This is a genomic window from Pseudomonas sp. FBCC-B1667 (genome assembly GCF_059133255.1).
In genome coordinates this window covers 5162498-5218652 of the sequence record NZ_CP101437.1, presented here as the reverse complement: position 1 = coordinate 5218652, position 56155 = coordinate 5162498, and the positions used below count along the sequence as shown (strand labels likewise).

Annotated in this window: 58 protein-coding genes (2 of these 58 cut by a window edge); 7 read left to right on the top strand and 51 right to left on the bottom strand. The window is 54.5% G+C overall.

Annotation, left to right across the window (positions count from 1 at the left end; genetic code table 11):
• Window positions 1-1466: the 5' portion of a type VI secretion system Vgr family protein gene (locus NL116_RS24155; protein WP_494374355.1), read on the bottom strand. The gene continues 895 nt to the left of window position 1, outside the view; 1466 of the gene's 2361 nt are visible here — the first part of the coding sequence; the start codon lies at window positions 1464-1466; the stop codon falls past the left edge of the window.
• Window positions 1467-1861: 395 nt separating this feature from the next.
• Here NL116_RS24155 and NL116_RS24150 point away from each other — a divergent pair, with 395 nt between their 5' ends.
• Together NL116_RS24150 and NL116_RS24145 are read left to right on the top strand one after the other, a co-directional pair.
• Window positions 1862-2275 carry a hypothetical protein gene (locus tag NL116_RS24150; protein ID WP_494374354.1) on the top strand — a complete coding sequence of 138 codons (414 nt, stop codon included), beginning with the start codon at window positions 1862-1864 and terminating at the stop codon, window positions 2273-2275.
• Window positions 2276-2776: 501 nt separating this feature from the next.
• Window positions 2777-3094 (top strand): hypothetical protein, encoded by a 318-nt coding sequence (locus tag NL116_RS24145; protein ID WP_494374353.1) that lies wholly within the window; start codon window positions 2777-2779, stop codon window positions 3092-3094.
• A 50-nt stretch (window positions 3095-3144) separates the two neighbouring features.
• On the opposite strand, the gene NL116_RS24140 is transcribed toward NL116_RS24145, so the two are convergent.
• From NL116_RS24140 to NL116_RS24125, 4 genes are all read right to left on the bottom strand, one after another.
• A complete protein-coding gene (locus NL116_RS24140) occupies window positions 3145-3555 on the bottom strand; it encodes a hypothetical protein (RefSeq protein ID WP_494374352.1) in 411 nt (136 codons plus the stop codon).
• A 120-nt stretch (window positions 3556-3675) separates the two neighbouring features.
• Window positions 3676-4491 (bottom strand): restriction endonuclease, encoded by an 816-nt coding sequence (locus NL116_RS24135; protein ID WP_494374351.1) that lies wholly within the window; start codon window positions 4489-4491, stop codon window positions 3676-3678.
• A gap of 15 nt (window positions 4492-4506) precedes the next feature.
• A complete protein-coding gene (locus tag NL116_RS24130; protein WP_494374350.1) occupies window positions 4507-4908 on the bottom strand; it encodes a hypothetical protein in 402 nt (133 codons plus the stop codon).
• A 151-nt stretch (window positions 4909-5059) separates the two neighbouring features.
• Complete coding sequence (locus NL116_RS24125; RefSeq protein ID WP_494374349.1) at window positions 5060-6049, bottom strand: hypothetical protein; 990 nt, start codon at window positions 6047-6049, stop codon at window positions 5060-5062.
• Between the two features lie 371 nt (window positions 6050-6420).
• Here NL116_RS24125 and NL116_RS24120 point away from each other — a divergent pair, with 371 nt between their 5' ends.
• Complete coding sequence (locus tag NL116_RS24120; protein ID WP_494374348.1) at window positions 6421-6663, top strand: hypothetical protein; 243 nt, start codon at window positions 6421-6423, stop codon at window positions 6661-6663.
• On the opposite strand, the gene NL116_RS24115 is transcribed toward NL116_RS24120, so the two are convergent.
• The 23 genes from NL116_RS24115 to pilL2 form a co-directional block, all read right to left on the bottom strand.
• A complete protein-coding gene (locus NL116_RS24115) occupies window positions 6660-8900 on the bottom strand; it encodes an SNF2-related protein (RefSeq protein WP_494374347.1) in 2241 nt (746 codons plus the stop codon). The two genes, NL116_RS24120 and NL116_RS24115, sit on opposite strands and share 4 nt — an antisense overlap.
• A gap of 106 nt (window positions 8901-9006) precedes the next feature.
• Window positions 9007-10464, bottom strand: a complete 1458-nt coding sequence (locus tag NL116_RS24110) for a DUF6094 domain-containing protein (RefSeq protein ID WP_494374346.1) — start codon at window positions 10462-10464, stop codon at window positions 9007-9009.
• Window positions 10465-10509: 45 nt separating this feature from the next.
• Complete coding sequence (locus tag NL116_RS24105; protein WP_494374345.1) at window positions 10510-11100, bottom strand: hypothetical protein; 591 nt, start codon at window positions 11098-11100, stop codon at window positions 10510-10512.
• Window positions 11101-11163: 63 nt separating this feature from the next.
• Window positions 11164-11688 carry a hypothetical protein gene (locus NL116_RS24100; RefSeq protein WP_494374344.1) on the bottom strand — a complete coding sequence of 175 codons (525 nt, stop codon included), beginning with the start codon at window positions 11686-11688 and terminating at the stop codon, window positions 11164-11166.
• 86 nt (window positions 11689-11774) lie between these two features.
• Window positions 11775-12386 (bottom strand): DUF3275 family protein, encoded by a 612-nt coding sequence (locus tag NL116_RS24095; RefSeq protein ID WP_494374343.1) that lies wholly within the window; start codon window positions 12384-12386, stop codon window positions 11775-11777.
• 107 nt (window positions 12387-12493) lie between these two features.
• Window positions 12494-12829 carry a hypothetical protein gene (locus tag NL116_RS24090; protein ID WP_494374342.1) on the bottom strand — a complete coding sequence of 112 codons (336 nt, stop codon included), beginning with the start codon at window positions 12827-12829 and terminating at the stop codon, window positions 12494-12496.
• 534 nt (window positions 12830-13363) lie between these two features.
• Window positions 13364-13900 (bottom strand): STY4534 family ICE replication protein, encoded by a 537-nt coding sequence (locus NL116_RS24085; protein WP_494374341.1) that lies wholly within the window; start codon window positions 13898-13900, stop codon window positions 13364-13366.
• Between the two features lie 97 nt (window positions 13901-13997).
• Window positions 13998-14261, bottom strand: coding sequence for a hypothetical protein (locus NL116_RS24080; RefSeq protein ID WP_145016141.1), 264 nt, complete (start codon window positions 14259-14261; stop codon window positions 13998-14000).
• Window positions 14262-14575: 314 nt separating this feature from the next.
• A complete protein-coding gene (locus NL116_RS24075; protein ID WP_494374340.1) occupies window positions 14576-14935 on the bottom strand; it encodes a hypothetical protein in 360 nt (119 codons plus the stop codon).
• Window positions 14936-15286: 351 nt separating this feature from the next.
• A complete protein-coding gene (locus tag NL116_RS24070; RefSeq protein ID WP_494374339.1) occupies window positions 15287-15763 on the bottom strand; it encodes a GNAT family N-acetyltransferase in 477 nt (158 codons plus the stop codon).
• 17 nt (window positions 15764-15780) lie between these two features.
• The gene (locus NL116_RS24065; RefSeq protein ID WP_494374338.1) at window positions 15781-16725 is read right to left on the bottom strand and encodes a DUF4238 domain-containing protein; all 945 of its coding nucleotides are present in this window, start codon (window positions 16723-16725) and stop codon (window positions 15781-15783) included.
• A gap of 15 nt (window positions 16726-16740) precedes the next feature.
• The gene (locus tag NL116_RS24060) at window positions 16741-17403 is read right to left on the bottom strand and encodes a HEPN domain-containing protein (protein ID WP_494374337.1); all 663 of its coding nucleotides are present in this window, start codon (window positions 17401-17403) and stop codon (window positions 16741-16743) included.
• 1010 nt (window positions 17404-18413) lie between these two features.
• Window positions 18414-18854 (bottom strand): type IV pilus biogenesis protein PilM, encoded by a 441-nt coding sequence (gene pilM / locus NL116_RS24055; protein ID WP_494374336.1) that lies wholly within the window; start codon window positions 18852-18854, stop codon window positions 18414-18416.
• Window positions 18855-18923: 69 nt separating this feature from the next.
• Complete coding sequence (locus tag NL116_RS24050) at window positions 18924-19742, bottom strand: FkbM family methyltransferase (RefSeq protein ID WP_494374335.1); 819 nt, start codon at window positions 19740-19742, stop codon at window positions 18924-18926.
• A gap of 33 nt (window positions 19743-19775) precedes the next feature.
• Entirely contained in the window at window positions 19776-21152 is a 1377-nt protein-coding gene (pilV, locus tag NL116_RS24045; protein WP_494374334.1) for a shufflon system plasmid conjugative transfer pilus tip adhesin PilV, read from the bottom strand.
• A complete protein-coding gene (locus NL116_RS24040) occupies window positions 21149-22084 on the bottom strand; it encodes an ATPase, T2SS/T4P/T4SS family (protein WP_494374333.1) in 936 nt (311 codons plus the stop codon). Before NL116_RS24040 ends, pilV begins: the two co-directional genes overlap by 4 nt.
• A 9-nt stretch (window positions 22085-22093) precedes the next feature.
• Complete coding sequence (locus NL116_RS24035) at window positions 22094-22618, bottom strand: type 4 pilus major pilin (RefSeq protein WP_145016148.1); 525 nt, start codon at window positions 22616-22618, stop codon at window positions 22094-22096.
• A gap of 21 nt (window positions 22619-22639) precedes the next feature.
• On the bottom strand, window positions 22640-23731 hold the full coding sequence (locus tag NL116_RS24030) for a type II secretion system F family protein (RefSeq protein WP_494374332.1): 1092 nt from the start codon (window positions 23729-23731) through the stop codon (window positions 22640-22642).
• Entirely contained in the window at window positions 23721-25355 is a 1635-nt protein-coding gene (locus NL116_RS24025) for a GspE/PulE family protein (RefSeq protein WP_494374331.1), read from the bottom strand. The genes NL116_RS24030 and NL116_RS24025 overlap by 11 nt, the downstream gene beginning before the upstream one ends.
• Before the next feature lie 12 nt (window positions 25356-25367).
• Window positions 25368-25958, bottom strand: a complete 591-nt coding sequence (pilP, locus tag NL116_RS24020) for a type IV pilus biogenesis protein PilP (RefSeq protein WP_494374330.1) — start codon at window positions 25956-25958, stop codon at window positions 25368-25370.
• The gene (gene pilO2, locus NL116_RS24015) at window positions 25948-27276 is read right to left on the bottom strand and encodes a type 4b pilus protein PilO2 (protein WP_494374329.1); all 1329 of its coding nucleotides are present in this window, start codon (window positions 27274-27276) and stop codon (window positions 25948-25950) included. The genes pilP and pilO2 overlap by 11 nt, the downstream gene beginning before the upstream one ends.
• 3 nt (window positions 27277-27279) lie before the next feature.
• Window positions 27280-29079, bottom strand: a complete 1800-nt coding sequence (gene pilN, locus NL116_RS24010) for a PilN family type IVB pilus formation outer membrane protein (protein ID WP_494374328.1) — start codon at window positions 29077-29079, stop codon at window positions 27280-27282.
• Entirely contained in the window at window positions 29076-30215 is a 1140-nt protein-coding gene (pilL2, locus tag NL116_RS24005; protein ID WP_494374327.1) for a PFGI-1 class ICE element type IV pilus protein PilL2, read from the bottom strand. Before pilL2 ends, pilN begins: the two co-directional genes overlap by 4 nt.
• Before the next feature lie 327 nt (window positions 30216-30542).
• On the opposite strand from pilL2, the gene NL116_RS24000 reads away from it, so the two are divergent.
• From NL116_RS24000 to NL116_RS23990, 3 genes are all read left to right on the top strand, one after another.
• The gene (locus NL116_RS24000; RefSeq protein ID WP_494374326.1) at window positions 30543-32696 is read left to right on the top strand and encodes a YecA family protein; all 2154 of its coding nucleotides are present in this window, start codon (window positions 30543-30545) and stop codon (window positions 32694-32696) included.
• A gap of 161 nt (window positions 32697-32857) precedes the next feature.
• Entirely contained in the window at window positions 32858-33223 is a 366-nt protein-coding gene (locus NL116_RS23995; protein WP_494374325.1) for a hypothetical protein, read from the top strand.
• Between the two features lie 119 nt (window positions 33224-33342).
• Window positions 33343-33774 carry a hypothetical protein gene (locus NL116_RS23990; RefSeq protein WP_494374324.1) on the top strand — a complete coding sequence of 144 codons (432 nt, stop codon included), beginning with the start codon at window positions 33343-33345 and terminating at the stop codon, window positions 33772-33774.
• Between the two features lie 58 nt (window positions 33775-33832).
• Here NL116_RS23990 and NL116_RS23985 read toward each other — a convergent pair whose 3' ends face one another.
• The 22 genes from NL116_RS23985 to NL116_RS23880 all read right to left on the bottom strand — a co-directional run bounded on the left by NL116_RS23985 (window position 33833) and on the right by NL116_RS23880 (window position 54381).
• Window positions 33833-35785: a DEAD/DEAH box helicase gene (locus NL116_RS23985; RefSeq protein ID WP_494374323.1), complete on the bottom strand. Its 1953-nt coding sequence runs from the start codon at window positions 35783-35785 to the stop codon at window positions 33833-33835.
• Window positions 35782-37656: a hypothetical protein gene (locus tag NL116_RS23980; RefSeq protein ID WP_494374322.1), complete on the bottom strand. Its 1875-nt coding sequence runs from the start codon at window positions 37654-37656 to the stop codon at window positions 35782-35784. The genes NL116_RS23985 and NL116_RS23980 overlap by 4 nt, the downstream gene beginning before the upstream one ends.
• A 134-nt stretch (window positions 37657-37790) precedes the next feature.
• Entirely contained in the window at window positions 37791-39710 is a 1920-nt protein-coding gene (gene topA / locus NL116_RS23975; protein WP_494374321.1) for a type I DNA topoisomerase, read from the bottom strand.
• A gap of 113 nt (window positions 39711-39823) precedes the next feature.
• Window positions 39824-40402: a hypothetical protein gene (locus tag NL116_RS23970; protein ID WP_494374320.1), complete on the bottom strand. Its 579-nt coding sequence runs from the start codon at window positions 40400-40402 to the stop codon at window positions 39824-39826.
• 133 nt (window positions 40403-40535) lie between these two features.
• Entirely contained in the window at window positions 40536-40739 is a 204-nt protein-coding gene (locus NL116_RS23965) for a CrpP family ICE-associated protein (protein WP_256676696.1), read from the bottom strand.
• A 175-nt stretch (window positions 40740-40914) separates the two neighbouring features.
• Window positions 40915-41346, bottom strand: a complete 432-nt coding sequence (locus NL116_RS23960; protein ID WP_494374319.1) for a hypothetical protein — start codon at window positions 41344-41346, stop codon at window positions 40915-40917.
• Between the two features lie 109 nt (window positions 41347-41455).
• Window positions 41456-41914, bottom strand: a complete 459-nt coding sequence (locus tag NL116_RS23955) for a single-stranded DNA-binding protein (protein ID WP_494374318.1) — start codon at window positions 41912-41914, stop codon at window positions 41456-41458.
• Between the two features lie 15 nt (window positions 41915-41929).
• Window positions 41930-42469, bottom strand: a complete 540-nt coding sequence (locus NL116_RS23950; protein ID WP_494374317.1) for a DUF3158 family protein — start codon at window positions 42467-42469, stop codon at window positions 41930-41932.
• 5 nt (window positions 42470-42474) lie between these two features.
• Window positions 42475-43200, bottom strand: coding sequence for a PFL_4669 family integrating conjugative element protein (locus NL116_RS23945; protein WP_494374316.1), 726 nt, complete (start codon window positions 43198-43200; stop codon window positions 42475-42477).
• Window positions 43201-43545: 345 nt separating this feature from the next.
• The gene (locus NL116_RS23940; protein ID WP_494374315.1) at window positions 43546-44538 is read right to left on the bottom strand and encodes a hypothetical protein; all 993 of its coding nucleotides are present in this window, start codon (window positions 44536-44538) and stop codon (window positions 43546-43548) included.
• 185 nt (window positions 44539-44723) lie between these two features.
• The gene (locus NL116_RS23935; protein ID WP_494374314.1) at window positions 44724-46058 is read right to left on the bottom strand and encodes an STY4528 family pathogenicity island replication protein; all 1335 of its coding nucleotides are present in this window, start codon (window positions 46056-46058) and stop codon (window positions 44724-44726) included.
• Window positions 46055-46759, bottom strand: coding sequence for a DUF2857 domain-containing protein (locus NL116_RS23930; protein ID WP_494374313.1), 705 nt, complete (start codon window positions 46757-46759; stop codon window positions 46055-46057). The genes NL116_RS23935 and NL116_RS23930 overlap by 4 nt, the downstream gene beginning before the upstream one ends.
• Window positions 46760-46787: 28 nt before the next feature.
• Entirely contained in the window at window positions 46788-48527 is a 1740-nt protein-coding gene (locus NL116_RS23925) for a ParB family protein (RefSeq protein ID WP_494374312.1), read from the bottom strand.
• Window positions 48524-48760: an Arc family DNA-binding protein gene (locus NL116_RS23920; protein WP_494374311.1), complete on the bottom strand. Its 237-nt coding sequence runs from the start codon at window positions 48758-48760 to the stop codon at window positions 48524-48526. Before NL116_RS23920 ends, NL116_RS23925 begins: the two co-directional genes overlap by 4 nt.
• A 35-nt stretch (window positions 48761-48795) precedes the next feature.
• Complete coding sequence (gene yejK / locus NL116_RS23915) at window positions 48796-49797, bottom strand: nucleoid-associated protein YejK (protein ID WP_494374310.1); 1002 nt, start codon at window positions 49795-49797, stop codon at window positions 48796-48798.
• Window positions 49797-50033: a type II toxin-antitoxin system HicA family toxin gene (locus NL116_RS23910; RefSeq protein ID WP_494374309.1), complete on the bottom strand. Its 237-nt coding sequence runs from the start codon at window positions 50031-50033 to the stop codon at window positions 49797-49799. The genes yejK and NL116_RS23910 overlap by 1 nt, the downstream gene beginning before the upstream one ends.
• A complete protein-coding gene (locus tag NL116_RS23905) occupies window positions 50030-50551 on the bottom strand; it encodes a hypothetical protein (RefSeq protein WP_494374308.1) in 522 nt (173 codons plus the stop codon). The genes NL116_RS23910 and NL116_RS23905 overlap by 4 nt, the downstream gene beginning before the upstream one ends.
• Window positions 50541-50729, bottom strand: a complete 189-nt coding sequence (locus tag NL116_RS23900; protein WP_494374307.1) for a hypothetical protein — start codon at window positions 50727-50729, stop codon at window positions 50541-50543. Before NL116_RS23900 ends, NL116_RS23905 begins: the two co-directional genes overlap by 11 nt.
• Window positions 50726-52072: a replicative DNA helicase gene (gene dnaB, locus NL116_RS23895; RefSeq protein WP_310868073.1), complete on the bottom strand. Its 1347-nt coding sequence runs from the start codon at window positions 52070-52072 to the stop codon at window positions 50726-50728. The genes NL116_RS23900 and dnaB overlap by 4 nt, the downstream gene beginning before the upstream one ends.
• Window positions 52069-52767, bottom strand: a complete 699-nt coding sequence (locus tag NL116_RS23890; RefSeq protein ID WP_494378123.1) for a DUF2786 domain-containing protein — start codon at window positions 52765-52767, stop codon at window positions 52069-52071. Before NL116_RS23890 ends, dnaB begins: the two co-directional genes overlap by 4 nt.
• Window positions 52767-53519, bottom strand: coding sequence for a hypothetical protein (locus NL116_RS23885; RefSeq protein ID WP_494374306.1), 753 nt, complete (start codon window positions 53517-53519; stop codon window positions 52767-52769). The genes NL116_RS23890 and NL116_RS23885 overlap by 1 nt, the downstream gene beginning before the upstream one ends.
• Window position 53520: 1 nt before the next feature.
• The gene (locus NL116_RS23880; RefSeq protein WP_494374305.1) at window positions 53521-54381 is read right to left on the bottom strand and encodes a ParA family protein; all 861 of its coding nucleotides are present in this window, start codon (window positions 54379-54381) and stop codon (window positions 53521-53523) included.
• Between the two features lie 422 nt (window positions 54382-54803).
• Here NL116_RS23880 and nadA point away from each other — a divergent pair, with 422 nt between their 5' ends.
• The gene (nadA, locus tag NL116_RS23875; RefSeq protein ID WP_494374304.1) at window positions 54804-55862 is read left to right on the top strand and encodes a quinolinate synthase NadA; all 1059 of its coding nucleotides are present in this window, start codon (window positions 54804-54806) and stop codon (window positions 55860-55862) included.
• 70 nt (window positions 55863-55932) lie between these two features.
• Here nadA and NL116_RS23870 read toward each other — a convergent pair whose 3' ends face one another.
• On the bottom strand, window positions 55933-56155 hold the final stretch of the coding sequence (locus NL116_RS23870; protein WP_494374303.1) for an RDD family protein. It continues 266 nt past the right edge of the window; 223 of the gene's 489 nt are visible here — the last part of the coding sequence; its start codon lies off the right edge, out of view — the gene reads right to left on this strand; its stop codon occupies window positions 55933-55935.

Sequence of the window (56155 nt, the reverse complement as noted above, 5' to 3'; positions counted from 1 at the left end):
AAGCCAGCGCCGCCTGGAGAGCTGAGGGTTTTGAAGACGGTGCGGGTCTTGTTCGCCGGCAGGTCGTAGGGAACGACATTTTCCTTGTGATACAGGCAACCGGTCACCAGCGGCTGGTCAGGATCGCCTTCGATGAAGGTGACCAGCACTTCCATGCCGACACGTGGAATGCTGATGCCACCGTAGCGGTCGCCAGCCCAACTGGAGGAGACGCGCATCCAGCAACTGGTCTTGTCGTCGGCCAGTCCTTCGCGGTCCCAGTGGAACTGCACCTTCACACGACCGTACTGGTCGCAGTGGATTTCTTCGCCCTTGGGGCCGGTGACCGTCGCGGTCTGACTGCCGAGCACGCGGGGCTTCGGATGCTCTAGTGGTGGGCGGTAAAAGACGTCCCACGGAGTCGCGAGGAAGCGGTTGCGATAGCCCTGGTGGAAGTCATCTTTGTTGTCGGTGGTGTCGCTGGTCACCGACTCTTCGAGGACTTGCGGTTGCCTGCCTTCGTGGACGACCTCGGTCAGCAGCCAGAGGGCATTCCACTCGGTGCGTGGGTGATCGGAGATCTCCAGGAAGTGGCCGCTGACGAGCGTGGTCTGGTCGCCATGCCCCTCGGCCTGGCGATAATCGGCGCGATGACGTTCAAGAGCACGCTGGCTGAGAAACTTGCCACGAGCACGGTCGGTGAAACGACCTGGGTAATCATAATCTTCGAGATCCGGCTCCTCGTTTTTTGTTTCGGAGCGATAAGCCGCTTCCAGCGACAGTCGAGGCTTCTCGAAGTCATAGTCACTGCGAGCGGTACGACTGGTTCGGGCCTCCATACGCAACTGAAACCCCTTGATCACGGGCTCATCCGCGACCATGCCGCTACCTTGTACATAGGCCGTCGGCTGGCCGAGTTTCGGGAACACGGTCTGGTCATCACCAAATACCAGCCTGTGGCCCTTGGCACTGTGCTGGAAGTGAAAATGAACACCTTCCTCCTCGCACAGACGCTGGATGAAATGCAGATCGGATTCGTCGTACTGCACACAGTACTCACGATCCGGACACGGGGTGCCAATCTGGAATTGGTAGGCGTTGCTCTGGATGCCGTGTTCTTCAAGGATCAACGCGATGATCTTCGGTGCCGACATCTGCTGGTAAATACGCTGGTTGATGCGATGGCGCAGGTAGGCGAGTTGCGGCACCAGCGTCAACGTATAGCGAGTCAGGCGCTTACCAGCATCACCTTGGCCTATCCGGTAGATCTGCCCGTGAATGCCGCTACCATTGGCGTCGAACGCCAGAAACGCATGTTTGTGCAGCAGCGTTTCCAGGTCCAGGTCGGGGTTTTCGCTGACCAGTTCCACATCAAACGCATAGGGCGTGTTGATTGCCTCGGTGCCAGTAAACGAAAGCACTTGAAGATCGTGCTCAAGATCATCGATGGTCAGGCTGAAATGAGCTTGGTTGGCAGGACTGAACATCTATTGTTGCTCCTTGACGTGGTGTAGATCTTCCGTAAAAAACCAAGCTTGCCTATGAGGCATGGGGGCTCAGTGCGAGCGGCAGTTTATGAGGCGCGCAATGATAGCTCGCTTGAACTGCGCAAGAAGTTGCGCAGTTGCCCGGAGAGCACCAGTACGTAGGCGATTCAAAAAATTGAAACAAAATGTTTCTTAATGTGATTATGGGAATACATCAACCGAGCCACCATCCAGGTTCAGTGAGCTGAGCCCTGACTCTGGAACATCTTTTTTGGTGCTTTGGTCAAATTGCGTATCCATCATCCAATCGGCAAATAGAATTTCTGATAGCTTGACTATGCATGTGCGTTTGCTGTTTTCTCCAGCAATTAAACTAGCAATCAACGTGGTGATAAATGCGTAGTAGAAATGACGGTTTACCAATTGAGGTGGTGCTTCTTGGTCTTGCAGCCGCTTTTGTAGGCTACTTGATTTGGCAGTTTTCTGAAGCCTTGGGCCTACCCTTTGGTGCAGGAGCATCAATAGTCGGTTGGACCTTCGCAGCAGCTCTCGGCCTGGCGGTGATTCACTTCAGCGGTGGATTGGGGCTCTTCTCTGTGGAGTCGACTTGGCCGGTTGCTCTTGGTGTCGTTTTTATGGGGTTCTGGCCTGCTATCAAGTTTTGGGGCGATAGAACCCCGCCTGCCTTTGGTCGAGCTGAGGTTGTAGAACTCACCTGGTGGGCAGAGTGGTATACGCTTTGGCCAGCATTGATCGTTCTGGTTGTTGGCGGATATATGCTTAACACTTACCGGGACAGAAGGTTCTAATCTAGTTCCTAGGTTCACTAAGGAGCGCACCAATGACTACGGCAAAGCTTCCGGAAGATTTGAAAGTAAGGCAACTCGCCCGCATACGTGATGACCTCAATCGTTTGAGGGGAGAAGAGAGAAAACGGAAAAAATCGTACGCTAAGCGCCCTGTCTGTCAGGTTGAAGCTTGATACGTTGAGCGGCAGGTGTCCGACAATGTCAAGACAGGCTCTATCTTGACGCAGATTGCAGCGCGCACTTGACGCCAGGTTGAGGTGTACTTGGGGTTTGGGGAGCAACGGAACAGAAAGTGCACTTAAGCCCAGTGCTTGCCCGTAAACCCGCGTTCAGTCTGCGGGTTCGATAAAACCACCGTTTTATGAAACCGTTTCAGCGAGTACCAGGAAAGGCCGTAACCGCCCCAAAAGTGGTGCGATAAACCCGTTTCGCCAATCAGAGTTGCAGCTCCTGTGCGCTTGCCATATAAACGCGGTTTTTTTAACCGAGGGAGCCCAGACCATGAGCAGTGGATTGACCGAAAACGACATGCGCCGGGCGCTGGGTCTGGATGTCGCGCCTCTGTCCCCGTCACCGGCACCGGTGGCCGCCACGTCGAAAGCCCAACCGGCACCCCGGCCACCGACCAAGGCGAAAGCGCGGACGCCCAAGCTGCGGGTCACCTTGCGCGTCAGCCACGAGTTTGAAGGCGAAACCACGCTGTTGACCCATGAGGCCGATACCTTGAGCCGCTTCGACGCCGAGCAGCAGGGCAGGGCATTGGCGAAGAAGGCCAAGTACCGTTACGTCGAGCTGGTGTCGATTGCACCCATCGAGTAGGGCCACGGCATTTTCCGTTGTGCTTGCAGCATTCCAAAAAGGGAGCGGCATTATTGGATACGGTACTTGAGGAGTTTATCTGTCTGGCTGTCACAGGCAGCCATGACTGCTGTGGATACAGCCCATGCCAGCGGCTCCTTATCCAGCTTTAGCTCCATGATTTTTTCCGAAACTTTGGTCGCCAGCGCTTCAGGAGAGAGCTTGTTGCGACAGGTCGCCCACTCGCTGTCAGGCAACGGCGGCTTGCTCATCTTGGCGGTTACTGCCTCCGAAATTTCGCGCTGATCTGCGACCCCCTTGAGATACCAAACCATGGCCGATCTATAGGCGCTGCCGCTTTGTGGGTTCAGTGCAATGACAAAGTCCAGACCTAACGGGTCGGAGGCCGCGTGGCTTGATAGTGACGCGGTCAAGGCGATGAAGCACCAAGCCACAGTAAAAGCATTTCGTAGTGGGATCATAGATTCCCTATCTGTTTTCGCGGACGCGAAAATGGGCGTCCTTCTACGTCCTTTGCCCCACGATCGGCGGGGCTTGAGGTTGTTTCTCGCATGCGAGAAACGGTGTTCTTGGGACTTTTCCTACTTATTCAGGGTGTGCTCGATCTTTCCTGTGTTGAAGTCTTCAAGCACAGCCCGAACCACATCCATCGCATCGAAGCTCATACCCAAGGCCCTTGTGGTATGGACGAGATGCACATCCAGGCTTTTCACCCGAAGACGTTCGCCTGCAGCAAGCACCATATAGGTGTCCACCGGGGTAAGCGTTACATCAAAAGGTTGGTCAACCTGTACAGGGTCGAATGGGACTGTCTTGTCTAACCAACTTGATAAGCTGGCACTGGGAGCAGTTCCATCTTGCAGCTTGTAATCAAGAGGATTTATCGAGGTTTCTTCGTCCGGAGCTGAAGCCGTATAAGCCTCCAGGTCCTTACTGTCTAGATTTATGCTCACGTTGAGATAGTCAGTCTTGTGAAGCGTGCCCTGGATTTCGACCTTCTGGATGCAACCGTCCCAGTCTGAACCCTGGGGGTCGCGAAGCCGCTTAAGGCTGATCCCATAGTATTCGCATAGATCAACCACGCCCCTTTGGAAGCCTACTGTGGTGAGTAACACACCTCGGCTATTTGGAATGTCTGTGATCAAACCCAAAAGGTTTCGAGCATGGATGAGATCGATAGTGGATGAGTAGTACTTACATTCAACCAGTACCTGATGCTCGATCCCATCCTGCAGGTATCGCCAGTAGACATCGATCTGGTGCTTGACGCCCGAACGCCCAACAATCTGAACGTTGTGCATCACCTCAATGGTATCGACATCATCTGATGCGAGGATGGCTTGGTAGACCTGTTGAGCGACCTTCTCGTAATCTTTAGAGCCTGCAACATCGAACATATTTTTCCTTAATTTCTAGACTTTCGAGCCAAGGTCACCCAGTAAAAGGCACGCGATATCCCCCCGGCTTACCTTCTTGTCTCCGCGCATGGCAACGACAATATTGATGAGATCATCTCTGCCTTGAGCTGTCACCGAAGCTGCACCCGCTTGCTCAAACTGTTTCAAGGCATTTATGACTTCGGACGATCCATAGATCACGATCTTGCATTTCGCATACGCAGCATCGGTAAGGGCTTTCTGACGATCAGTTGGAATGACTGAGCCTGACCGGGCAACCGCCGAAAGGTACTCCGCATAGGCCTCTGTTTGGAGCGAATTTCTTCGCTTACTACGCTCGATCAAGGTGCCAAAGACGAACGCCATAATGCCTGTGCAGGCTGCAACCAAAAGAGGTATCCAAACAACCCAGCTCATGTCGTCTTTCCTGCTCGATGCCGAGGGTCGAAAGTGGCCCTTTCCTACTGCCGAAGCCCGCCAAATGGACGGGCAGATGGGCGGTGTTTTCCATCACGATGGCGGTTTGTCGGCGGATCCGGATCGGGGCCATCTCCACTCTCACGGTTCATCAATGTACGCTGGATGCTGCGCGCCATATCTCGTTCAGTTGCTGAAGCCCTTTGGTCTTCGCCTCATGCACTGTGTTGAGAGTCGAATGCAATGGTTCAAGGACTGCCTTGTATTCGTTTACAGCGTAGAAGAGCGTTTTACATGGTCCCATGCTAGGGATGACATCTCCGGGCTTGACCGTGCTCCCATCGCCCAGGCAATTGTCGGTGAAGTTGGCGATACCGAGGTTCAGCCTAGCTTCCTGGTCGGCGTTTTCTTGTAGTGACCGGTCGATCCCATCACCGGCATTGGAGATAGTGTCCTTGGCGACACTCATCTGACCAATCACCATTTGCGCTTGCCCTTGCTGCATGTCATTACCGGCCGCCAGGTGTCGCGCAAAATCTAACTTTGCCTGCTGCTCAGGTATTGCCTTCGTGTAGTAATCGACCAGACGACGCTGCTGGTCAATCATATAATGCGCGTGGATGACGAATTTATTCAGGCCCTCCGTGAGGACGCTGGCCTCACTGTCCAACGCGTCGACCTGCTGGTTACGCTGCTGCTGGGCCAGGATCACCGATCCGGCCTGAGTTAGCTTTCTGACTGCTGCGTCATAATCGCTCTGAGTGCCCCGGTCAAAATGATCGGTTCCGGCCTGGGTCGATCCAGACTTCGCCGGGACGGAGAGAACCAGTCCATTTCTCGTGACCGTCCCGCCAAAATTAGTTCCAATCGGGAAAATGGTGTTGAAAATCGTCAGGGTCAGATTTTCGCCATCCACCACACCGGTCACATTGCCCATTGTGGTGACGATACGCCCATCAGGGTTAAGGGTGGCCCACTGTGCCGTTCCAACGAGGTGGTGGTCCGGTGTTTGTGTGAGTTGTAGTAATTCAGCCCCCGTTGACTCGTGCGACACGTAAGTTCCGGATATAGAGCGCTCCCAGCAGCCGGTGAGCAGCAATGCCGCCGAGATAGACGCAATTACCTTGGTCTGAATATTCATTCCGCCCCCCTCCCTTTGGTGTTCGTATGTGCCTGAGATGAGCACTCACAGTCTGCGTTACGGGCTGGCCAACAGAGCCATAGGGCTTGAGCGGCCTTTCTTGGGAGATCAAAGGTCAGGGTTGCTGGCGGTACGACGGCACCGTCCATTGCTATATCTACGAGGCTCCAGACGTCAGCGACTGGCTCCATGCCCCCGCGACAGTTTTATTCCTTGGGAACAACACACCACTGTGATGAAACAATAAAGATGCTCACAAGGCCTTTGAGGTCCTGCCCGCAGCCATCTATTGCGAGTAAAGCCCTTAAAAGCCCGGTCGTCCAGAGCGTCTAAAGCCCAGAGCGTCTTCATTCCTGGTAGAGCGTGGACTCGTGCTTTACCAGGAAAAGCCCGCTATACCGGTGCTTCGCGAGCTGGCGTTGCACCTCAACATTTTACTGAACAACGTAAATGGTAATCCTCTGAACACTCGTTCATTAGGTATCACGCTGCGTAGCTGCCGTATCCTGACGGATAAGGAAGGGCGGGTATTGCTCAAGGAAGCTGACGCTGCGCTGGATGGCACCTCAAGATCCCCCGGACTGCTTGCGCAGACCGGGAGAGTTGAGTTTTAAGCTGCTATAAGTTGTCGAGCAAGAGCCATCTCCACCGAATCACCGTCCTGGTTCAGCGAGTCAAGCCCTGACTCTGGTACGTCTCCCGAGGTGCTTTGAGCCACCGCGATCTTCTTGGCCATCAGTTGCAGGCAGGTGATCTGCGAGCTGCCAATGTAACCGAAGAAAATAACTCGCACCGGGTGCTTCTGTCCGATCCGCCATGATCGCCGAGCCGCCTGCTGCAGGGTGTACACGTTGTACCCCGTCTGCAGGAAGGCGATCGTCGGGAAGTCGAGCAGATCCAAACCGGTCTTTACCAGCTCCGGGTTGGTGATCAGCACGTCGATGCCGCGGTCGACCTGGTCGAGAATCCAATCCTCGCGCCTGGCTGTGTCCACTGACGCCCTCAATACCGCGACCTTCAAACCGGCTTGCCCCAGCAACCGTTTCAGTCGAGAGGTGGTGTCACGGGTTCCGCTGTACACGGTGTAGGCCAGGACCTTGCGGCCTTTGGCTTTCTCCGCGAGGCATAGATCCATCAGCGCCTGTTCCTTGGGCATCAGTTCTTCATCCTCAAAGATTGATGGCACGAAGGCCAACGTATCCTTGGATCGCGGATGCTTCACCATTTCCGATCGGAAGCAGCAGTCTGGCCAAGCCAGCAGCACGTTGAGTACTACGCCCAGGAGAGTGGTATCTCGACGAGCCAGTGCCTGGCGAAGCTCCTGGGTCAATTTGCCGGCCAATTGCTGATAGGCAAAGGCCTGCTCAGCAGACATAGCGATGTCGACGAACTCTTCCTGGTACGCCGGCAGCACGTTACCGCCAATGTCCTTGAGTTTCAGGAACACGGTGAAGGGCAGCACAAAGCGGTGAATTCCTTTCGGGCCGAAGCCCGGGGCTTTTACCGTCCGTACCGAGAGTTTCTTGCCCTTCGCGGTTTTGTGCGACTCGGTGTCCCGCTCGGTGTAGATATCCTTCAGCACGCCGTGATCGCGCATGAATGACATGGCCGCAGGGGCCATGCTGCCACGCTTGTTGGGACGGTAGCCGTCCTCGATCATGCTTCGGGTCAGGACCCGGAACAGGAGGTAGAACAGGTCGTCGGCATAGCCGCCCATAAGGGTGCCGGTCAGCAGCACGGATTTCCGTGCCTTCGCTGCCAGCACCCCCATAGCCTGGCCTTGAGCCGAGCCGCTGTTCTTGTACTCATGGCCTTCGTCCACCACCAGGAGGTCGAAATATCCATCAGGCAGGTAGCGCTTGATGAACTCCGTGGGTTGGTAACCGCCTTCGCCAAAGCCGAACTCGATGTTGGCCATGGAGCGCTCCATGCGTTTGGCCTGGCAGTCGCTGAAGATGAAGTTGCCCTTGGCATCCATCAGGTTGATGAACTCGCTGACGTTGTCGACCAGCATCGAGGCAAGAAAATCCTCACCGAAGTCGTTCAACAGGCGTTCAGCACTGACTGGGCCGATGGTCGGGATGCGACACATCGACTTCAGAATGGTGGATCGGCGAGTACCGTTCTCAGCATTACCTGAGCGTATGAGCGTCCAGAGTGGGCCTTCGCAATGAGGGCAGCTTCGACGGCGTTCCTCTCGGTGAAACTCTTCCACGGTGATCAGGTTGCCTTCTTGGTCCTCAAGAACTCGGCCGCAATCAGAACAACCCGCAAGCAGGCGTCCGCCGGCAGAGCGACGTGGCCAACACGCCAGGCGCCAGTGAAACCCCATCCGCATACGCACGCGCCCGAGGATGAAGAACTCTTGTCGCCCGTCGTAGGGCTCTCCCAGTTGGTCACGCAACTTGAGCAGTTTCACCAAGGAGTCAGGCCCGTTGAGTACCCAGACGCGAGCATCCGGGATAGTTTCGAGGATCTCGCGCCGCCACTTGTAAACTAGGTGCGGTGGAGAAATGACCAAGGTGCGGCGATAGCCCGCGCTGTGCATGACGGCTGCTACAGCGATGGCCATCATGGTTTTGCCAGTCCCCATCTCGGCATTGATGATCGCGGCCTCTTCGTTGCGATCGAGCAGCAACGCGGCGACCGCTTGCACAACATCAGCTTGGGCGGGGAAGGGGTGGCGTTTGAGTCCATCCATCACCAGCTGGCGATGTGGGTTTGCGTTGCCGGTGTAGACCGGTGGATTCGAGCGGTTGAGGGAGTCCAGTAGCTCGTCACCGAACTCGTCGATGAAGTCGGTGAGGCCAATGGTCAAAGGTGTAAGAGGGGCTTGGACGTGGTCGTTCATGGTGTTTCTCCTGAAAGGATGAAACAGGGTATGCACGACACCCGGCCGGGTATGGTGAATACCCTGTGGGTTGGTCGAGAAAACGCCTTGGAGGCGTATGGGTGGGTCAGTAGTCCGATGGCAACATAATGGTTGTCGCACAGCGGTTTGCTTCGGTGAGGATCCAGAGCCTGGTTTCACCTTCGGCATCGATGTCGTAGCCGGAGAGCAGGCGTTCGCTAGTTTTCAGCGCTCGTTGATTGCTGTTCCAGTCGTCGTCAGAGATCTCACCCCAATCGCCCGCCAAATGACGGTCTAGGTATAGGGCTAGGTTGATAGATCGATTTTCCACGAGGTATTGCACGGCCTGGGTCAGTAGCAAGCGACCCGGTTCGAACGGTGCAGCGCAAGCGGGGACTGGCGCCATTTCTGGTACCTGAATCTCTGGTTCAGGTGATGTGTCAGCAGTTGAGCTGATGGTCAGCACGCATCCTCGATTGGGGGAGCCTGGCGTCATGTCCCATGCCCGAATGATGGGCACGAAGCGATCGGTCAGGATCCTTACCTCGGAGACGTTGCCGTCCTGGTCTTCAGTGAACTCAGTCTTGCGGACCTTATCTTTGTAGGTGTCACCCTTCAGTACCAGGACACGTCCAGACTTCGATTTGACCACGCCAGATATCGCGCCGGCAGCCAAGGCCAAGGCCAGGTGCCAGCGCGATAACTTTCGCACTGGCGGTCGTGGTTGAACACCGGTTTGACCGAAGTGCAGGGTGAAATCCGGCCACAAGCCTCGTAGCCGTTTGACCTCCTGGTTAAATTGCTCCGGCTCAAGTGTTACACGGTAGAAGTGCTCGAGGTCAGTGCTTGCCGGCAGAACTGCATATGGCTCCCATGGCCAACTGGTCGGTAGCTCTTCTACGGTTTGCACACCGGTACCGATTGCCAGCAGTCGGTCGCGCATCTGCGCGACTTCGCGAGGCCTGGCCAAGTCCTGCCGGCGTATGCGAATGCCGAATATCACAACCTGTTTGAAGGTCGGGTCGGCAGCGGCATAGATGCGCAGCGCGGTGAAGTGATTACACAACCACCCGCATAGCTCATCGTCCAGGACGTAGTGTGGAACGATCAGAACCAGAACCCCTCCGTACTGCAGAAGGGGCAAGGATCGTTGGTAGAAAAGCTTTTCCAGGCGTTGCCGACCATTGCCTTGATACTGCGAGGCGCCGGCATGGTCCGCGACCAGGTCGCCGTAGGGTGGGTTGAGCCAGAGCAGCCCAAAGGACTGGCGACTGATCATCGTGTCCATGAGGTCGCTGTGTACAACCCGATCCAGCAATTTACGGGCATGGTCTGCGCGTTCCCGGTCATATTCGACGGCGAACGCTTCAACCTGATCTCTCCCGAGAATATGCGCAGCTTCGGCCAAGGCCACTCCTTCACCTGCACAGGGGTCGAGTATTCGCATCCTGCCGGTGGATGAGGGGACAAGCGCTTGCAGCGATCGCTCCAGGGTGATTTCGTCGGTGGGGTAATAGCCGTTGCGAGCAAAGTTACGCGCCAGGCGCGGGAACATCAGAGCCATAGAGCCTCCAGGGTATGTGTGCGTATGCGAGGTGTTTGAAGCGACTCAGCGTGTAGTGAGTTGCCCCTGGCGAATCAGGTCACCAAGCGCGGGTTCCAGGACGTCGAGCTGCAAGTTGAGTCGCCAGGCACTGATCGCGCCCAATGCCCCGGGGAGGGGCTGCAGCATTTGGTGTTGTATCAGTACCTTCATTACGGGCTCTCGCCAGTGCGGCAGGAGTGGTAAGGGACAGGTTTCCGTGATGAGTGGCCAAAGGTCACAGCGGGGATCAGCCTTTTCCTCGAGGAGGGCATAGGCGAAGTGATTAGCACGATCTGGTTGGGCGCAGCGCCTGTCGAACAGCCAGAGATGAAGCAGGCTGCCGAATAATGTGCCGCGGAACTGTCGTGTAGTGCGCTTCTCCAGTTGGTCGGTGTTGGGGAAGACCGGGAGGCATCGACCGTCCTGAATGATGTGGAACTGATCCAGACCGTCTTCGGCAGAGCCGAGTGTGAGCCTGGCCAGGAATTCCTGTAGGGCGGTGTCGCGCGCCCAAACTGACAGAAAGACCAGGTTGCGCATCTCGTCGCACACGCAGGCGTCGACGTACAAGTCTGGAGACTCCTCGATCTGGAAGAGCTGAGTTGAGCTAGGCATGAAACCTCCGTGATGGAGGGGACACCGCCTGGAGGGCGGTAAAGCCCCTCGGGATGTGTGTAGTTATTTGATGTAAACAGGGTTTTCGATAGCGGCTTGGGTTTGCTCAGGCGTTTCCCCTTGCCAGTGGCCATCCACAAACGCGCCAGGGTCGAAGTCGAATACTTCAAACACCGCTCCCGGTTTGTTGATATCGAAATTGGTGCAGTACAAACGCCCCGCGTCGTTGATTCCTGCTGCCCAATCACAGCCCAACTTTAGGAGCTGGCCAGCGCGATGCTGTAGCAGGGTTTTGTAGACATTGATCACTTGATCGTAGGTGAGGCGTCCGCTCGAAATGAGCCTTTTGTCCTTTGGATCAAACGAGACAGTGTTCTCCTGGAACAGCGGACTTTGTCCACTGATGAAGATCTCTCGCTGGTACTGGGGTCGAAGGGCTACAGCGGCGTCAGCTTGTTCAGCCGTTAGGCCAAGATCGTCTACGAAGAAATCCCACAGCTCCTCGTCGACGGACACCTCGTTGTTAGCGAGTTGATCTTCGATGTTGGCCAGGGTGGCATGGGTGAGGGTGTTGAAGATTGGATTCATGTGAAGCTCCTAATGTGGCGAGGAGCGCCCAAGAGGGAGCCCTCAAGGGTGGTGGGAAACGAGAAGGCGGTCAGGCCTGATTTGCGTTAGACGCTGGGTAAGTTCCAGGTCTGTTGTTTGAAGTCGAGTTCGTATCCGAGCTCGCCAAGACGAACACACTGCTGACGCAGTCGTTGTCGGTCTACCGTAGTGTCCAGTCGGACCGAGCAGCCAATAGGCCAGATGGTGCCGAAGAGCTCTTCATCGGCTTCATGTGCGGTGACGTCTGCCGGCGGCTTGGATTTCTCCATACCAAACGGTGCTTCATCGTCGGGACGTGAGGGTGGACTCGACCTTGGTGGGGACGGCCTACGTGATGTACTCGTCGTCGAGCTGCCCGTTGGCTCTTCGTCGATAGGGTCGGTTTCGGTGTTCGATAACCTGTCGGCCTCTTCGGCGCTGAGATTGGCCACGTCGTCCAGCGTCATGCTGTCCAGCTTGGCGCGGATCTCGACTACGAGTCTTCCACCGTTGGTGTAGTAGGAGGGGCGGATCTCGGTGATGACAAAATCACCTCGATACTTCCCTTCGTTGTATTGATCGAGGAGGGCGTCCTTGATGACGAACTCGCCGATCGAAGTTGATAGCCGCCCCACATTGAAGTCGCCATTGCGACCACTGATTGTGCGAATGGCCAGATGGCCGGGGAGATTGATCATGGGCTACTCCGAACTGCATCGAGCAACCGCCGCGAAGCGAGTGCCCGCTGGGAGAAAAAAAGCCCGACAGAGTCGGGCTTGGGGTGGGTATGTGATCGCGCTTGAGATTAGCGGCGGAGCGAGGAGGCTTCATCTCTGAGGGAAATACACAGATAAGAAGTACCAGGCTCGGACTCGATGCGGTGAAGTTTCAGATCTAACCAGACTCGCTCTGATCGGTCTCCTTTGGGAGGGAACCGGTACATACTGAAGTTGATCTGTTGCTCGTCGGGTTGTAAGTGCATTTCCCTATAGGCTTCCAGGACGACTTCCCCTAAGCGAATAGCGATTTCTTCTATGTGGTGAGGCTCTTCGACGTGGACAGCTTCCTGCCATGCCCGTGGAGTTAAAATCACAGGGAGTTTCAGCAAGTCAGCGGACACTTGGTTGATGGTGATAGCCATATCAGTTCTCCAGGCGTGAGAAACCACCTGGCCCGACTGGGAGGTAGTTTCCCAGGTTCGGTTGGTCGGTTATGTGTTAAATGAATGCGTTGAACGCTTTGGTAAGTGCTTTAAATACGGGTCAGCACCATGGGTGATCTGGTATCTCAAGATCAAGGTAGTGGCGTAATTTCCAGTACTCCTCCAACAAGCCGAACTCCGATAGAAGTGGGCTAGCTGGTGGGTAGAAGCCGCTCTGATAATCCATGTCAGCGAGATCTATAAGTGAAGCTCGTACTGAGTCCCAAAGATCATCAGACAGAGAGTTGTTATCTTTCACGGTAAACGGAAATTTATTTTCCAGATGACTCTCAGTGCTAGCTCGCGCGGCCATGAAGCCGATGTTGATTAGCAGTGGTAAACGTTGAGGGCTGTGCAACATGGTGAGTCTCCAGTTCGGAAATCACCAGGTCCCGAAGGGTGGTGTTCCCTTCAAGAAAATGGCTGGGTCATGAGTAAACAAAGGCACCCGAAGGTGCCTTGTAATGTTGTGGATCAGGAAGCTTTACGCTGCCGTTTGGCAGAAGCTGGCTTGGGTTGTTCCTCTACGATTGGCTCGGGAGCAATGCTGCTTTCGAGTGGCGCTTCGGGTTTCACCTGATCTTGTTCTGCAGCGGGAGCTACTTCACGAGGTTTGGCTTCATAGACGGTTTCGCCATCCACTTTGATCCAGCCGATAAACAACAGGCGTCCCTTGAGGCTTGCTCCAGGTTGACCTTTTTTATCGCCCTTCTCGTAGGTAAAGGCATCTGCCCAGATGTCGCCAATACGAAAGCTCACGAGAACTTTCTTCTCTGCGGAGACAGCTTCCTGGCAACGACGAATTAGCTTTTCAGCTTCGGCGCCGACCACGTTGCAGTCGATGTAGGTGTACTCCACTTCATCAGAGGAGCCACGCAGGGCAGCAATAGCTACAGCCATGAAAGGCTTGCCTTTACCGCGAGGCTTCACTTCCCGGATACGGTTCAGATAACCAATGCCGGTGGTGTGCAGGTCGAAGAATTTAACGTCGTTGGTTTGATTGTTGCTCATGGTGATTCTCCAAATTCAAAAAAGCAGAAAGCGGAGAAACACTTCGCCCTTGGGGGAAAGTATTTCCCGCGAGGGTGGTAGAGCTTATGAGTTTTGCTTAGTGCACGAACTTCATTGCAGCGATCAGAACACCGACGGCTGCGGACATCATGACGCCCATGCGAATAGTGAGTTTGACCTCAAGCTGAGACATTCCTGTCTTCAGCTCTGCGACGAGGTCAGTACGAAGCGCAGTGACGTCAGCTTTGGTAGCGAGTAGCGAATGCATGTCGTTCTCCAGAGCATCAATGACTGCGTTAGCTTTCTGTTCCGGAACGTTAATCGAGATCAACGCTTGGTAGAGAGCCAGTTCGGTTTTCATCAGACCTCCAGAATTTAGAGAGGCCTGCCCAGACGGGAGAGGCCCGTCAGGGGTGGGGAAAGTGCTTCCATCGACTGAGTCGACTGACCGCGCTACCGGAAGCTTGGCGGTCTTGGGAGTGGATCAATGCGGTGAAACGCATCGTAGTCTTACGGATCCTGACTACTTGGGCATGTTGCTGACGACGTCAGCGATACATGGACACAGAATGGAAATGCCTTTGAAAATTGTCAAGTCCAGCGACAGAAAAAACCACCGTGACAGGGAAACCTCCCCAGCGGGAAGGGATCCCTGCTGGGGTTGGTAAGGCTGCTTCAGCAGACAGCAGATGCATCGACTGGGCAGATCAGGTCATTCAGGGAGCCTAAGCGGCCTGGGATTACTTGGCCTTCTGCTTTAGCCGTTTTGACGCGACGTTTGCGAGCAGGCTTTTGGATCTCGCGAGTATTGACCTTGTACCAGTGATTCAGATCGACGCCTTTAGAGCGAACGATGGCCGGCACGTGGCACATTTCATCAACCACCCCGTCTGGTAGGCAAGGGGCGAGTTGGTGGCGGTGAGGTACTGCTTTGGGTTGGGATTCAAGCGAGGCATTTGGCTTTTTCAGCGCACGCAGAAATTCCCGAGTAATAGTGCCGAGTGTGTGGCCGATGCCGTAGCTGAGTGTGGACATAGTGTTTCTCCTGCAGGTTGGGATGCGGAGAAAACACTGGCCCTGGTGGGGAAGTGATTCCCCGCGAGGTGTATTGCATAAGGTGCTTCTATCGACAGAAGTCGATCGGCCGCGCTACCAGAAGCTTAGCGGCCTTGGGTGGATCAACATGAACTCATGTCGCAGTTTTTAAGATCCTGGCTGCCTGGGCATGATGCTGACGACGTCAGCAAAATACGCCCCTATCATCGAAGTCGAATTGGGATGTGTCAAGCGAGGAGAGGCCTACAGTCGGGAAAATGGAGCTCGGTGCTTGTGCTCAATGATGTTGATCTGGCACGTCGTCAGGAGCGGCAGGTATCGCGAACGTAGTCAACATTCTATGAGCCGGGTAAAAGCCAAAGCCGCTTCACCGGAATAGCTATCCGTTGTCGGTTGTGGGTTCTGTGATATGACCTTGGTTGCTACCTTCTGCGATGCCAGGTTGGACGTACCTACTACAGCCTCGATGTAGAACTGTTTAACCCCGTGGCTGGCCAGGCCATTGCGAAGCTCTTCTATCCCCTGCGCCAGGATCTCAGTTGCCCATCCTCTCCCGCGATAGGCTTCTGGAACGGCATATCCAATTTGAAAGCAGGCAATACCGCCTATGGGATCTACAGTTACAAACATCGACATCGCCTTGACTCGGCCATGCTCGATTCGGGCGTAGGTGTACCTAAAGCGACCATTTTTCTCATCAACCACAACTCGAACTGTTCGATATTTTTCAGTGGGGTGGGTAGGCATCCCTTTACGAATCTCCACCTGCAGACTCACGAGTGCGGCGAGCGGGTCAGTCATTGCCATGTCTTTAATTTCCCGAGCTAATCTTTTGGTTGTGGGCGGCCGGTCATTGCTTCGACAACCTTTATTGCTTGAGCCATTTTATCCTCGTCATACCTTAGCTTGACTGCTCTCTCGTGTGCTGCTATCAAATTTTCTTCAGACTCACCAAGTAACCATCTATCTGCGCAGTACGCAATTGCCTCATTAACTTCTGCAACTCCGTCCTCCGATATGTTGGTGAATGTTATCTCCTGCTGAGAGTCACTTATTCTTAGAGCAAGCTTGGATGAAAGCGGCACCATAAAATATCGTTTCTTCTCGCTCCTGCCTTGCCCGACAAACACATACTCATCCTCAATAGGGCAGAATGGATGGTCAGAGGTAATGAAGGCGCCTGAGTTGGCAATTAAAATTTCCCATCCCGACTCCAGTATGAGTTGCGCTGTGCTTTCAGCTGTTCCCAGAAAGATCTTTAATACTCCGTCTTTCTCGATTGATAGTAACTCTCCAGCCTGGGTTGTAAATTCTTCAATAGAGCTAACGTCGAAATTTGCTTCTAAAGCCGCCTGAAGTTTTAAAGGATCTTTCAGGGTCTTTTCGTAGATTTCCTTGGCGAGAAAGTTTCTACTCATACCATCAATGACCTTAAAGTAGCTAGGCGTTCGACTGCGCAAATACCCGAGAAATACCGACAGATCCTTACGACCCACATCTGAAATATTTTTATTGAGAATACTCTCAAGTAGGCGAGCATACGTACCGTCCACACCTGAGAGAATAGGATTCTCAATGAACGTAGCCTTCTTACCCTCAGGCGGATCTTCCATTGTATAAAGATCCCGTTCTTTAACCATATTTAACGGGCTTGTCCGGCTAGATTTTCCGGTGCGCATATCAAAAAACGCAATATTTTTACTATCTGAAGTTAAGAAGCCGCGTTGGTATGATTCAGGTACGTAATGGTGCATCCGTGGAGTAGTCATATTTTTTCCTATCTATTACCACGGGGAGGTGCCCGTAAGACTATACAGATGTCGCGCCACGGCGGATTCGCAACGCTCCACGATCTGAGAAATGTGCGTCAGGTAGCGCGTACCAGTATTTTTGGCGACTGGTTTCGCATCCCGAATTCGATGGGCAATATTGCCTCGAATTGTGATGAAATCGTCTAGAGCAGCTTCGGCTTTGGCCGCAGTCATTTTTTTCCATCGCCAGTGGCTGCTGAGCTGATTCAGTCCCACCATGTTTTGATAGAGGTCGTTCACCTGAGCGGTTTTGGGGGTATTAAATTTCTCAAGCCAAGCTTTATGCACCTCGGTTTTATGCCGCGCTACAACGTCGCGCCAGCCTCCGTCGGCGATCTCCCACACTGCGAGTGAATTTTGATTTTCTCGAAGTCCTTTGACTGCAAGGCTCTTCACCTTATTGGGAATGACTGTCGAATCTTGAGCATTCAGCAATAAATAATCGAAAGCCTCCACCGCAAGATCTTCGATGTACGACTCCCAGCACGCGGTGACAAAAATGATGGCTGATCTGTTGAGCACTTCAACCCCACGTTTACGGCCTGGGCCTTCACCTGCGTAGTCCTCATGAATAGCCCAAAGCTGCTCGATATCAGCCTTATTGACTTCAAAAACCTGTTTTGACAGGGATGGCATATGAGGATTTCCATATGAACGCTGACTAACGGATAGAGTTACCGATGTCATTATGCTAGTGCAAGCTCGTAAAACGCGGCGGATAATCTCGATAGTGCCGGAAAGCCCCCAGCGGCGCCGAGATCGCACCGCTATCCAGTCATCCGGGGCGGCAAGGCATCGAGCATGGGTCGTCAGGTACACGTTTCGCGGTCGGCAGCCCTTCGCGATATCGGAACGCAGGTAGGCTTCGGGCTTAATGGTGCCACTAGGGCGGCATGGTGCCGTGGACGACTGTGGGTAAGTCGAGGGACTGATGTTTTGGCTACAAAACGCGAAACAGAGCTGGCTGAGATTGCCAAGAAAGAAACTGATTGAGCTGATAGGGGCTGAAAGCCATGAGGGGAGAAACTACCGAGGGTAACTGTGTCAGCAGTCACTCTCGGTTGGGGTAGGTAAAACTATTCAGTGAAGAATGCCACCTGCGACAGTTGAAGCGTCAATGATCTCTGGGCATTGATCGGGACGTCTCATCATCACCTGGCCAATTATCGTGGCTGAGGCCAGCAAACATAAGGCACGCATCCGCGCACAAAAGGAGCCCTGCGTTTCGCCGGCGGGCCACCGGCAGAGAAAAGCGGCTACCAAGAGGTAGCCTGATGATCCTTTCCAAGATCATCAGGCTACCCATTGTGTAAGCTTTAAAAAGTATGGGCCGCAACACCAGTGCGGCCCTTTGATTACCGTGCTTCGAACCTCGAGAGAACCCTGTGTGCCTTTGAACTCGCAATTCACGAGTTGACGGCTGCGTGTCTAGCTTTGAACAGGGAGACACAGGGAGAATTCTCGACCAGATCCGCACGCCCTTCCCGGAGCTACGCGTGCTATGGGGTAGGTGATGAGGTAAACCTACATCACCGGGCGCTACTGATGACCGCCAGTAGCCAGCGAGGTGGAACTGTTAATGCCAATATTGTGGCACAACGAGTACCTCGCTGCCATAGAGCACAAATTGTCCAGGTCCAGGCGGGTTACCGGTATGCCACCGCTGCGCCATTTGGGATAGCTGCCGGGATCACGATGTTCGTAGCGCCTTCGGTGGAGCTGATCAATCGTCCGGCAGATGCGTAGCCAATGGCAGCTGATGAATTCGTAAGCTCTGCCAGTTTTGCCACCAGGCCGGTAGGTGGTGCCACGTAGAATGTGAAGCTGTCACCTGACGCAACATAGCCATTGATACCAGGTAAGTGAACGTACCAGGTTGGCAGTGATAGCGCGCTGTCAGGTACCAGACCTGTAATTCCCGAGTTGTTATGTGCGTATTCAGCTAGTGCGTTACGGTAAACAATCAGGTTATGAGCAATTGCCGATGCGTCAGCGCGAAGGGCACTTTCTTCCGATCTCTGCGTCAGTTCGACCAAGGTGCCTAACGTGATGCCAGTTACTAATAAGATGATCCAATATAGAGGCATGATATCAGCCTTGCCTGTAAGGGCGCATCGCCATTAAATCTGGGCTGGGAAGTTTCATAGATATGGTGGCTATCTAGCTATAAGGGACTTTAAGCGTTGAATTGCACGCCAGCTTCTACTTTGCTTGATCGCATTTAATTCGGACTCGGCTCTGTCTGCACGTTCTTTTTCCATCGCTAGCGTGTTGTCGGAGTGCTGGATTGGGAAGCTATAGCTGTGGCCGTAGCATAGATGGAAGTCATCCAGGTAGCTTGGGGGTGTTTCAAAGGCTCCTGCTAGATTTAGATGCTCTTCTGCTAAGTAGAAGGTATTAAGTCCGTCGAAAAATATGGGGCGATAAGATGCATTGGTTATTATTTCTTCCCAAGGTTGATCTCTATTGAATGGAGTTTCTACTAGGATGATCCAAGGTCGCCATTTTTCAAGATCTATGCCCTTTAGTACAGACTCTTCGTGGCCTTCAACATCGATCTTGAGAAAGTGTATGTCACCTTTAACATGCTCTTCGCAAATGGATGTCAGCGTTCTGGACTTAACGGACGTGCTCTGAACTTTGCGGCCAGATTTCTTATGCTCTTCGGCGATTGTGGCGTCCATCGTCGAGAGTCCAGTCCCTGGAATATCGAAAAAAGTACGCACTTCATCAGCGTCGCCAGCAGCGCATTGAAGGTTTATATCTTTAGGCCTTTGTTGGGAAAGAGAATCATGAAATGCCTGGACAGGCTCAATGTTTATACCAGTCCAGCCGCGCTCATAAAATGCACGAGTTACAGAGTCAATGGAGGGATCATTCGCACCAACGTCAATGTAAAATCCATTTTCGAAAAATTTCAATGCTCGCCACAGTCTTATGTCTTCGAAATTCTGTGCGTAGGAAATGAACTTCACTTTGTTCTCCTGGTGTGGTGGATGCAGAGCTCATTAGAAATTTGCGCAGAAAGCAGTCGCTTCAATACCGGTGAACCAAACGTAAGAGTACAGCGTCCCTACCTTCATTCCGCACTTCCAAGATTGCATGTCTACCTCTGGGTGTGATGAGTCAAAGTCGACTTGTGTGGCGTAACCATTGAAGTTGCATCCTCCGGAGAGTACTTTTTTTCCGGCTGGGCAAGCAGCCCACACTTCGATAAGTGCAGGTAACTCAGCTTCAGTAATGTACCTGTATTGCCTAGCCCACTCGATATTGGCAATACCTGACATTTTCCACAAGCCATCTTGGCAAGAAAGTGTGAGCCCAGCGGCATTGCGACCGACCAAGCCGTTGGGTGAACATGGAGTGTTTGCTGTAGCAACACCGTCAAGTTGCAGATATTCACCCACTTCAGCGCGGCCTTCTGAGGAGACTGTACCTCCGCGCAGCTGCCCAGGGGTGTACACATTTTTATTGCCATAAGCTCGGATCCAGCTGGCATCAGACATATACCAGCCACCACCCCATTTCTCGCTGTACCAGCCACTGTCACCTTGAGTACGGAACCAGTTGCCCGTGTATGTCTCTCCAGAGATCTTGGCCGTCGCGCCGGTGACGTTTGCACTGGCGTTAACCGAGGTTGCATTGACGTTGCCCGTCGCGTTGACGTTGCCTCCGGCAGTAACGGTTCCAGACGCGGTGACGTTTGCAGTGTTGTTGACGTTATTGTTCCCCATGTCCAGCGCAGTATTCATTCGGTTGAGCTCAGGCTTGCCGGGGATAGCGTTTCGATAGAGGTAGTCATTGGCGAGTGAGCCGTCCTGCAGGAAAAGAGCGCTCGCAGTGTGCCCAACACCTGGGTTCATACCGTAGTTGCTGAGAGCAATCTGCCATCCACCTCGAACTCCTTGGACGATGTCAGTGTTGCTGGTGGGAATGAATCCTCCAGTTCCTCCAAGATTCTCAGCGATCTCACGGGTGCCGATCTCATCAATCGTCTCTCCTCCCGTGGTAATGACGATTGACTCAAGCTGGTTGGGAGCAGGGCTGCGGGCGAGCACAAGGAAGTTTTGACCGAAAGCGTTGGTGTCGCCGAAACCGCTTGGCAAATAGTTGGTGTTGCGCAGCATCGTTATAGTGATTTGAACGGGTACGGTTGGAGTGGCCGATGCCAGCACAGCGCTGAAGTTGTCTTTGAGATATTTTGCTGCGGCATCTGCGACAGCCTGTTGCTGCTGGGCTGCAATCGTGTAGTTCTGTGAATCCATCCGGCTTGCGAGAAGACTGGCGCCGATCGCACTCAGCAGGATGAAGGCGATGATTGCGAACAGAAACTCCACTGCGACAAAACCACCCTGATGGGGGTGGAGGTGTTTTTTTGTTTTCATCCCCAAAGACTCCTCTGAGATTGGTTCTCCACATCCTGTTCGACTTGTTGTATGTGACCGGTTCGAATCTTTTCGCGAATCCCGGGGCCGTCCTCGCCGTTGAGTAGAAGACTTTTGACCTTCAGGGTTTTTTGCGATCCGTTCTTCTCCAGGGTTTGGCAGATGATGGCCAATAGGCCTCGGGCTAGGATTTCCCGGGCGTTACTGATTTTGGGCTGAGCCAGTGCGGCGATGCGCTCGATCGCCTCTGAGGGGGATCCGGAATGTGAAGTTGTAATGAGGAAGTGGCCGTTAATGGAAGCGTGCACTGCCTGAGCTGCGGTAGGGCTATCGCGGATTTCACCCATAAAGAGTAGATCGGCACGGGTGCGCAGCGCACGGAGTAATGCTTCCTCATACCCGCCTGTTCGTCGCGAAACCTGCAACTGAATGCAACGACCCTGACCATGGATGCCATTGAGGTTTGTTTCTTGTGGATCCTCCATGGCCAGCGCAATTCCGCCACAAGCTTGCAGTCGAGCAACTACCAGCGAGGCTGCGCTTGATGTTTTGCCGGTACCCATCTCGCCGCAGAAGATCACTAGACCTCTGGCTGCATCATCCAGAAGGGTGTTGGCCAACTCGGTAGGGAAACCGAGTAAATCGAATGGTCGGATTGTCGGTTTCGCTTTAGATATCGCGAATACTTCCTTTCCAAAGGCATCTACGACCTGCGTGACGCGTAACACGACACCGTCCTCGATTAGCGAGAACTCCGGATCCTGAAACTCGGCAAAGTGAGCTGAGCATAGGGCTCTTAAACGAATGAGGTCGTCTGCCCACTCACTCGGTGCCTCGATTTTTTTTGTCTCAACACCGTAGAGGCCTTTGACGTCGCTGAAGCCCTCTCCCAGATAGAGGTCGACGAAATCTGTTTCAGTGATCCGGCTCATGCACGCTCCTTAGAACACGGTCCAGGCCAGGGTATTGCTGTTTGTGTCGGTGCAGCTGGCGGCAGCTGTTGCTGATGACACTTCTCCAGTGGTCGCAGATCCACCATTGATGGATGTGGATACCTTCTGACCGCGGCTGATTTTAGTCGCGAGCGTCATGCAAGCATCTCCCGGCAAGCCATTCTCGGTGAGGATGAAGGTCATGCCGCCGGAAGCGACGGTGACCGTTCCGTTCCAGGCGTTGTAGAGCGTATTTCCGGAAACACTCATGTTGGGTAGACCTTTGCTGGTCACGAGCTGAGGAACCAGGCTGGTACCGGAAGTCCCGTACCCGTTGCTACCCTTGAGCTTGCGGGTGTTGGCGATCAACTGTCCGATGTTCGACTGCTCGTTACTGACATCGGAACTGCCGAGTAGGGTGCCGCCGTTGTAGATTGCATAGCCGATGCCAATGGCGATACAGATCAAAACGAAGAGCATCGACAGGTCAATGAAACCGCCTTGGCCATGTTTGGAGCGAGCGTGTTGTTGCATGGTGAAATACCTCACTGGAGATCAACGTTGAATCGTGTGGGTGACGTCGCCTTGCATGCTGTATGTCCCGATCAATACCAGGATCATCAGCACGCCTATCGCGATGGATGACGCCAACAAGAAACTTTTTGTGTAGCGCTCAACACGCTTGAGCGTGTTATCGAGCCATCGGTTGCTGAAGCGATGTATCGCCTCGGAGAAGCCCTTGCGGGTTGCCAGAACGCAGAGAAATTGGACGGCCTGCTTATCTGGGAACTGATGACCTGCAAGATGCAGAGCGACACCGAAGTTTTTGCCCATGCGCACGCCATAGCGGGCAGCAGTCATGCGTTCACGGAGCCAGGGTTTGGCATTGAGTTTCAAGGCGTCCAACGCGTCGATCTGATTGACGTTCGAGCGCAACATCACCGAGATATTGAGTAGGAAAGTTGACCCGTGTAGGGCCTTGTAGATCGACCATGGAGGAAAACGCTCCAGCCAAACCCTTATCGGTCCAGTGAAGTACGGCAAGGTCACAATCGACGAGATGACGAACAGTACGATGCAGATCAACGTCACCAGGCCCCAGTGATTGACGAAGTTTGCGATCGCATACAACAAGGCAGGGATCCCGGACCATGACTCAGGATCAGATCGGCGAGCCATTGCGGGGACCATTTTGGTGGCGACGATGTGCAGCAAGTAGGCCATCAACCCCCAGAGCAGCGAAGGGTAGAGTGAAGCCGACAGCACCAGCGATGTAATTTTTTGCCTGGCCTCGATGATTCGGACGCAGTCAAAGCAAGCCTGGAGCAGGTTGCCCGACTTCTCGCCGGCGCCGATAATCGCCACTTCCTGATAGGGCATCCAGGCTTGGCATGCCGCCGCCAGTTTCTTACCGTTTCTCACGCTTAAGCCAATCGCAGAACAGGCCAAAGCGATGGGGTGATTGGGTTGCTTACCGCCGTCGCTGTAGACGTCACCGACCTCTTTCAACGCATCATTGATGCCCACCCCGTTTTCCAACAAGGCGACCATGCTCTCGTAGAATTGGATACGCTCTTTGCCTCCGAACTGCTTGCTGTACCAGGTCTCAGACAGTGCTGACCACCGGTCTGCGAGGCTACCCAGCATGCTTCTTCTCCAGAATGTAGCTGTCGAAGTCGAGTGGACCCACGATGGTTTCCGCCATCCGTGGGTCGATCAGACCTCCGCGCACTTTCTCCAGGGTGTGGGCAGTCTTGGTGATTCCCCCCATTTCATTGACCCAGTAGTTGCGAGCCTCCCCTGCACCATGGCTACGGAAGATCCTCATAAAGCCATGCGTACTAATGAGGACTTCGGCCACCACCGTCCGGGTCGTTACGCCAAGCATCCTGCAGAATTCGCATCCATCTCCAAGGAGATACACGTCTTGAATATTGGTGTGCTGCTGCAGACGAGCGACAAGGTCTGGCTCTAGGTCATGTACATGGTCTTTTGCAGGTTTACGGCAATGCTGGCAAAGCACTGGGAGAAGTGATTGGTTGACCACCCCAGTCAGTAGAGCTGGATCGCAGACCAGGCTGATGTCCATGCCCATGTCGACTACGCGCTGGATGGAGGCGACTGCGTTGTTGGTGTGCAAGGTCGACAGAACCAAGTGTCCGGTCAGACCGCCTGTGAAGGCTGCAATGCAGGATGCAAGGTCACGGACCTCGCCGTACATGAGGATGTCCGGATCCAGGCGCATCGAGTTGGCGATGGCCTGCTCCCAGGTCTCATCACTTCCTTTGGGGGATTGGTTGGCAAGCAGTGGGTACTCGGGTGGATCCTCTACGGTCAGGATGTGTCGGGTGCCCCGAGTTTCCTTGGCCAGAAGGTTCAGATTGACCTGTAGGGTCTTTGACTTGCCGGAGCCGGTCGGGCCAGTGATGAAGTTGACGCCATAAGGTAAACGGCACAGACGTTTGATTTGGGCGATCTGCACTGACAGGAAGCCCAGATCCTCCATGGTCTGTTTTGATTTGTCGTCGGACAGTAGTCGCAACACCATCAGTGGTCCATCGACCAGCGGCCGTGTGGAAACCCGCGCGCCGAACAGCCCCAACTGATCGACGAATTTGCGGCTGACGCGAGCGTCCTGGCTGATCTCCGGTTGGTAGTGTTCCTTGGCAACGTCGCACATGCTGTTGTAGAGCGCTGAGCATAGTTCTATGCCTTTGGAGCTAGGGATCTCCCCAGCATCAGAGAGCAGGCCATGAATTCGGAAAAAAATGCGGGTGATTTCGTGGCCAACCACAAAGTGAATGTCACTTGCACCGGCTTTATGGGCACGGCCCATAAGGGAAATGACTTCCAGCTGACGCTGTGTGCTGTTTGATGCGGAGGCCGGTGAGTCTGCTTCCAGCGACTGCGATTGGTAGAGCGCCTGGATCTCGCTCATGCTGGAGGACTTCACTTCGAAGGCAACGTCAGCCCGCTCCAGACGATCCATCAATGCCATCACGAAATGATCCGTAAGGTGCTGCGCAGAGACATAGAGCAGTCCAGAGTCGGTCAGCGCGCAGAGCTGTCGCAGTTCGGGCTTAACTTCCCAGAGACCGCCGGCAGCAGTCAGGACTTGGCCCGCGCTGATAAATGATTCGGACTCAGTCGGCTGATTGGTTGGAAGTGTCTCTCGCGTTGGCGATGCAACGGGCTGTATGACGGTGCTTTCTTGCATGAGCTCATTTGCGGTCTCAGCAGGTTCGGTCTGCAGCTCAGATAGATCGTTCATGACAAAGGACCCTCAAGGTTGACCAGGTAACATGACCGGCGCCGGCTGCCCCATTGGCATCTCCGGCAAGCCGCTTACTGGGATATGGCTGGTCATACTGGTGAAGCTTGCCGAGGGGGTGATGTTGGAAAACCCCAATGGATAGCGCTTTCCTCCGCGAGAAACGACGACACTGTCGAGGCTAATGCTGGCTACCTTGTACCCCCCTGGCAGGTAGGGACCGCCAACCTGTGCGTCCACCTCGTAACCTCCGCTGTACAGCAGCGTGGCTCGAAGAGCTCGACTGGATCCCGAAACCATCTTGACCACGGGTAGCATTTCTCCTGTGCTCGAGCTACGTGGGATGGGTTCAGGGATCAAAGGCCGTGGTTGATAGGCAGAGGTATTCGCTGGGGTAGTCTGAGGGTTGTCCCCATCAATGGAGCGAATGGCCTTGGCCCGCTCGCCCTGGGCTTTGTACAAGAACGTTTCGCTTTGCACAGCCGACAGTTCACCCACGCTGATGCCAGCGGTGTTCGCTGTCGAACTTTCGTTGGCCAGGCTCAAGCCAGGCTGGCTGGCTAGGGACAACAGCACAGACAGAAACAGGTAGTTATTTCGCATAGAGGTCTCCTATCACCGACCAGGTCAGGTGGTCGCTCTGTAGTTGTGTCTTGATCTCGCGTAGGCGAAGGCCTGTCTCTGGTACGCCGCGCAGGACAATGGAGGGGGGCAAAGAACTGCTGTATTGCAGTTCGAAATGCTTCCATTCAGGTGGGGGAGGCGCTGGCGGTGTCGGTTCGCCCGGTAGGGTTGGTGGCTGCGGTACCTGGACCGGTAGTTCTTTGATCGTTGGCTCCAGGCTTTGGCCATGTAACCAGGACGTCAGAAGAGCCAGCGCCTGGCTCGACTCAACTAGCGATTCATCACCGGCGAGATTCAATTTGAGGCTAATTTTCAGTGCGGCGCTGTTGCCCTCGTCAAAGAAGGCTGGCTCATCAGCAAAGTGGTCGCGTGAAGCAGCGATGAATCCACGAGCGGTACTGTTTCCGGTACGTTTGAACGTAGCGGACACCAGATCCCCATCACACTGTGCGGAGGTGAAGATCCAGCCTGAAATGCTTAGCGGAATGCTGTCGATGGATCCGTTACAGCCGGCGATGAACTCGGCCACGCTAGGCCGTTTGGCCCAAGCATGCTCCAAGGCTTGAAGCGTTTGTTCTTGTTTTGCACGTGCGTTCAATGCTTCAAGCTCAGCCAGGCGCTGTTGCTCTGCTGCGATAGCTGCTTCCCGTGCAAGACGTGCTTTATGTGCCCCCCATTGCTGCCACCCGATCAGCGTTATCAGGACCAAGGTCCCGATCACCGACAATCGAGCGATCTCTCCATTGGAGAGGCCAAAGGCAAGAGGTCGTAGTCGATACTCCCGACGCAGGTTTCGCGGATGAAGTAGCTCATCAACATCCAGGGGCTTGCCTCCCCGTTCAAACTCCGGAGGTAGGTAAGTCTCTTCAAAACTGATCGAGCGCCCGAGTAGCTGAGCGACCTTGCGTTTTATTTCATCGCCGGTACCGACTAGGTCACTGCCAGGAATGACGGCACCTTCATAGACAGCCACGAGAGAGTAGCGGTCCTCGTCCAGTGAAACCCTCCATGCCGCGATCCAAGATTCCCCTAACTGGCCGGCCAGCGCAGAGGCGAGCGAGTACATGCCTTTGACGGCACCGGCACTGCGAGATACGAAGCCTGCTTGAATGATCGATTCGGTACGTCGAATGGCAACGATATCCATCTTCTCTTCGCGACCAAACTGGCGAGCCTCGCGCATGTAGCCAGTGAGGCTGCCCAGCGGATGCCAGAGCAGTCCTGTAACGAACGAGTTGCCGTGGTAGGAAAGGATCTGGACTTTTGCTGATGTGGTAGGGGTTACCGTGATAGCCATGGCTTACGCAGCCCACGGAGCGACGGCTGACGACAACATAGCGATGCGCCCGAAAATTTCGTCATTCGCAGCCTGTCCCAACAGGATTGGAGTGATCAGCACAACCAGGACATTGTGGGTCGAGGTCCGTGTTTGAGCACCGCCGAGTCCAAAGAAGCTTGGGCTGCCTACGCCACTTTTCGTGGCATCTTCACTCATCTCATCAAACCCCGACAGGATCAGAGTCTGCCCACTCCGTAACTTGACCTTAGGGCTCAGGCCTTTCGTGTCGTAATCGGCGGTTTGTGCACTGGAACCGTTGCTGGTGAAGGTCGTGAAGGTTGGTTTTGAACTCATGTTGATGGAGATCATCACCAGGAGGTCGTTGTTCTCCGTCACGCGTGGCAGCAAGGTCATGTTGAACCCCGATGTGATTGTTCCCGCGTTCAGAGACGTGGTCGTGCCAACCGATGCAGTGCTTGAGGTGGTGCTCGAAGGGATGTAGCCCTTCACGTTACCGATCTGAATGGGGGCCGGTTGAAGATTGAGTGTGGTCACCGATGGCGACCGCACATTGGAAACTCGCCCCTGTTCTGCAAGTGCTTGAATGATGGCCGTTGATCCGGCCCAGGCCGAATTAGCGGTATCGACGATGCCAACCGAACCGGATACGGCATTGCTGCTGATACCTGAGACTGTGTTGCTCAGGGAGAAACCCCATTTGCTGGAGAGGGATTTGTAGACGGCTGACCAGTTCAGACCTAGTTGGTCTTTGTCGGTCAACGTGACTTCGAACACCTTCACGTTGAACAGCACCTGGCGGGTGATATCAGTGTTCGTCTTGTTGAGATAAGCCTCTATGCGAGCTAACACGTCCGGACGGTCAGTAACGGTGAGGGTGCCGGTGGAGGGGGCCAAGTAGAGTCGACCCGGTGGTGAATGGCTCAACATGGCTTGGACGTTGTTCTGGATGTCGGTAATGATTGAGGTGTTTAGGGTGACCTTTGTGCTCTGATTGCTACCGGATTCCCCGCTCGCCCCAGAGGCTGAGCTGGATCCGCCGTTGGTGCCAGATCCAGTACCTGTGGTGGTAGTCATGCCCGACTTCACCGTGGTTTCGATTTCTTGTTTGTCACCGAAGGCGTAGACGTCGAATACCTTAGTTTCGAAGTAGTTGATACGTACTGCACGCTCCACTGGTGAGTAGTGCCACGAAAGGCCAAGCCGAGAAGTTACGAGGTCCAGCAGTGCAGAAATTCGCCCGTTGAATTTGATGCCACTAACTGTGTTTGGAGAGGTAAAACCCAATAGATCAATGCCGCGGGTGTTTGCACCCCCTATAGGGTTTGATCCAGGAACTACACCTGGTGGAAATAACCCCGCGAGACTGTCAGGGTTTGGACTGGATACGGTTGCAGGACCTGAAGGCGCCTGGTTTACGGTTGAAGTCGCGGCATTCAGGCCGGGATTAATTGCGTCGGGCGAGACGAGTACGGCGATGCCGCACTCGTTGGTGATGAACTGCGCCACGTCGTTGATGCTGACGCTTCCGGCAGGTCTGTAACTTTTCTCACAGTCCAACGCAGAGGGCAGGCCACGTTTGGCGACAACAGGTTGGGTTGAAACCCACGGCTTGTTGCTGAATACCACCGTTTCGCGTTGAGGCTCTGGTTGCTGGTTTCTCGCGATAGCAGCGTATTGAGAGGCTTCGGCGCCGTCTCTTTCGGCCCGATTGGACGATTCAGTAACACGTTGTAAGGAGCAGCTGGTGCAAAGCAGCAAGGCAAAGGCCACGCTGCTGCTCTTGAAGAATGACTTCATCATTTCTTCCTCTCAGAAACAGAAACGATCCGCTGATCTGGATTACCGTCGACTTTGAATGGGCGAGGTGCTCCGTCGTACAGCGGGAAAACTTGAGCAATGGCCTCAGCGAATGTGCCTTTGAAATGCAGCGGAGCCTCGATCTGATAGTCCAGATCCTCTTGAACCCAGATCAGTTGCCAGTCGGCTCGCTTGCTCCATTCCAGAACTGTCTGGTGCAACGTGCTGCCAACTGCCGCAGTCCAGTAGGTGGGCTGCGGGGGTGGCGCAGGTGCGCGCTCACGGTTATCTGGAACAGGGCGCGTTGCAGTGGTCACGACGTGAGTTGGTGTGGTTGATTCGAGCGGTTTTTGCGAAGCAGACGCCGGCACAACTGTTGTCGGGTTACTTGGCGTTGAGGGGCCATCCTTGGCGGGTGCCACTGGGGGGAGAATAGGTTTTTCTACGGGGCTGCTAATGGGAGGTGTGGTTACCGGAGCAGGTGTTGTTGTGATACTCGGTGGAGTGGGTACAGCAGCAACGGTCACAGCACTGCCAGAGTCGTTGCTGGCAGGTGTTTGTGACGCGTGCTTCGGGACGACGGGCTGATCAGTGTTTTGCTTGGCGAGCAGTGTCGACGAAGGTCGAGGCGGATCCGGCAGTTGATAGCCCGGACGCAAGACATAGCAAACCTGGCGATTTACTTCATCGACCTTCACTTGCCAGGCAGGGCCGGCAAGAACCTGCAACGTATTGCGCAGTGTCATTGGGCCGAGCTTGTACTGCGCTGCTGGCAATGGTCGTGTGTACAGAATGTTGACGTGGCCAGTGGCGGGGGAGCAAAGGGAGTAGCCCGAGCGATCCACGACATACTGCATGGCATCGCGCACGCTGGGGTGCATATTCGCCGGGATACTGACATCGATAATCTGGGCCATCAGGTCGCGCTGACCTGAGTCCGGCTGAGTGCTGACCAAGGTATAGCGACCATAGCGCACCACCGGTTCTTTTTCGGGAACCGCGCCGCTCGGATAGAGATCTGGAGCGAGCATGTCGGGATTGCGGCTGCTGTCGAACGCCGGTTTGGGCGAATCCGCATTTTGAGTCGTGCAGCTGGCGACAAGCGCGAGCAGGGAAAGTGTGGTCAAGTGCCTGATCATGTGCCGAGAGGCCCCCATTGATGATGGGGGTCACGTTGGCAGGCCAGTTGCTGGGGTGCAGTAGGAAATAGATTCTTGGGCTAAAGTTCTTTTTTGTGCTGCCAGTACTTGTCAATTCCCACGTCATCTCACTAGTGCGCAACAGCTGAGGCAAGAAGTGTAAGTCGGCGCTGGTGACCTCAAAGCGGGCACTCGTCATAGGGCTGCACTCAGCCATATTCTGCCGTTAGTTTTGCGACTGCCGCTTCGTTGTTTTACGCAGAATGTGTCGCCGCGAGTCAAATTAGGCAATTGGCGCCAAACTGGCGACGACAAGGAGGGAATGTTATGGAGTCGAATGCACGAAGCGAGGGTGAAGTTTTTGCCGATTTAGCGAAGCTAACGGCTTCGCCGGGCTACGTCCATGCCATTGCGCAAATCTGTCATCGCGACAACTTGGTGATTTACAGCAAGGAACTGAAGTCGTCCGATATGGGGCAGATGTTCGGCTACAACCGCCTCATTAGGACAGAGGTCACCACACTGATCGGCCTAATGATGCGCCAGCGACTGGATACATCAATACCATCAGCTGACACTGTCAAAACCTATGTGGCGCGTACCGATGAGCTGATGGAGGAACTGCATCGTGCCTTGGCCCGTCCAATGCATGCCGCATTTATGTCGTCCCAACATGCTGGCAAAAAAGCGGACGACATCTGGCATGGGGAGGTTATGCGTGAGCCAATTTTCTATGGTGCCGAGTCTGCGTATAGCTTCCAGTACCGTGACCTGCTTCCTGAAAAGTATGGTGCCGATGACGTATGGCTGACAGAGAACATGGGATTCTCCATTACCCAGGCTCAGACCATAGCCCGAGCTATGTGTGTACTGATGGACGATCGGTCCACTCAGATGTTTGCCAAGGTCAAAGCGGCAAAGCTGACGTCTGAAACTTGGCTGCCTGTCTTCGAGTATTCCCCTGATGAAATCGCGCATCGTAGCGGCGAAGACCTGCGGGTTGTTGAAGCGTTTCTGAATACCTTCACGATGACGAGCGACAACAGCCAATTCAAGGCCATCGGGGATTTTAACTCGGTCGCAGCGACGCCGCTGATACCAACTGGTCGGGGAACTGTTTTGCTCTTCCAGCATTACGCCATTTACGAAGCACTGTACGAGTCCCCCTTTTACTGGATGTGGGCAGATAAAGGATACAGGCCGACTGCCATGGCAAATCGCGGCGTGTTCACAGAGAAGTATTCTGCAAGCAGGCTGGCAGCAGTCTTTGGACATTCGAACGTCCATACGAATGTCAACCTTTATCAGGGAAAGGATATCGTCGGAGAAGCCGATGTGCTGGTGGTCTTCGGGGACCGCATCATAATCGTTCAGGCGAAGGCAAAGAAATTAACGCTGGAGGCGCGCAAGGGGAACGACGGGCAACTGAAGTCTGACTTCGCAGCTGCTATTCAAAAAGCCTACGACCAAGGGTGGGAATGTGCTAGCACCATTGTGGCGGGCGGGTGCCGTTTGGAAAATGATCAAGGACACGGAGTCTCGCTGCCTCAGGCAGTCAAAGAGGTCTATCTGTTCTGCATTGTCTCTGATCACTACCCAGCTTTAGCATTCCAAGCGCGTCAGTACTTGACGTACCAAACCACCGACGTCATTCGAACGCCGTTCGTAATGGATGTGTTCCTACTCGATGCGATGACCGAAATGCTGTCTACGCCACTGCGGCTATTGAGTTACATCCGTATGCGGGTAGCCGTTGTTGAGCAAATATCTTTGAGCCATGAGCTCACGGCGCTGGCCTACCATCTGAGCCGCAACCTGTGGCTTGATGACAATTACGACATAGTCATGCTCGAAGACTCGATTGCGGTCGACCTCGATACTGCCATGACGGTGCGCAGGGAAGGCATTGCCGGCGAACGAACACCTCCCGGGATTCTCACCCGAATGGCTGGAACTTTTTATGAGCGGCTCATCGCCCAAGTTGAAGAGCAGGCGGATCCCGCGACGCTTGAGCTTGGCTTCATGCTGCTCTCCATGAGTGAAGATTCCAGTCGAAACGTGCACCAGGGCCTTGAGGTCATCACTAAGCAGGCTCAATTTGACGGACACCGTCATGACTTTAGTCTCGGCCTCAAAGGCGGCGTCACTGGAGTCTGCTTCCACTGCAACCCAGTACCATCACCGGAGGCTGTAGCAACGCTCGGATTTCACTGTGAAAAGCGCAAGTATGCGCAGCGTGCCCAAACATGGTTCGGTGTGTCGTTAAGCCCCAAAGGCGATATTCAATTTGGGGTGACGCTGGATTTCCCTTGGTCGCCGTCAGAAAAAATGGAGCAACTTACGAAGGGTATGAAGAAGGGAATTCCAGTCGCTTCAGAGCTCAGGAGTTTCGCGAGCTCGGCGCGCTCGCAAAAGGTCGGACGCAACGATCTATGTCCGTGCGGAAGCGGTAGCAAGTTCAAGAGATGCTGTATGCCGTAACTCGTGGCGGAGATTTCTGCAATGCACTACCGCTAGACCTCAATGTAAATTTGCGTCGCGCCTCAGAGGGGCACTGCAAAAGTGCAGTGAGTTCGGTTGTGCAGAACTGTGTTGTGCAGGCATTCTGACTTCATCTAAGTCGAGGGTAGCAAGGGGGGATGATGAGTCAGCGTGGTGGATTGGAAAGATTTCCGCTTTTGGGAGCAGCGCTTGGTACGGTAGCAATAGCGATTTTTGTAATCGTCCTGAAGTTTTCGCAGTTTCTACACTTGGACCTGGAAACCGGAAGCAGTGTGTTATGGAACCTGCTCTTGGCTTGGGGCTTGCTGTATCTCATTGGCCTGGTTACTAAGCTTGGCTTGCGCACCTTTTGGCCAGTTGCCCTCGGATTGACATGGTTGGCATTTATGCCTGCATTCGGGATCTGGTTTAACGAGGATTGGTATGCTTGGGTCAGCTCTTGGTGGGGAAAAGGCGGAGCATTAATAGCAATTACGGGTATCGGATTCTGGATTAAATCGCTTTAGTTTGGAGGCAATGGTGAGGCCGCTGTGCGCCTGCGGCAGACGGGAGCTGGCGCAATGGTTATGAGCAGCTATGGAAGTAATGGTTACCTTTGACCTTAGCTATTACAGGATGGGGGAAAATGTTGTTGAAAGATATTTTGGACGCTTTGGGGAAGATCAAGTCTCGACCGTTGTTGGTCGTATTTACCGCGCTAGCGATGTCGACATTTTTGACAGGGGGCGGTCCCATCAGGGATCCCTTTTCAGCAGACACCTTTGCGCTACCTCTTTTTGTTTTTGGCGCCGATGTCATGGTCATATCCTGGGTGCTTTTCGTTCGGAAACTCAATAGTCGGCTTTCCGACCATGATCACGCAAATTGGGGGCCTGTTCTAGGTGGAGCAGTATTGGCGTATTGCCTTTGCGTAACCTTCTGGTATGTATCCAGTTTTTCCGATCCAATAAGCCTCAAGCTTTTCGGCAACTTGGGGTTTATTCGGCTGTTTGCCCTGTATCTGTTTGCAATCGAAACCATCAATATTGATCGTCGGATAATTTCGACCAAAAGTTGATACGACTCTGGACGCAGAGCCGTAGGAAGTCGACATTAACAGATGTGAAGTTTCTATCTTATAGAGCGAATGCCAACTCCGCCCGGTTGTTGGCAGCAGCATCAGGCTCGATCAGATCCTGCGTCAGTTGCCGCTTATCCAGCAGCATCTGCCACAGCATTTGGTCAATAGTGTTCTCCACCAACGGGATTTTCACCACGACCATACGTAATTGCCCATTTCGATAGGCTCTATCTTCTGCCTGGTCCTGCAATCCAGGTGTCCATGGCAGGCCTAGGAATATGACGTAGTTCGCAGCAGTCAAGTTGTTACCGGTCCCTGCTGCTGAAGTCGTGCCGATGAAGATTCGGGTATCAGGATCAGTCTGGAATGCGTCGATCGCTTTTTGTCGTTTGCCAATCGAGTCACTACCGACCAGAGTGACGCACCCATAGCCAGCTTTCTCACACAGCGTGCGTAGTGTGGTGACGGTGTCCTTGAATTCGCAGAACAGAATGACCTTGTCCTCGACGTCCAGTTCGGCGAGCAGCTCCATCACGACACGAACCTTCACTTGTTCCAGTAATTGGCGTAGTGAGCCGAGTCGGGCAAGGCCGGGCCTGTCCTCAAGACGAATGCGATCATACTCGCGGCGTTCCTCGGTAGTGAGGTCGACCGGCAGCGTCTGTCGCTGCTTACCTTTCAGATTCGGCAGAACATCTTTGCGCCGTCGGAGCATCCAGTCGCCAATCGCATCTCGCAGGTTCTTGCGGAAGTCTTGGCTGCCGGCGAATTGTTCGCAGAACTCCTTGAGGGGCAGTTGCCCTACTGGGTGGCCGGAAAGGCGAAGCAGTGTATGCAGTTCTGATTCGCGGTTGAGGACGGGCGTGCCGGTCAGGAGGTAGCGATTAGGAATCTTGGCTGCAATGTCGAAACCATGCCGAGTCCATGCTGCGGTGGGCTCTTTCAGCCGATGGGCTTCGTCGATGATCATCACTTCAAAGTGGGCCGCCTGTAGTACGTAGTCCCCCAAACGCTCATAGTTGATGATGATCCACTGAGCATCGGTGTCGAACGCCTGCTGGGTGACCCGAGCCTCGGGATACACCATCTGGATTTCACGCTGCCAGTTGATGATCAGCGTCGACAGTGTGATGACCAGAATGGGTCGATCAACAGCGCGTATCGCAGCGGCAATTACGGCCTGACGTGTTTTTCCCAATCCCATGTCATCAGCAAGAAGAGCACTGGTTCGCTGAAGAAGGTGCTCAATGCCTGCTGGTTGGTGGTCCATCAGTGAGTAATTAACCAGAGCATGGGCAATGGCGTCCGCGGTGAGTTCGGTTCGCTCGATTGAGGGAACTGCGGCCAGGTACACGTCTGTGGATACATCGTCCGAGGTGCTCGCAGCGCGCTCCTGAGCTGGTCCACCGAGGCTGATTCGGGTGATCGTTTCTGCGGGTGCTACTGTCCCGTCGCTCAGCAGCTCCTGGACTGTGTCCAGGATCTCGAATTGATCCTCTGACAGTCCCATTTCCAGGATCAGATTGCTGCGCACCAGCTCGGATGTGGCATCTATGCGCCAGGAGCGCGAGTGCCCAAGGAAGATCCCGCGCATGCGCTTGGCAACCGCCACCATGCCGGGGTGGTAATCCCCAGACAGCAGAACTCCGCCTTGGGCCAGTGGGGCGAGCCGGAAGACCAAGCCCCAAGTGAAGGCTTGTCGATCTGGCGCGCTTTGCGCAGCCTCCAGCTTCTGGCAGAAGGATTGCCACGTCTCATCGAATCGACCGTCGCTCAGCTCCACCAGGCGACGGAAGACCAGGTCGAGATCCTCAAGGAGCTTCCCTTTGGGCAAACGCCAGTACCGGTGTAGCGGATGCTCCAAGCGACGGATGTAGAAGCCGTCATACTCGAGCAATAGGCGGTTGGCGCCCTCCACAAATTGCAGCTGCAAGCCGAAGTCATAGCCATCGAATACAGCTTTACCGAGAAGGGCGGGGGCGCGGTTCATTAGTCGAGGTCGATTCATGCTTGTGTCAGCCGCTGGATGACCCATTGGGCAACGGCTTGGCTATGCCTCTTCTGGCGCCCCATGTTTGCAAACCGAGCAAGCGAACTTGTCATATCCGGCCAATCCAACCTGCTGGGTATCTCTCCGGTTCTGACCCTATCCAAGAACCATTCATAGGCTTTGTTGGCTTGGGAGGTTGTTGCAGGTGGAATGTTTCCGCGTCCTCTCAGTTGCACGGTCGTCAGGTTTCGAGGAGTCCACTTTCCAACTGGCGTGGCTGTGGTGCGTCTTTCAAGAATCACTTCTGCCGAGGCCAGCGATTGGCTGTTTAGCCGCACAGAAAATAATCGACAAGCGCCGAGATAGGCGCGGTAGTCGTAACCGTCAATGCAATGGCCGAGCGCGCAATGCTCTTCCCACAGATCCAAGGGACATTTGAGTTCGACGATTTGAAGGCCGTTGGGGCAGTCAATCTTCGTCTCATTGATCAATAACGATGGCCATGTTGTTCTTTCGTCAGATCCGAGCAAGAAGGAAAACTCGGTGTCGAGCTGGTTCCGGATCTCGATCAGGGCTAAGTGGAAGTCATCAATAAGCCGGCCAATCTGATGGTAGGTACTGCTCAGTACAAAAGTTTCCAGCAGTTTTTTGGCTGCTGTTGTGTCATCGACGTGATATCGAGATACGTGCTCGAACAACTCACGCAAATCCGTAATTCGTGCAGCTATGTTCGTCCACGCCTTATCCGCCCAATCAGTAGGGCAGCCGGTGAATAAGCGATTGAGGTCGATATCACGCTGGGTCATTTGCCAGGGCAGTTTGTCCCAGATGGTGAAGAAGGACTTCCATTGCTGTTTTACCAGCGGTCTTCGGTTTCCGGTTGATGCGCCTGCCAGCATGGCATTCCAGCCAGTCGCTCGGCCCTCTCGCTCGAAATGGGTAAGGGCACTACCGATGTGGAAGGGGCGTTGTTGTCCGATGAACCGAATCGACGAAAGAGGGACTTCGAGCATCCATGCCAACACTTGGTTAAGAGGCAAGCCTGAGTCGGCAGTGACTCCCAGGATGTCATACCCGGTACCTAGCAAGTCTTGATCATCATGTGCAGGTGGCGTCGGGTTCAGCTCAGTCCAAGGTGATGCCTTAGCGCCTTGAGACTCATCCATCGGCCAAGGTGTAGATTCCGCCATCACCAGTAAAGGAATCAACACTGGCTGGGCCTTCAGCGCCTGCAAGCGACGTTGTCGATTGCCATCAGCCAACCAGTTGTAAAGCTCGGCGGCGGGGCACCGAGCTGATCGAATTGCGTGCAGGAGTTCCTGATCGAGGTGACGGCAGAAATTTTTCAAGACCCCGCCAATCTGTGACAGGTAAAAACGGTTTCGGGTACCGAAGTAGCGGTTGTTTCTGCCTATCGGACGGACGTCCAGCCCCCGGCTAAGCTTCCCTAGGTCGGCGCTAGACATTGCCTGTGCGATTTCACGGGCGCGCTTGCTGAAGGAGGTGAGGATTGGAGGCTCGCTCCAGTATCCCATGCGGCTCAGCAGTTTCTCTGCGGCAGCAGGGGAGGGTTTGAAAAGAGGGATACGGTGTGCGGAGACACATTTGCAGGCTTTGATTGAACGACCATCGAAGTACTGGATCAGCTCCCCAAACCGGGCCAGAACAGGTTTGTTTTGTTCGCCTTCCTGCCCAAACACTACGCTCCAGCAGCGCGTGTTTGTGGTCGAGCGTAGATAGTGCCGTAAGAACGCTGCGTGCTGAGCCGGAGGTATCTTGAAATGTTCAGCCCAGGTGTTGGCAACGGCTAGATGTTGCTCCGAATAGATCCGTAAAGTTGGATCAAGCGTGCCGGAAGTTACGGTTGGGGGGTTCTCCAGTGCTGCCACGCGGCATCTCCTCTGTCAGCGCGCAACACTGTCGATCAACCAGCCCAGTGCGATCTATGGCAAATAGGCACTGGGAGGATCAGTCATTTTCGATGTGAATCCGTCAGGTGTTGCGGCCCGCAACACTTCAGCGATCAAATTCCTTTAGGTCTGCTGAAGTCGGGTTTGTCGTTCAGGGTTGGATAGCTGGCCTCACATCCACTAGACCTATACCCAGAGCATCCCCAGAAATCCCAGCCGCCTTTGCCTGCTTTCGTGCGCCTGATCAGAGCCTGACCACATTTGCCGCATTTGAACTCGTGGCTGGGAGTCGACGCAGCGGGCTGCCTGGTGGATTGCATGGGCGCACTGGGCTGACCCCGTTGTTTGGACAACTCGTCCTCCAGGCGCTGGTGAAGTTTGGCGATCACAGCACGGTAGGTGTCCTGTCCTTGGGCAATTCTGTCCAGGTCGCGTTCAAGCTCACGAGTGAAGTTGAGTTCGAGGAAGCTGAATACACCTTCAAGCCGCGCGATCGTTTCTTCGCCGAGCGCTTCCGGCATCAGCTTCCGACTCTTTTCGACGATCAATCCCTTGCTGGTGATGTTTTTCAAAATGGAGGCAAAGGTGCTTGGCCGGCCGATGCCACGACGTTCCATTTCCTTGATGAGAGATGCTTTGGTATAGCGCGCTGGTGGCTGGGTCTTTTTGTTCAGACACTCCCCTCGATGAACTGGCAGCACTTGTCTTGAGGTGAGTGCCGGGACCGGGTTGTCTGCCTCATCTGGACCTGATTCATTTTCCTCGTCGGTGTCGTCGTTTTGGAGCAGCTTCAACCAACCGAGATAGGCGACAGTTCTACCTGTTGCAGTGAACCGGAGGGGCTTTCCGTTGGGGCCGAGAGCAATCAGTTTTGCAGTGCGAACGTCATAGATGGCTGCTTCCATCTGGCTGGCGAGCGCCCGTATTCGAATGAGCTTGTACAGTGCCTGCTCTTCGGCATCTTCCCCTGCGACCGTTTCTGCCCAGTCTGTTGGAGTAATTGCCGGATGACCTTCCTGAGCGCCTTCTGCTGCGTTAAAGGTTCTGCGTTCGGTAACCGCTCTCACTCCCAGCGAGTCGGCGACGGCGCGAATGTCTTGCATGGCTTCGTCTGGTACGTTGGGGTTGTCAGTCCGGTGATAGGTTATAACGCCCTGCTCAAACAGACGTTGTGCGACCTTCATCGTTTTGTCTGGATCCCACTTGAGCGAGTTGCTTGCGGCCTGTTGCAGGGTCGAAGAGATAAAGGGTGCCGGCGGGCTCCGCTCGGCTTTGCGATCTTCACAAGACTCGACGACAACGTTTCGTGTGGCGGCGACCAGCTGTACGAGGTTGCTGTCCTGGACGTAGGGCTGCTCCTTGGTGGCAAAGTCTGGCACGGGTTGCCAGTCGGCACTCCACGTCGAGCGGCCATCAGAAGTGAGGAAATGCAGCCTTGCGCTGAAGTGAACAATCACCACGAACGTGCGAATTTCCCTTTCGCGCAACACCACCAGGTAAACGGCGGGTGACTGCACTCGTCCGGCGGTGGTTGGCTTGCCCATCAACCGGCGAAGTTCCTTCGTCACCATGTAGCCGACAATGCGGTCCATCGCTCGACGGCATTCCTGAGCGGCCACCCTGTTCATGTCAATCTGCCGTGGGTTGGCCAGCGCTTCGTTGACCCGCTTTTGGGTGATCTCGTTGAAGGTGATTCGGTGGTACGCCTTGATGGCGGCCTCTTCTTTGATGTGCCAGCTAATGCTCTCGCCTTCGCGATCAGGGTCCGTTGCCAGGTAGATTTCACTGGCCTTCTTCACCGCATCTTTGATCGCACGCACATTGCGAGCGCTTTTATCGAGAACCTCGTATACCAGGGAGTAGTTTCTACGAACACCGGTGGTGATCATGGAGTCGTCTTGCCCACTCACAGGGAGGTCGCGGATGTGTCCCCCGCTGGCGATTACCTGCCAGTCTTCGTTTGGACGCAGTTTCTTCATCATCGGCCGCAGCTTCTTCAGCTTGCCCGGTGACTCGATGATCATAAGCTTCATGAATTCTCCCTCGTAAGTTGCCAGCAAGAGGGAATGTCACGCTCTAAAGAATGAGGTTCAACAGGAAATGATCACTGGCCGACAAGGGTTTTCAGTCAGAACCCATTGGTAGCTCACTGAGCAGAAAGTGTTGGCGTGGAAGCCTTATACATTACACATTCAACCCTGGCCGCAGATAAAGCGTTGAGCCTGTTCTGTTTATCCTGTGTGCTGTTTAGCGCCACTTTCAGTTGTTCTCGTATTCTGTCCACTATGTCGTTGCGCTGAGTTGCCTGCGCTCGACCATTGAGGCCAAGCGATTCGTAGTTCTTTCCGGCGAATCCGGCCGCGCCACCAAAACCGCTGAATCCAGCTATCCAACCTGCATTTGCTGAGGCATTCGCAGCAGCGAGCGCAGGAGCAATGACAGCCCCCGCAATTAGGCCCGCCATGGAAAGTCCGAAGGCTTTCTTCGCACCATCAACGGAATCACGCTCCATCCCGCTCAGAATAGGCGTACAGAAATCGATTGTTTTTTCCAGCTCACTTTCGAATTTTTTGCGAAACTCTTCATCATCTACAGGAGCTGCTACTCCACCTTCGGCCATCATGAGAGATGAAGACAGTGATAGCTTCTCTACATCCGGGGTGGATGTTGAGCAGGCAGTTAGTGAGAAAAATGTCAAACCAGCAACAAGGATGCGTACTTGCATGACAAAACCTCCATGTTTATAAAAATGATATCAAAGTGATATAGCTCGTTCCTTTACGTTGCGCCAACGGGATTCACTATTTTTCAAAGAACTGTTTGAGATTTTTTGTCAGCCGCTTTGAGCCCAAAAGTCGTTAACTTTGGAAATCGAATCCCAATTGCTGTTCCTGGGCAAACCCTTTCAGCCATGACGCAAGCATTGCAGGATGACGGTAAGGGCAGCTACACACCTGTAGCCCTTTCTGGGCGGCTGCCGCACCAGCAGCCTCAACCGCCCGGTGGGGGTTATTCTGATGACGCCTATCCAACGACTTTGAGGAGTCAGTTGTATTCTTCACTGGCCGAGCCTCCCGACGAGCAAGTCAGTCAAACTGCATAGTCACGTTCTGGCGATTTTTTTTCGCATCATACGAAAAGAGTGAGGTTCAGAGCTTAAGCTTGCCGAAAGAAAGGGTAAAAATCACCAAAAGCTAGCCGATTGGCGCGATTTTTTGCAAGCCCAATTGGTTGCTACTACACACGGCCTACTGCCGGCTCGTCCGACCATTCTGCTGTCCAGATCCAGCAAACGAAGTCCTCCTCCGACTGGCCACTTTGCAAATGCAGTTGCCCCAGACCACCTGATAGATGCTCAGTTAACTGGCCTTCATCGTCAACGGCGGTGCGATATTCACTATATAGGCGGAACTCATCCAAGAGTACGTGGAGGAACCTGCGTCCATCCCATGCATTGAGATCTCTGTAACCGCAACCGCCATACAGATTTCTATCGTCCCGCCATCCTGCTGGGATCCATGCTGCGGACTTCGGATTCGTAGTGAGCCCGTAGTAGTCCGGAGCATTGACCTCGCTTTCATCGAAGTATGTCCAGAAAATGCGGCCAACAATGGGATGCTCCGCGACCACCACAACGTACCCAACTGGACTCCTGTTCGCATCATCCATCTGTGACTTCCAACTTTATGTGACTTCAGAAGGACGTTGGGGGAGACGATGAACCGCCTCCCCCAACACCGACAGCTACACGAGTGGGCCGAAAATTAAGCCCATGTTTTCAGAACTGCGGAGGATCAGATTCTGGATAGTCATCAGGGGCTAGCTGCGGCTGCGATTGAGGTCTACTGGACTGTTGCGAGTTCTGGCTCTGTGACGGCGCCAGGTTCACCATTGTGATGCGGTGAGGCAACATGCCGATGCGGCTGGCCTGAATTTTCAAGGCTTCGAACTCCCCCTCATCGTTTTTCCAGTGGTCCATAACCGCACGACCGACGACCATCACACGCATGCCTTTCTGAAACAGCTGTGAGTAGTGTTCCGCGTCCTTGTGCCACCATTCGACGTTTGCCCAGAACCCACCACGATCTTCGTAGCCGCCTTTACCGTCCGGAATCGAGTTGTCGAAGTAGACGTTGATCCGCAGCAGTCGACGAGGGTCTTTGTTGCCGTTGGGGAATTCCTTGAACTCCGGTGCGGAGCCGATGTTGCCTTCCCAGCCGTTGACGGGCGTACCCATGAGTATTCTCCGAGGTTATTGGTGTTGCGTTTGATTGGTGTGCTGCTGCACGCGAGCGGCGTATACGGCCTCTGCCTGGCCCATCTTTTCGGCGCACTCGGCGGCCTGTTTGGCCATCGAGTGCATGAGGCTCATCTGCATATTCAGGGTGATGCGCTGCAGCTCCATGGTGTAAAGGTCCTGCAGCATTGATTCTGGTGTCCTGGAAGAGTCGATCATTTGTGCCCAGACACCGACGCCCATCCGCCGATTCGAGACTTGCTGCCATCGCAGGAACATCGTGCCGGCCTGGGTGTTCTGTTCCGTCATACGCACGGGCAGCAACGGGAATGGATGTCGCTTTGCCTGGTCCAGCACTCCCTGGGCAAGTGCTTTTAAACCCATCTCCAAGTCTCGGCATTGATCCGCAAACTGGGTCAGTTCCCCCTTACCTTTAAAAGGCTTTAAAAGGCCTTTTAGTGAGGCTCCCTGTTGCAGTCCCTGAAAGGCATCCTGTTGCAGTGGCCGGAAGGCTGCCTGTTGCAGCACTCCCTGGTTGGCGTTGGCCTGCCCCATGGTCATCAATCCTCGACGCCATCATCGAAGTGTTCTTGTTCTTCGACTTGTGGCTGGCCACGAGTGATCGGCGGGGCAAAGTTGGAGCGGCGAGTGCCTTCCAGAATGTCCTGGGGAATTTCGCCATATCGCTCGTACATTTTGCGGGCTGCTTCAGCCTTGGCATTGTTGGCTGCGAAGTCATCGCGGGCGGCACCGGAGTACTTGTAGAGCTGGGCCAGGCCAAACAGCCTACGCAATACAGCGGCGCCTTCGTCAATCCACATTTCCATGTCGCGGCGACCGATGAGGCCGACGTGCTGGGCCAGCAAGATGCGCCGGACTATCTCGTCATAGTTGGTCAGCAGATAGACCGCCTGGAAACCGAGCGGGTTGGATATATAGAGAGGAAGGCTGACCGGTTGGATCGAGAGGTTGTTGCTGATGGTGATGGCCGGGGGCAGAGAGGCCATCGCGGTATCCAGTCGATCTTCGATGGTCTTTAGCGCGTCTTTGGATTCGCTGATTTTTTCTTCCAGGTTGATCATCCACCAGTCGGAATAGGGGTCATCCTGTTGAGCCCCGCGAGACATCCGATTGACGATGGAACAGAAACCGGACAAGCCAATGATGCCGGCCTTGTCGTCGGTCTTTGGTCGTCCCATCCAGATGCGAGCCGCGTGGTGAGTATGGAGGGTCAGGTTCACATCACTCCGCAAGGAGCCAATGTTGAGCCGGTAATTGTCAGCCATGGTGCAGTTTTTCCTTGGGGAGAGGAGAGACGTGCCCATGCTGCAATCCGGCTGCTGTGTCAGCAGCATTAAATGCATAGTCCGACGGAAGGGATTTTGTTGCAGAAAAAGCCGTGGAGGCGGGAGCTAGGAGTGCCCAGGTCAACGGCGCTACCAGTGCAAGGGAAGCGCTCGGTTGATTCGTGTCACCTCGATGCCACGGCCAAGTAATTCGGGTCGAATCACTTGGCTGATACCTGATCGAGGCTTCAACACCCACTTTGACTGTTGCGGCCCGCAACACCTTAAAAGTGGTCAGTCAGCACCCTCAGTTTTTATGCCTAGGGACTCAACTGGTAGGTGGCTCTAGTCACTTGGTAGCGCCGCCTGATCGATTTGTGTACCGATAGCCACAGATGGCTCTGGTCGAATATTGGTCGCAATCTGGGCAAACGTACGGCCTTCCATTGCCTCCACCAGCGCTGCAACTTTGGGCTGAATACGTTTGAGGTGGGCCACTTGGTCCTGCACGTCTCTGATTGGTAGCAAAGGCTGAATGTCGCTGGGTGGCGAGCAGCTGTCGTCCTCACGCTTTTGAAAGTGGTGCAAAAACTTCAAGCCACTCTGGAGCTGTTCATAGCCTTTTTCGATGCTCTCAAAATAGGTCTCCTGCTTGCCTCTCCACACCGTTTTTTCGTATAGCGCTTCGTCAAAACAAAGGTCCCCCTCAGCATTAAGGTACAAGCCTCCCATCCAGTGCTGGCGGGGTTTCAGGACGTTTTCAGTCTTGATAAACCCGATAATGATGCGACGAGTAGCACTGCTTGGTGGGGCTTGGTTGTGGAGGGTGAGCATCAGTGCCAGTGGCACTGATTCAAGCGTTGGCCCCTTGGGGCGAAACCGTGCGCTGAGATCTTTCAGGTACTGACCCACATTGGGCCGCAGTACATTGAGCCCCATGTAGTAACGATCACCATCAAGCAACGTCTGCAATTGCTCATCTACGTCGCGCATAAACGCCAGAAGGCTTGGATAATCAGAATCGTCCAAAGGCCCACTGGTGGCCGGAAGCGTATCCAGCAGGCCTGAGGGAACTGATTTCTGGACGTAATCACAACACGGACAAACGATTATCGCCTTAGTAGCGATCAGCAATCCGACAACACCCGCAATAGCGTCATGTTTGCCCGCTTCAAGGTGAGGGCACAGTGAAGGACTGCGCGAATTCTGAAAGGGCTCGTGGCTCGCCAGAACCTGATTCACGTTAATGGTTTGCACCTGATCGTCGGTGAGCGGTGACACGATAACGTATGGTGTGATTTGATCCATGGAAACCCGGTGCTGGAAAAGAAGACGCATAACTATGGTCGTCAATTAGCCATATGCCAACATCATGTCAGAGTAGGGTGTTGCGGGCCGCAACAGTCGAGCCTTTGTCTGGGTTGGAATGCGGAAAAGGATTCAGTGTTGCGGCCCGCAACACATGGCGAGTCTTTTCACCGAGCGCTGAGGGTAAGTGATTCACTTCGTTGGCATCGAGCCGGTCATTGAGCATTTGGCTTACCAAATCTGAGTTGACTCATCATCGCGCTGATTTCTAGTTTTGCCGCCGCCATGGTTTCCGGGTTCCTGGTGGGCGTTGGCACTGATTTTTGAGCGAGTTGATTTGAGTTCTTCGACGCATCTGATCCTTTGCTCGCAATTGGATTCGCCATGGCCGGCAGAGTCTCGCCCGAGGCTGATTTGTCATCAGGATTCCAGTTGCTATTGAACTCCCCACGAACAGCACTGGCAACAAGGGTCAACAGGTAGCCGAGAGGGTTTCTCAGTGATCCGCTTTCGTATCGATGCACCCATTGCTTGATCAGGGCAGGTTTCAAGTCGGTCGGGACTTTTTGCATGGCCTCTACCGCGTTCCTTTTCTGATCAGGTGGCAGCCGGTGGAGGGCCTGAAGCAAATCAGCTGCGATATCGTCCTGGGCAGGCGGTACATGTACAGAGCTTTTACAAACATCTTTGTGTGTATCTGTATACGTACTGTATGAGTTCGGATTCCGAACTGGGTGCGAACTCTGCGGTTTCAGGCTGGGTTCGGATTCCGAACTGAGCTCAAATCGGGGTTTGTGGAGCGATTTTCCACAAAGTTCGGAATCCGAACTCAGTGGGAACTGAGGAGGATTTTGCTGAGTTCGGACTCCGAACTCAGTGGCTTTCAACTCTCGTGCTGCTTGAACGTCCTTCACCCATGGCTGTGCATTCAGCCGTTCCTCAATGACATCCACTCGACTGGGCAGGCGATTACCAACGTCTGGATCCCTGGCGAACTCATTCCAGGCAATTTCTGCCACTTCACGGATCGCTTTGTTTTGATGTTGCATGGACTGACCAAGCAGCTGCAGGTAGCCCTTATCGAACTCAACGGCCTCTGCCGGCGATACGGGTTCGTCGTGGAGCAAATAGACGTTGCCTTGAACCTGGCCACTAAGGTCATTGCGAACACGTCGACCCAAACTAAGCCAGCGCGTGAGCCGAAGGGTCACCAAGGCTTTTGAAATGGTTTCCCTGGATGCCGGTTTACCGGGCTGCATTCCAAGATAGGGTCTCAGCTGGTCATAGGTAGGAAATGCCGTCACACCGTCATCATTGATGAGGAGTCTGAATACCTGCCAGGTATTTCTCTCAAGAGGCGTCAGCCGGTCATCGAGCAAAAGACGTCGGGGGACGGTCTCATGAGGGTTCCCACTGAAAATGATTCCAGAATAGGGAGAGGAGCCAGCTACCTCAGTCGGTGCTGACTCCTTTTTGTGAAGCAAATGGGCCTCAAGATGACCCGATGCCGAGTCCAAAAGTGTCGACAATGGAAACCGTGACAACTTCATAGTTCGGGATCACCTTCCACCGAAGCCACGACAGTCTGTTGCCGTTGATTTTGAGCCACTACCAACTGGAGCTTGCGTGGGTTCCAATTGCTTCCATGAGAAGGCGGGTAGAGTCCCTCTTTGATCCAAGTCTGAATACGGTTCCAGATAATGGCCAAGCTGAGGTTTTCAGCAGCTTCGTCAGCATCTCCGCCGTGAGGGGACTTCATTTCTTCGGCAACCAACATGGCGATATCCAGCATCGCGATGCTGTCTGCCAGGTCGACTTGATGCTCTTTCATCAAATGCGTCCATCTGTACCAGAGGTCGGCATCGGTCTCTTCGCTGAACTCACGCCAACGGCCACGGCGTGCCGTAACACCCATCATCAAACGTTGAAGGGCGACGTCCTGAGGGGACAGGCCGAAGAACTGTTGCAGCATGTGGGTGGTCGCTCCCAGACGCAGAGCGCGCTCAATCATGCGGACTTCCTCATCGGAGCGTTGTGCCCCGGTAAGGATCTTTTTCACCATTTCCCCGTCAATCGTGACGCTGCACCACGACACTGGTGTATTGAGCAATAAGCTCAATGCAGACGGCTGCTGGAGTTGGGCCAGGATTTCTGGCTCCAACCCCATTTCAATGCAGCGTCTCAGTTGGCCGTTGCGGACGTTATGCAGCACCTGAGAAAGAATGGCCTCGTTTATAGGTGTCTTGGACATTACGGCTCCTCCCTGCGATCACTCGACATCAGCTTTCAGCCGGTGGCGTTGTTTCACTGATGGACATGATTTCCAGGTCGATCAGCCGTCTGGACAGGCGAATGATGCGGAAGAGCTTTACAAGGGCTCCGTCGCTCAACCTGCCTGAATCATTTGGACGCAAGTCTTTGGTCGTGGGCTGTCCCAGCAGCAATTGACCGAGCCCTGCAGCAAACTCAAAGTCTGCAAGTGCGTCTTTAGGCAGATCGGTTTGCTGTTGAATCATGTTTAAAGCGATGGCAATAGAACCGCTCAAAGACTGGAGCAGGGTCAGGGTGTGTTGCGCTGTAGCATTGACCTCAACCTCTCCCTCCGGGTGTCGATAGCTGAAACCAATCCCTCCATCGACCTCGAAGATCTCACCTGGCGCGTTGACCGAGGCAGCAACTTCGCGCGCGAGTTGAGCTATGTGCAGGCGAAGCCCGTCGGTGGTATCGATCTCTCGCTCTATGTACCAAAGGTCGGAAATTGGATGAAGGCCACCGGCTTGAACAGGGATCGCCACCAGAGCGTTGGCCTCGAAGTCTGGGAGTTGTTCTCCTTCCATGGCTGCGAGCTGCTGTTTGACGTGCAAGACCCTGGGAGAGGTCGTCACTGGACTGGCAATATGTCCATCCAGTCGAGCTTGCTTTTCTTCAGCGTTGAATTGCTTTGGCGGAACAGTCTCTGTTGACGGCTTTTGCGGCGGTTGTTTTGGCTTCTGTTCGTTGGCAGGAGAGGGAAGTGCCGGCTGTGCGTCATGGGTAACGGTAATTTCTTCTGGAGATGTGCGCTGGAAAGCTCCATCGGTATCAGAGGCTCCAAGCACTTCCTGCGGCATTTCGAGAATGGGGATCGATCTGCGGAGCTGATCCTGGTTTTGGGTGATTTCCAGGAGAATGGCTTCGTAGCCGAGGCCCAAAGGCTCTTTAATCTGATGAATCAGTTCATCCTGGAAACGCTGCAGCAGAAATTCGTTTGCCTCACCTTCAAATTGAGCCAACACGTCCTGAAAGATCAGATCGAAGTCCAATGACTGGCCTTCTTCTTGATAGTTGCTTTCCCAGCACTGAAGGGTGGTTTTTCGCAGGGCTAACACTTTAGAGATGCGATCAACACCGAGCCCCGAGTAAAGAAGGCCTGGGACTGCTGGAAGGAGGTAACGGATGGTGTCCTGCATCCGGCTCAAATGAGAAGGGGATACCGGATATCCGTCGGCCTTAAGGCGTCGCGAGAGCTCACGTAATGAAACTGTTTCACCAGCCTCTTCTTCGTATAGCGCTCTTGCTTTATCGACACCTATGGCGCGTTCGATAAAGAGAAGTTGCCCCTGAAGATCGTTCTCGGCCAAGTGGCCTGTCAGGGAGATGATCTCTCCCCGCACTGCATCCCACGGTCGGAACAGAGAGTGAAACCTGAAAAACTTGTCATCCCCGGTTTCTCTGTACAGCTCGTTAAGGATAGCCAGGCGGGTGTTGCCGCCGTTCCTGATTCGAAACTTGTCCTCACCGGGTCGTCTGGTGACCGGTGGAGGAGTGTCCAGGCCGCGCTGCCGAATCGATTCCTTGAGTTCATCGTACTTTGGGTTGCGCGTGGTCCTTGGGTTGGTATCCCACGGGAGCGTTTCATCCAGCGTCAATACCATCGGAGTGTCGACGATAGGATCGCTCATGCGCTGTGCTACGGGCGCTTTCTGATCGAATGACGGTTTCAGAAGCTGCTCCTTCATGGTAGCGAGTGAAGGCTTCATGCTTCTGCTCCAGCATCGCTGGCTGAAGTTGAGCCAGCGAGCAATTGGTCGATGATTCGGTGCGCACGCTCAAGAGAGGATTCGAGCTCTGCAGTACGCTCCAGGCGATGGACGATTTCCGAATTCATTGATCGGGTATTCTCACGCGCCTTATCTGCAATACGGCTTCTCATGCCGTCAGGAAGACGGACTACGAATTTTTCTTCGTTTTGACGTTGTGGTTGGTTGCTCATGGCTGTCTCCAATTCTTGAACGGTTCGGATTCTTTTCAGCGGCGCTTCAGCTGGTCGAGGAGCTGCGTCGGGACCTGGCGGATTACCAACGTCGCCTGTTCCTCGTCGTACTCGATCTTGGAACCGAGCAAATGCGCTTCGAAGCTGATGGACAGGCCATCGGCCTTTCCGGTGAACCGGCGAAATTTGTCGAGGGTCCGTTTGTCCACGGGGATCTCCTTCGACAAACCGTAATCATTGGCGCGAAGATGCTCGACGAAAGCTTGGGGGTGGTCTTCATCCAGTAGCTCTGAGAGTTCTTCCAGACCCATGGGCTCACCGAGCTTTGTCTGGCTGCTGGCGTAGTCCACGAGTGTTCTGGTTTTCTCCCGGGCGGACTCGTCCGGTAGGTCTTCACTTTCGACGAAGTCACTGAACGCCTTGAGCAAGGTGCGGGTTTCGCCCGGGCCGTCGATGCCCTCCTGGCATCCGATGAAGTCACGGAAATACTCCGATGCCTTTCTGCCGCTTTTGCCATTGATGAAGGAGATGTACTGTCTGGATTGCTTGTTGCTCTGCCACTCCGAGATGTTGATTCGCGCCGCCAGGTGTAATTGACTAAGGTCCAAATGCCGCGACGGCGTCACGTCGAGCTCATCGGTTACAGCAACACCTTCACTGTGGTGCAGCAAGGCAATGGCCAAGTAATCGGTCATGCCTTGCTGGTAGTGCGCGAACAGCACGTGGCCACCGACCGAGAGATTCGACTCCTCCATCAGCTTTTGCAGGTGCTCCACCGCCACTCGGCTGAACGCCGTAAAGTCGTTGCTGCTATCGAGGTATTCCTTCAACCAGCCGCTGAGCGGGTGCGCGCCGGACTCAGCATGGAAGAAGCCCCAGGCCTTACCCTGTTTGGCGTTGTAGCTTTCGTTGAGGTCCGCGAGCATGTTCTCGATGGCCTCGCTCTCTGCGAGTTCCGAGTCGCGGGCATGAAGCACTGCCGGCATGCCATCTGGTTTTTTGTCGATCAAGTGAACGATGCAATTACGAATAGGCATCAGCGTGCCTCCTGTGACGGTTGAGATTGGAGGCGATCGGCACGACGCAGTTGAGCTCTGGCATTGAGTTCTGAGCGGTGATCACTGGCGGTCGAGGATGTGAAAATCGGGGTTAATCCCTGTTTCGTGAACTTGATATGCCCACCCTGAGTGCGAGAGACACTCCAGCCATTGGCGGTGGCAAAGGCCACCAAAAGACGAAGGTTTTGCCGAGCGATGCGAATAGGGCTGCTCATTCGCTGTGCTCCCGTTCTCCGAGTACGTTTCCAACCTGGATAGCGATGATCTCCGGCTGGTGATCAGGAAACATCGCGCCCAAGTCAGTCAGGAATTCACCGGTAGCCTCGCGCGGCCCGGGAATGCGAAATACGACCGTGCAGTGCTGGACGTCTTTATTCGGCTCAAGGTGTGCCATCACGGCAACCTTGAGAGAACAGGTGTTCAAGTGCCGAGGAACCCAGATTGCCCAGAAATAATTGGAGAGCAGGGCAGCAGCGCACAGGAGCTCCACTGAAAGCGTTCCGGACGTAGTGGGGGCGAGGACGATGTAACCGAGGTCCTCGAACTCCTGCAGGTCAGGTTTCATGCTGGCGGCGACTACTGTGCTGTGGTCACGAGCAAGGCGACTGATGACCTGGGCGAGCGCATCCAGTTCGACGGCGTTAACGCCCAAGCTGTGTGCGTGGGCAACAGTTGAGCTTACAAAGGGGCTACTTGCCGGTACCAGAGGAAAGAGTGCGGCGTTACTGCGCATGGGCCACCTCCTGCAGTTCCTCGATGTGGTAGCTGCCGCACGTAGGGCACTGCAGCACTTCCTCCTCACCGTCTGGTGATGTAGAAACCGGGATGCAGTGACGGACCTGCTGCAATGGAAAGTGCGAGTTGCAGTTGCTGCACCAATGGGTAATTTGATTCGTTGACTGAGTGTTCATGCAGAGGCTCCTTGCCACGTGCTGGCACTGAGGTTCGCAAAGCGAGTTTGACTCGGGATAAATGCGGTTCGAACAGAGCCTGTCGGACCATTTCGCTGCTTGCCGAGAATGAGTTCGGCAATGCCTTTGAACTCGCTTTGCGGGTTGTAGACCTCGTCGCGGTAGACGAACATGATCACGTCCGCATCTTGTTCAATGGCGCCGCTATCCCGCAGATCTGCGTTAACAGGTCGCTTGTTTTGACGCTGCTCGAGGGAGCGGTTGAGTTGAGAAAGCGCGATGACCGGGCAGTCCATCTCTTTGGCCAGCGCTTTCAATGCACGGGAAATGACGCTGATTTCGTTGGCTCGATTTTCCTGCCCAGGGCAGTTCATGAGCTGCAGATAATCGACCATGATCAGAGCGGGATGCCCGTATTTACGCGCTGCTCGTCGAGCTTTTGCCCGCAAGGCAGCAGGTGTGAGGCCCGATTCGTCGTCAATGACAAGGCGATCGCCATAGCCGTTCATACGGCTTACAGCAGAAGTCAGCTTTGGCCAGTCTGCATCTTCAAGAGCACCCGTCAGCAGGTTGCGCAGATCCAGGTGCCCCAATACTGCGAGAAGGCGATAGATCAGCGCTTTTGCAGGCATCTCAAGGCTGTACACCTGAACGGTCTTTGCTTTTTCCTTCTGCAGGGCAGCGTCAACAAAATTGAGGGCAAGCGAGGTCTTTCCCATGGAAGGTCGCGCTGCGAGGATGATCAGATCGGCGGGTTGCCAGCCAGTGGTCATTTCATCCAGGTCATCCAGCCCTGATGGGAGCCCGGTCAATGTCACGTTGCTGTTGAAGTGTTTATCAATCTCTTCGATGACCTTCGTCAGCTGTTGGTTGAGATTGATGAACTCAGCGGCGGATTTGTCCTGGCCAAGGGCGAAGAGTTGCTGCTCGATCGACTCTTGCACGTCACTGGCGACCGCCTGCTGATCAGCGGCCTCACGTGAGCACTGAAACCCAACAGACATCAGTCTTCGGAGGTGTGAGCGATTCCGAACGATCTGGGCGTAGTGTTCGATGTTGGCGACTGAGGGGGTGTTTTTTGCCAATTCCGCCAAATAGCTCAAGCCGCCTGCAGCTGCTGGTTCTGACAGGGCGTCATGGACCGTAACGATGTCGAAAGGGATCGCTTTACTGGCAAGCGTGTCTATGGTTTTGAAAAGAACGCGGTGCTCTTGCCGGAAGAAATCCTCCTCCACCAATTGATCGGCGATCAGGTCCCAGGTGTTGTTGTCGAGCAACAGCCCGCCAAGAACACCTTGCTCTGCCTCGAGGGAGTGGGGCGGTGATAGGTCGAGAAGGCTCATTGGCCGCCTCCGAGTCCCAGCAACGGTTGCCGTTGTTGATCTACGCCGCGATGAAGATTGGCCTTCTTGCCCTGGTCCCAACCGGCGATCATCGAGCCGGTGTCGTGACCTTTGGCCTCCAGTGGTTCGATGGTGAACTTCTTCAGATTGGGATGGTGTACTTCGATGTAAGCCTTGATGTCACCTTGAGTGGACTCGGCCATGCTTCCGGCAAATTGAGCCACCTTGTATGAAATAGCGTTTAGCCAGCCTTCGGCAAATAACTGGCCACGGCGTCGTTTGGTCTTCAGCTTGCAACGCTTCTGTTGAGCCACATGTTCCCGGCGCGCGGCCACCAATTGGTGATGGAGCGTGGAATAGGCGTAGGCCGCGAGTTCAGGTGATATGCCCTTGCCCAAGAATTTGAAAGACCAACCGCCTGCAATGTTGAAGTAGGCCAGGTGGGAACAATCGAAGGCGGTAGCGCAAGTCGATGCCAGCGAATGCAACCAGTTCTGAGGCGCGCGACGGGTGTTGGTCGTCACGCTCACCTCATCAACGGTATGCGCTGTCACCTCAATGGATTCGAGGTTGTACTGCTTCATCAGGTTTCGGGCCTGACGAAGCGCGGTCTCGACCTCGTTTGGCGAAGCACCTTGGGAGTTGGCCAAGGCCATCAGCTTGGCGACTTTGCTCAGGACTTTCTGCTTGTCCATCATTGATCACCCTCCTGTTGCTTCGCAGGGGAGAGTGCTTCCGACCAAAGACGTAGGGTCTCGCGTTCATCCGAGGTCAATGCAATCTGGGCGATGGCATCAGCAACTTTTTCCTGAAGGGCTTGGAGTCGATCCTCCACAGTTGATCCGTCGTCATAGGCAAGGTGGCTTGTTATCTCGTCGATGACGTCATACCGGATCGAAGTCAGGTTGTTTATGCGGTATTGCGTGGGTGTCCGACCATATAGACGAGCTGGTTCCTTTAGCTCATTTCTGACGTAGAGATTGAATTCGATTTCGTTACGCGCGACGTGGTGTTGCCTTGCGCGATTGAGGATGAGCGCAGTTTTGATAACGTCCAGCTGCTGCTCATTGGACTCGGCGGGGAGGGGGTAAGCATTGGCTACAAGCTGTTTGGCCCGGGTAAGACGTGCTTCCTGGCGACGTTTAGCCTCTTTTTCCGATCGAACGCGCTTTTCTTTCGCGTGTTCGACATGAGTATTTACCGAGTCTATGAGATCTGCTGCATCCCGCAGGAGCTGATGCTGCTCTGGGGTCAAGTATTCACTCAGCCGCCCTAACAAACCGGTGCCCATTTTCCAGCGTCCGTCGCCAAGTTTGCGGACCTCGCGCGCTGTGCTTGTGAGCTTGGTTTGAACGGCGCGTAGATCCTTTGAGCTGTAGGACTGATTCAGTTTTTGCATTACTTCGGGCGTAATGCCGTGGGCAACTGTGAGGGAAGACTTGGCCATATCAACGACCCCCCTTCACAAGCTTGGCCACGTGTTCCTCAGTCATGGCTTCGAAGCGGTCACGCCATTCAGGGAAGAGCTCGATCGCCAACTGGCGGATGATGGCAAGGGCAGCGGGGGATTTGCGATTCGAGGGCTGTCGGTATTCCAGCCGATGAGCCGGTATGCCCAGGGACGCAGCGTTACGAAACACCACAGCTGCCGGAATGGTGCAATCCAGAACGCTGATTTCATCGTTGTCCTGGAATATGTCGCGCACCGATTGCTCGATCATTTGTGCGTCGGCTGTCAGATCGAGGTTGTTGATAACGATCTGTACGGGCGGAATTTTCATGCCGAGGCGCCCATAAGCGCGAAGGCCGTCCAGCATCTGCATGGTGCCGCGGCTGAACTCGCGGGCGGCGAGCATGTTGGGGAGAAGAGGGGATATGACCAGGTCCGATGCCAGAACAACCATTTCCAGCATGGCCGAGCGAGCACCTTGGGTGTCGATCAGCACCAGATCGAAGTGATCCTGGAACGCCGGCATCAGGTTGGCCAGACGCAACCGTCCGTCGGGCGCCTGCAAGAGCAAGCTGTTCAGCTGGTTGTTGATGTCGTTCGAGATAACCAGAGACAGATTCGGTATCGCGGTGCTGGAAATAATGCGAACAGAATCGGTGATGTTGAACGCGAGCAGGTCGTAGATACCGCCCTGAGCTTCCTCCACGAGCTGGTAGTACGAAGAAAGTGAAGGCTGGGCTGGGTCCAGATCTATCAGAAGGGTTCGGAGTCCAGCATCAGCGCATAAAGCACCGAGATTGGCTTCAACTGTGGTTTTGCCTACGCCGCCTTTGGTCGATACGACCGCAGTGATTTTCATGATTTGGAGCCTCTAATGTGGGTTCATTAGAGGCTGCGAAGCCATGTACCTTTAGTAGAAAGCCTTATTCCACGGGGCTTCCAGCGATTCCATAGTCCAATTGTCTTTTAACCAATTGGTCGTAGGTTCGAATCCCACACGACCCACCATTTTTGTAGCAGTTTTAAAAGTCTGGAAGGCCCACGCAAGTGAGGATTTCCGGATTTTTTTTTGCCCGCGATTTGAGGTCGCTCAGGCTCTGGGCTGGACTGCGTGACGCAAGTCATAATCATCTTTTGCATCCGCGGGATATTCTGTAGCCTTGCGCAACTTCAACGCTGTCCGTGCCTGATGAATACTCACTCTCCCGGCGGTACCCTGATGGGTCCGGAGCCGGGTGTATACTCGACTTTCGCGCGAAAGCGCCTGCAGGTCTTGCGAACATGACGCAGATTTCCGAACGCCTTCTGGTTCAAGCTCACCTCGACGCCAAGCAGCCCAAGCCGCTGACCGCTGAGGAAGAGGCTTATTATCGTGCTGCCATCGCCGCCGAGCTCAAGGCTCAGGACGCGGTGCTGGTGGCCCACTTCTATTGCGATCCGGTGATTCAGGCTCTGGCCGAAGAAACTGGTGGTTGCGTGTCCGACTCATTGGAGATGGCGCGCTTCGGCAGTGCTCACCCGGCCAAGACCGTGCTGGTCGCCGGGGTGAAGTTCATGGGCGAAACCGCGAAAATCCTCAATCCTGAAAAACGCATTCTGATGCCGACTCTGGAAGCGACCTGCTCACTGGACCTGGGTTGCCCGGTGGACGAGTTTTCGGCGTTCTGTGATCAGCATCCGGAACGCACAGTGGTGGTGTATGCCAACACCTCGGCGGCGGTCAAAGCGCGGGCGGACTGGGTGGTGACATCCAGCTGTGCGCTCGAAATCGTCGAAAGCCTGATGGATAACGGTGAGACCATCATCTGGGGTCCGGACAAACACCTGGGCACCTACATTCAGCGCCAGACCGGTGCGGACATGCTGCTGTGGGACGGTGCTTGCATCGTTCACGAAGAGTTCAAATCCAAGCAGCTTGAAGACATGAAGGCGCTGTACCCGGATGCCGCCATTCTGGTGCATCCGGAATCGCCGACTTCGGTGATCGAGTTGGCGGATGCCGTTGGTTCCACCAGTCAGTTGATCGCAGCGGCCCAGCGCCTGCCGAACAAGACCCTGATCGTCGCCACTGATCGCGGCATCTTCTACAAGATGCAGCAGCTGTGTCCGGACAAGGTCTTCATCGAGGCGCCAACGGCCGGTAACGGCGCAGCCTGCCGCAGTTGCGCGCACTGCCCCTGGATGGCAATGAACACCCTAGAGCGCACGCTGAAGGGCTTGAAAGAGGGGGCGAACGAGATCTTTGTGGATCCGGCGTTGATTCCGCAGGCGATTCGACCGTTGAAGCGCATGCTGGACTTTACTCAGGCTGCGCGGATGAAGCTGGCCGGTAACGCCTGAGATCGTTGAGCCAGTCCTGAAAAACCTGTGGGAGCAAGCTTGCTCCCACAATGGTGTCTGTATGGCTGAATTACCGGGTTTTCTTCGGGATGCGCACAAGCTGAGTGTTGGAGTACATGTCATGCCAGCTGCGTTTCTGCTTATCAAATAATGGCCAGATAAACCCCAGGCCCACGCAGAGCCAAGAAGCAATCGACACCACAAAGCGCAACAACGCCTGCCACAGGCTGATGGACGAGCCATCGGCATTCTGCACACGGATGCACCACACCTGCATGCCGAGGGTCTGGCCC

Excerpts from the sequence above, each read along its gene's own strand:
- NL116_RS24150 (WP_494374354.1), top strand. The coding sequence starts at position 1,862 with ATGCGTAGTAGAAATGACGGTTTACCAATTGAGGTGGTGCTTCTTGGT.
- NL116_RS24145 (WP_494374353.1), top strand. The coding sequence starts at position 2,777 with ATGAGCAGTGGATTGACCGAAAACGACATGCGCCGGGCGCTGGGTCTG.
- NL116_RS24140 (WP_494374352.1), bottom strand. The coding sequence starts at position 3,555 with ATGATCCCACTACGAAATGCTTTTACTGTGGCTTGGTGCTTCATCGCC.
- NL116_RS24135 (WP_494374351.1), bottom strand. The coding sequence starts at position 4,491 with ATGTTCGATGTTGCAGGCTCTAAAGATTACGAGAAGGTCGCTCAACAG.
- NL116_RS24130 (WP_494374350.1), bottom strand. The coding sequence starts at position 4,908 with ATGAGCTGGGTTGTTTGGATACCTCTTTTGGTTGCAGCCTGCACAGGC.
- NL116_RS24125 (WP_494374349.1), bottom strand. The coding sequence starts at position 6,049 with ATGAATATTCAGACCAAGGTAATTGCGTCTATCTCGGCGGCATTGCTG.
- NL116_RS24115 (WP_494374347.1), bottom strand. The coding sequence starts at position 8,900 with ATGAACGACCACGTCCAAGCCCCTCTTACACCTTTGACCATTGGCCTC.
- NL116_RS24110 (WP_494374346.1), bottom strand. The coding sequence starts at position 10,464 with ATGGCTCTGATGTTCCCGCGCCTGGCGCGTAACTTTGCTCGCAACGGC.
- NL116_RS24105 (WP_494374345.1), bottom strand. The coding sequence starts at position 11,100 with ATGCCTAGCTCAACTCAGCTCTTCCAGATCGAGGAGTCTCCAGACTTG.
- NL116_RS24100 (WP_494374344.1), bottom strand. The coding sequence starts at position 11,688 with ATGAATCCAATCTTCAACACCCTCACCCATGCCACCCTGGCCAACATC.
- NL116_RS24095 (WP_494374343.1), bottom strand. The coding sequence starts at position 12,386 with ATGATCAATCTCCCCGGCCATCTGGCCATTCGCACAATCAGTGGTCGC.
- NL116_RS24090 (WP_494374342.1), bottom strand. The coding sequence starts at position 12,829 with ATGGCTATCACCATCAACCAAGTGTCCGCTGACTTGCTGAAACTCCCT.
- NL116_RS24085 (WP_494374341.1), bottom strand. The coding sequence starts at position 13,900 with ATGAGCAACAATCAAACCAACGACGTTAAATTCTTCGACCTGCACACC.
- NL116_RS24080 (WP_145016141.1), bottom strand. The coding sequence starts at position 14,261 with ATGAAAACCGAACTGGCTCTCTACCAAGCGTTGATCTCGATTAACGTT.
- NL116_RS24075 (WP_494374340.1), bottom strand. The coding sequence starts at position 14,935 with ATGTCCACACTCAGCTACGGCATCGGCCACACACTCGGCACTATTACT.
- NL116_RS24070 (WP_494374339.1), bottom strand. The coding sequence starts at position 15,763 with ATGGCAATGACTGACCCGCTCGCCGCACTCGTGAGTCTGCAGGTGGAG.
- NL116_RS24065 (WP_494374338.1), bottom strand. The coding sequence starts at position 16,725 with ATGACTACTCCACGGATGCACCATTACGTACCTGAATCATACCAACGC.
- NL116_RS24060 (WP_494374337.1), bottom strand. The coding sequence starts at position 17,403 with ATGCCATCCCTGTCAAAACAGGTTTTTGAAGTCAATAAGGCTGATATC.
- pilM (WP_494374336.1), bottom strand. The coding sequence starts at position 18,854 with ATGCCTCTATATTGGATCATCTTATTAGTAACTGGCATCACGTTAGGC.
- pilV (WP_494374334.1), bottom strand. The coding sequence starts at position 21,152 with ATGAAAACAAAAAAACACCTCCACCCCCATCAGGGTGGTTTTGTCGCA.
- NL116_RS24040 (WP_494374333.1), bottom strand. The coding sequence starts at position 22,084 with ATGAGCCGGATCACTGAAACAGATTTCGTCGACCTCTATCTGGGAGAG.
- NL116_RS24035 (WP_145016148.1), bottom strand. The coding sequence starts at position 22,618 with ATGCAACAACACGCTCGCTCCAAACATGGCCAAGGCGGTTTCATTGAC.
- NL116_RS24030 (WP_494374332.1), bottom strand. The coding sequence starts at position 23,731 with ATGCTGGGTAGCCTCGCAGACCGGTGGTCAGCACTGTCTGAGACCTGG.
- NL116_RS24025 (WP_494374331.1), bottom strand. The coding sequence starts at position 25,355 with ATGAACGATCTATCTGAGCTGCAGACCGAACCTGCTGAGACCGCAAAT.
- pilP (WP_494374330.1), bottom strand. The coding sequence starts at position 25,958 with ATGCGAAATAACTACCTGTTTCTGTCTGTGCTGTTGTCCCTAGCCAGC.
- pilO2 (WP_494374329.1), bottom strand. The coding sequence starts at position 27,276 with ATGGCTATCACGGTAACCCCTACCACATCAGCAAAAGTCCAGATCCTT.
- pilN (WP_494374328.1), bottom strand. The coding sequence starts at position 29,079 with ATGATGAAGTCATTCTTCAAGAGCAGCAGCGTGGCCTTTGCCTTGCTG.
- pilL2 (WP_494374327.1), bottom strand. The coding sequence starts at position 30,215 with ATGATCAGGCACTTGACCACACTTTCCCTGCTCGCGCTTGTCGCCAGC.
- NL116_RS24000 (WP_494374326.1), top strand. The coding sequence starts at position 30,543 with ATGGAGTCGAATGCACGAAGCGAGGGTGAAGTTTTTGCCGATTTAGCG.
- NL116_RS23995 (WP_494374325.1), top strand. The coding sequence starts at position 32,858 with ATGAGTCAGCGTGGTGGATTGGAAAGATTTCCGCTTTTGGGAGCAGCG.
- NL116_RS23990 (WP_494374324.1), top strand. The coding sequence starts at position 33,343 with ATGTTGTTGAAAGATATTTTGGACGCTTTGGGGAAGATCAAGTCTCGA.
- NL116_RS23985 (WP_494374323.1), bottom strand. The coding sequence starts at position 35,785 with ATGAATCGACCTCGACTAATGAACCGCGCCCCCGCCCTTCTCGGTAAA.
- topA (WP_494374321.1), bottom strand. The coding sequence starts at position 39,710 with ATGAAGCTTATGATCATCGAGTCACCGGGCAAGCTGAAGAAGCTGCGG.
- NL116_RS23970 (WP_494374320.1), bottom strand. The coding sequence starts at position 40,402 with ATGCAAGTACGCATCCTTGTTGCTGGTTTGACATTTTTCTCACTAACT.
- NL116_RS23960 (WP_494374319.1), bottom strand. The coding sequence starts at position 41,346 with ATGGATGATGCGAACAGGAGTCCAGTTGGGTACGTTGTGGTGGTCGCG.
- NL116_RS23955 (WP_494374318.1), bottom strand. The coding sequence starts at position 41,914 with ATGGGTACGCCCGTCAACGGCTGGGAAGGCAACATCGGCTCCGCACCG.
- NL116_RS23950 (WP_494374317.1), bottom strand. The coding sequence starts at position 42,469 with ATGGGGCAGGCCAACGCCAACCAGGGAGTGCTGCAACAGGCAGCCTTC.
- NL116_RS23945 (WP_494374316.1), bottom strand. The coding sequence starts at position 43,200 with ATGGCTGACAATTACCGGCTCAACATTGGCTCCTTGCGGAGTGATGTG.
- NL116_RS23940 (WP_494374315.1), bottom strand. The coding sequence starts at position 44,538 with ATGCGTCTTCTTTTCCAGCACCGGGTTTCCATGGATCAAATCACACCA.
- NL116_RS23935 (WP_494374314.1), bottom strand. The coding sequence starts at position 46,058 with ATGAAGTTGTCACGGTTTCCATTGTCGACACTTTTGGACTCGGCATCG.
- NL116_RS23930 (WP_494374313.1), bottom strand. The coding sequence starts at position 46,759 with ATGTCCAAGACACCTATAAACGAGGCCATTCTTTCTCAGGTGCTGCAT.
- NL116_RS23925 (WP_494374312.1), bottom strand. The coding sequence starts at position 48,527 with ATGAAGCCTTCACTCGCTACCATGAAGGAGCAGCTTCTGAAACCGTCA.
- NL116_RS23920 (WP_494374311.1), bottom strand. The coding sequence starts at position 48,760 with ATGAGCAACCAACCACAACGTCAAAACGAAGAAAAATTCGTAGTCCGT.
- yejK (WP_494374310.1), bottom strand. The coding sequence starts at position 49,797 with ATGCCTATTCGTAATTGCATCGTTCACTTGATCGACAAAAAACCAGAT.
- NL116_RS23910 (WP_494374309.1), bottom strand. The coding sequence starts at position 50,033 with ATGAGCAGCCCTATTCGCATCGCTCGGCAAAACCTTCGTCTTTTGGTG.
- NL116_RS23905 (WP_494374308.1), bottom strand. The coding sequence starts at position 50,551 with ATGCGCAGTAACGCCGCACTCTTTCCTCTGGTACCGGCAAGTAGCCCC.
- NL116_RS23900 (WP_494374307.1), bottom strand. The coding sequence starts at position 50,729 with ATGAACACTCAGTCAACGAATCAAATTACCCATTGGTGCAGCAACTGC.
- dnaB (WP_310868073.1), bottom strand. The coding sequence starts at position 52,072 with ATGAGCCTTCTCGACCTATCACCGCCCCACTCCCTCGAGGCAGAGCAA.
- NL116_RS23890 (WP_494378123.1), bottom strand. The coding sequence starts at position 52,767 with ATGGACAAGCAGAAAGTCCTGAGCAAAGTCGCCAAGCTGATGGCCTTG.
- NL116_RS23885 (WP_494374306.1), bottom strand. The coding sequence starts at position 53,519 with ATGGCCAAGTCTTCCCTCACAGTTGCCCACGGCATTACGCCCGAAGTA.
- NL116_RS23880 (WP_494374305.1), bottom strand. The coding sequence starts at position 54,381 with ATGAAAATCACTGCGGTCGTATCGACCAAAGGCGGCGTAGGCAAAACC.
- nadA (WP_494374304.1), top strand. The coding sequence starts at position 54,804 with ATGACGCAGATTTCCGAACGCCTTCTGGTTCAAGCTCACCTCGACGCC.